We start from the raw sequence: 56,630 nt of genomic DNA on the forward strand, positions 1-56,630 counted from the left end.
CGGCGTGACGATGCCGGCCTGATGCTCGCCGTGGAAGGGGTACGTCCGGTCGCCGGGGGTCGGCTGCTGGGGCTCCTGCTCCCGGCCCGCCGCGATGGCGGTCCCGCCGGCCATCCCGATCCCCACACCGGCAATCCCTGCACCGGCAGCGAGGAGCCCGCGCCGCCCGACCACGGACTCTTTCTCCCGCGCCATGATCAACAACCCGCGAATCAGACCACGGCTGCGGTCAGCTTGGACAGCGGTTCGGAGAGCGCGTTGACCGCGTCACTGAGCTGCTTCACCTGAGACTGGCTGAGCTCGTCGTAGCTGACGAAGCCGTCGCCGGAACGCTGTTGATCAAGGAGTTTCTGCAGCGCGGCGAAGCGGTCGTCGATCTGCGCGTCGAGCTGAGGGTCGCGGCTCTTCAGGATCGGCCGCAGTCCCTCGAAGGCGACCTTGGCGCCGTCCACGTTGGCCTGGAAGTCCCACAGGTCGGTCCGCGACCAGTACTCCTCCTCGCCGGTCACCTTCCCGGTGGCCACCTCGTCCATCAGGCCCTTCGCGCCGTTGCCGATCTGATCAACGGTGAAGTTGATCTTGCGGGTGCGGTCGTACAGCGTGTGGGTGTTGGCCACCAGATCATCGGCGTAGGCCTTGCACTGTGCTGCGGTGAGCGGCCGGTAGCGCTTGGCCCGTTCCGGCCACAGGTCCTTCTCGATCCGGTGCCAGCCGGTCCACTTCTGACCCTGCTCCAGATCGGCCTGACGCAGATCCATCTTCGGATCAAGATCACCGAACGACTCCGCGACCGGCTCGATCCGCTCCCAATGCACGCGGGCCTTCGGATACAGCGCCCGGGCCTGATCGTCCTTCCCGGCGGTGTAGAGCGCGGCGAACTTCTCGGTCGCGGTGACCAGTTGCTCGGTCTGATCCTTCACGTAGGCGGCGTACTGCTGATTGGCCTGATCCACGAGTTGGCGATCGTCCGCGGTCGCTTGGCTGGGCTGACCGGAGTCGGAGACGGTGAATTCGGCCCGGATGCCGTCGCCCACCATGCCCGGCTTGCAGGCGGTGAAGTACTTGCCCGGCGTTGCCGAAACCACCAGATCACGGGTCAGTCCCGGCCCGATGTTCTCCACCTCGCCGATGATCCGCAACCCGTCGCTGCCGAGCAGGTAGAACTCGTTGATCTTGCCGCCGTCGTTCTTCACCGAGAACCGCAGGGTGCCCGAAGGCGCGGTGGCGGCGGAGATCGTGCAGGCGTCGTCGTTCGCCTGCACGCTGAGGGCTCGGGCGTCGCTGCCGTCGTCGGCCGAACGTCCGGCGTTGTTGTCGGTGCAGGCCGCCAGGGGTAACGCCAGCAGCGTGATCGCGGTGGCAGCCAGCGGCAGCCGGAATCGCGTCAGGCGACCCGGCGTACGGAAGGTGATCATGAATGGGTCCCCGAGGGTTGAGCGGTTGCGGTGGTGGCAGGGCGCGGTCGATGAGCCCTCCGGGTGCGGAGAACGAAGATCGTCATCACCGGGACGACGTAGCAGAGCCACACCACCAGCTGCAGGACGGTGGTCGCCGGGGTGAAGTTGAAGATTCCCTTCAGCAGCGTTCCGTACCACGAGGTGGGCGGGATGGTCGCGGACACGTCGAAGGCGAGATTGTTCAACCCTGGCAGGATTCCGGCCTCTTGCAGGTCGTGTACGCCGTAGGAGAGCACGCCGGCCGCGACGATGATCAGGAAGCCGCCGGTGTAGCTGAAGAACTTGGACAAGTTGATCTTGAGCGCGCCGCGATACATCAGGTACGCGAGCACGATCGCGACCGCGATCCCGGCCAGCGCCCCGAGCGCCGGCCCGGCCGCACTGCCACCGGCCGACGTACTGGCCTGGGTTGCGGCCCAGAGGAAGAGTGCGGTCTCCAGACCCTCCCGGCCGACCGCCAGCGCGGCCACCACGGCCAGTGACCAGCGTGCGCCTTCGGCCGCCCGGTCGAGTTGACCGCGCAGTTGGCCGGACAGTGACCGGGCCGCGCCGGCCATCCAGAAGATCATCCAGGTGACGAACCCGACCGCGATGATCGACAACGACCCGCCGATGGCCTCCTGGGCCTCGAAGCTGAGGCCCTTCGGCCCGAACGTGAGCAGTGCGCCGAAGCCGAGTGAGATCAGCACTGCGACAGCGACACCGGCCCAGATCCGCGGCAGCAATCGGCGCCGGTCGCTCTTGACCAGATACGCGATCAAGATGCTGACCACCAGCGCGGCTTCGAGCCCTTCGCGCAAGCCGATCAGGAAGTTGGCAATCATGGTGGGCGGGTTCCTTCGTTAGATGAGGCTCGCCTAACCTAAATCTATTTCGCCCGGACTCGCAACATGTCCACCCTGTGACCTGGACGACTCACCCCAAAGGGTCCAGAGTCCGTCGAAGGGCCGTGAACCTGACCAAGGGTCCTGAGCAAGGCGCGCGGACCGAGAACACCACCCACGTACTCAGCGAGGAACCGGCGGGAACAAGTCGTCCGGCAGCGAATCGCCGACCTCGAGGCCGAGCGGATCGGTGCAGACATGCCTGCGGCCGTCGTACCTGGTGTCCCGGTCGATGTAGATGTTGACGTGTGCGAAGCGGAAGTCGTCGGTGTCGTTGGCATTCGCGGTGTGCGGCGTGTAGCCGTTGTGGAAGGTGACGTCGCCGGCCCGCAGCGGGATGGTCACCCGGCGCCGGTAGATCAGATCCGGCGCGGCCTCGAAGAGGTCGTGCGCGTCGGTCAGGTCGATCGCGCGGATGTCATGACGTTCCTGCTGTCCACCGATGAAGGTCATGCAGCCGCGTTCCACCGGTACGTCCACCAGTGCCACCCAGGCCGACAACGCGTGCCGACAGCCGGCATGGGGCCAGTACGGCGCATCCTGATGAAATTCGGTCGGCGTCTGGTTGTGCGGCGGCTTGATCAACAACTGGTCGTGCCAGATCCGCAGCTCGATGCCGGCCAGTTGAGTAGCCAATCCGGCCAATCGGGAGTCCAGCGTGAGCTCACGCAGCGTTTCGTCGCGCTGCCAGATATTGACCACCTGCTTGAACATTCTGTTGTTCGGATCGAGCCCTTGCTCTCGGCCGAAGACGTCGCGGGCCGCTTCCCGGTAGCGTTCGACCTCGTCGGGTTGCAGAACGCCCGGGATGTGGACGAAGCCGTCGGCGCGGTACTGCTCGATCGTCGTTGCCGACAACTCGGCTGACACGCCTGCTGCGGGGGCTGCGGTGCTGATGTTCGTCATGGCCCCATCGTCGCCGTGCGATCCCGCGAATCGCTAGGACGCGGCGGGAGATTGATCAGCACAATCCTGCTGCCAACCTCGAGCGCCCTCGTCTAGGCTCGGCAGCGATGGCGATCACCCGCATGCGTCGGGCCGAGGTTTTCGGTGATGACGCCTATCCGCTGTACAGCGACCGGCGACTGCTCGAGGCGCCGGTGGCCGCGCATGCGCACGACTTCTGCGAGATCGCGCTGATCGTGTCCGGCCGGGCCGTCTACCGCACTCGGCACGGCAGCCGGGAGGTGGCCGTCGGAGACGTGGTGGCGGTCCGCTCGGGCAGCTGGCACGAGTACCGGTCGGTGGTCGATTTCGACGTGCTCAACATCTATCTCGGCCAGGAACTGTTCGCCGCCGACCTGGCCTGGGTGCTGGACTATCCGCCGCTGACGAACCTGATCTTCGGCAGCGGCGATCTGCGGCTCCGGCTCACGTCCGCGGCAATTGATCGAGCCGGCGGCTGGTTGGAACAGTTGTCGGCCTGCAACGAACATCCCGAGACGGTGCAATCTCTCCAACAGCGCAGCCTGCTCGGCTGCGTGTTCGCCGAATTCGCCGGCGGCGCGACCGAACTGCTGCATCCCGGCGGCCCGACGGCGCCGATGAGTTCGGCCACGCGCGCCGCCCTGCTGGCGATGGCGAACGATCCGGCGCGGTCCTGGACCGCGGCCGACCTGGCGGCGATCGCCGGGGTTTCGCCGTCCCATCTCCAGCATCAGTTCACCGACCGGCTCGGTGTCAGCCTGCTGGGTTGGCTGAACCACTATCGAGCCGAGCAGATGGCGGTTCGGCTCGCGGCGACTGGCCAGTCGGTGGCTCGCATCGGTTCCGAGGTCGGCTGGACCGATCCGAACTACGCGGCCCGGCGCTTCCGGTCCACCTACGGCATGTCACCCAGCGAGTATCGGCAGCGGTTCGCCTTCACCGCTGATCCGTGATCATGATCATCTTCGATCCCGTACGGTGGTGCTCGTGTCCGCCGACCAACGGAAGTCACCGACCGAACCGCAGCGCGGAAACCGACCGCCGGCGCACGGACGCCGGCGGATCCTGATCACCGGCGCCTCCTCCGGTCTCGGTGCGCAACTGGCCCGGATCTGGGCCGACGACGGCCGCGATCTTGCCCTCTGCGCCCGCCGGCTGCCGGAGCTCGAACGACTCCGCGACGAGCTCCTCGACCGGCATCCGCACAGCGTGGTCCACGTGTATCAGCTCGACGTCAGCGACGCCGAGGCCACCGAACGGGTGGTCGAGCGGGCGGTTGTTGATCTTGGTGGCCTGGATCGGGTGGTCGCCGGCGCCGGCATCGGGATGGGCGCTCGGGTGGGCAGCGGCCACGCCGACGTCAACCGCCGGGTGCTGACCACCAACGTGATCGGGACCTGGAACACCGCCGAGGCCGCGATCCGGCACTTCTGGGATCGGCAGGACGGCCACCTGGTGATCATCTCCTCGATGGCCGCGCTACGCGGATTCGGCGGCGCGATGGCGGCCTACTCGACCAGCAAGGCCGCGATCGCCACCCTCGGCGAGTCGTTGCGGTCCAGTCTGGCGCGGCGGCCGATCACGGTCAGCACGATCTTCCCGGGCAACATCGACACCGCGATCAACGCCGGCAACCCGGACAAGAAGTGGTCGGTGCCGCTGGAGGTCGGGACAGCCCAACTTGCGGCGGCGATCGAGGCCGAGCCCGCCAGCGCGTACGTGCCGCGCCGGCCCTGGGCCTACGTCGCGCCGATCATGCGGGTTGCGCCGCTGTCGGTGGTACGCAGGCTGGTCGGTTAGCCGGATGCTGTCCGGTGGGCGAGGCTTCAGGCGCCGATCGCGCGGCGGCGTACCAACTCGCCCTTGGTGAACTGGCCGATCTGATAGGTGGACAGGCCGTCGACGACGGCGCCGACTCCGCCGCCGACCAACGGGATCCGGCGCGCCACCAGCAGCGGCAGGTGCTTGCCGCCGACCCTGGCCACCAACCCGCCGACCACCGTCTCGGAGACCCGCTCGTCCAGAGCCGGGTCGAAGACCGGTGCGGTGGCGACCGCCATCGGCGACGTCGGCAGCTTGCCGCCGGCCACCCGACGGCCGATCGATTCACCACCGAGCAGGCACATCACCATCGCGGTCCGCACCCGGCGGTCGTCGATGTCGTACCCCCGCAGGTGGGCGATCGCCGCGATCATCCGGACCTGCACCACGGCCGCTCCGACGATGTTGGCCGGGATCGCCACCGGCGCCATCACGATGCCGCCGAGATTGGTGACGAAGCCCTGCGCGGTGCCCAGGCGGACGTGGCTGTCGATGATCGACTCGATCGCGTCGTCCACCGAGCCCAGCCGTTGCAGGTGCTTGACCGCGGTGCTGCGCGCGCTGGGGAAACGTCCGGTGCCGTCGATGGCGACCGTGACGATCCGCCGCAGGGCGACGCCCGCCGCCTGCGGTCCGGTCGTAGTCACCGGCTGCGCCAGACGCGCCACCGCACGTCCGACATCCTTGGCTGACGGCATCGATCCTCCGAACTCGAGCTGGGCGCCCGGCCCGGCGCGCCACCAGCGTACGTGGCCGGGCTGGTGGCTGCCCGTCCACCGGAAATCTCGGCGGCGGCTGTCTCCTCCGGCCGGATCAGGTTGTCGGAGTCGGCTGTGAACCACGCGGCGGCCGTGCCAGACTCTGCAGGCGTGCCGAGTTCTACAGACCAGTCGTCGGTCTTCGGGCCGCCCGGGCGCTGGCCGCAGAGCGACTTGATCGGCATGTCGGAGGAATTCACCCCGGAGCTGGTGGTGGCGGCGTACCGCAGCGGTGTGTTCCCGATGCCGCAGCACGGGTTTCGTGGCCGAGAGCTGATGGGCTGGTATTCCCCGCTGGATCGCGGCATCCTCCCGTTGGACGGGCTGCGGGTGACGCGTTCGCTGACCAAGATGATCAAGCGCTACCGGATCACCGTGGACACCGCCTTCGAACAGGTGCTGATCCGCTGCGCGGATCCGAGCCGGCCCGGCGGCTGGATCGACGACCGGATCGCGACCGTCTACACCCTCCTGCATCGGGCCGGCATCGTGCACTCGGTCGAGGCCTGGACCTCCGACGACCAGCTGGCCGGCGGACTGTACGGGGTCAGCATCGGCGGGCTGTTCGCCGGCGAATCGATGTTCCACGATCCGGTGATCGGCCGCGACGCTTCCAAGGCGGCGCTGGTCGGCCTGGTCGACATCCTCCGCATGGACGCCCGGCCGCGGCTGCTGGACGTGCAGTGGCAGACCCCGCACCTGGCCGGCCTCGGCGTGATCGAGATCGACCGTGACGATTACCTCTGCCGCCTCGCCGCAGCACTTGAACTCCCGTCCCCACGCTGGCCGAAGGGTCCTGCCAACCCCTCGTGAACAGAATCGCCCGCTGATTGCCCGATATCGGCCCGAAATCCCCGATCCGGCACGTTCAGCGGGCGATTCTGTTCGCCACACCGAATCGACTCGGTCTCCATCAGCCAGCTCATAGCATCGTCGCGTGCCCAGTACACCTATCCGCCAGGACGATCGCGGCTACCTGCAGGAGTCGCGATCGCAGGTGCTGCGCTGTGTCGACGCACTCGACGACTACCAACTCCGGCACCCGATGACTCCGACCGGCACCAATCTGCTCGGCGTCGTCAAGCATCTGATCGGGATCGAGGCGGGGTATCTCGGCGCCTGTCTGGGGCGGCGACCGTTTCATCTACCGTTGCCCTGGATCGCCGACGAATCCGCCGAGCCCAACCGGGACATGTGGGCAACCGAAGACGAGAGCCGCGACTACATCCTCGACCTGTATCGCCAGGCATCGGCGCACTCCGACGCCGTACTCGACGAGGTCGGGTTGTTGGCAGCGGCGGACGTGCCTTGGTGGCCGGAGGAGTCGCGGGCAACAACCGCAGCAGCGCTGTTGTCCCGAGTCCTCAAGGACACCGCGATGCACGCCGGCCAACTCCAGATTCTGCGGGAATTGATCGACGGTCGAGCCGGTAGCGATCGAGACGATGCCGGCGACGATGATTGGTGGGCTGCCTACTGCGGTCGACTGGAGGACGTGGCGCTGCGGTTCTCGGGATAGACCAGTTTGTCCGAGCTTCCGGAACCCTTGCCGAGGTTCTTCGCATTTGACCGAGGTTGCGGGCCCCATTCCTGCTGATCTTGCGCTGTTGGCTCGGACAAGCACCAGAAACCTCGGACAAGCCGACGCGATCGGAACGGAGAGTGTCGGTGGGGCCGACGATAATGGCGGGCATGCCGGAGATGCCCGAGGTCGAGTCGCTGGTGCGGTTCCTCGATGTACGGCTGCGCGAGCGAGTGATCGCGCAGGTCGAACTGGCTGCGTTCAGCGCGCTGAAGACGTACGATCCGCCGCTGGCTGCGCTGTACGGGTTGTCGGTCGATTCGGTCAGCCGGCACGGCAAGTTCATCGACATCGACGCCCAGGGCGTGCACGTGATCTTCCACCTGGCCCGAGCCGGCTGGTTGCGCTGGCGCGACGAGCTCACCGACAAGCCGCTGCGGCCGGGCAAGGGACCGATGGCGCTGCGGGTCCGGCTGGACGACGACTCCGGCTTCGATCTGACCGAGGCGGGCACTCAGCGCAAGCTGGCGGTGTACGTCACCACCGATCCGCAGGCGGTGCCCGGCATCGCAACCCTCGGGCCGGATCCGCTGGCCGAGGACTTCACCTCCGAAACGCTGGCAGGCCTGCTGACCGAGGCCGGCCGGGCTCAGTTGAAGGGCGTGCTGAAGGATCAGCGGGTGATCGCCGGCATCGGCAACGCGTACTCAGACGAGATCCTGCACGCCGCCAAGCTCAGCCCGTTCCGCGCAGCCAACTCGCTGACCGAGGACGAGCAGGGGGTCCTGTTCGCGGCGATCAAGTCGGAGTTGGCCGATGCGATCAAGCGCTCCGAGGGGCTCGCGGCAAAGGATCTGAAGTCGGAGAAGAAGTCGGGCATGCGCGTGCACGGCCGGACCGGCGAGAAGTGCCCGGTGTGTGGTGACACCATCGCCGAGGTGTCGTTCGCGGACTCGTCGCTGCAGTACTGCCCGACCTGCCAGACGGGCGGCAAGAAACTGGCCGATCGTCGTCTCTCCAGGCTGCTCAAGTAGTCGGTCGACGTCCGCTCGTCCGGCTTGTCGAGCGGTAGCTGAGCTCGAGGCGTCGATCTGGGCCGACGGCTGCGGACCACAGCAGGTGTCGGCAGAATGTGCCCATGCCTGAACTCCCGACCATCACGCCCGCCCAACTCGACCAGCTCCCAGGCCCGGACTGGATGCTGCTCGATGTCCGTACCGACGCCGAGTGGGCCGACGGGAGGATCGAGGGGTCGGTGCACATACCGCTGGACCAGTTGATCGCCCGGGTCGACGAGGTCAGCGACAAGGTCGTCTGCATCTGCGCCGTCGGCGGCCGCTCGGCCCAAGCCACCGCGTACCTGAATTCGATCGGCCGGGACGCGGTCAACCTCGAGGGCGGCATCCAAGGCTGGATCGCCGCCTCCCGCCCGCTCACGACCTGATCCGCCGCCGCACCACTTGCAGCAAGCCGCACCGGCTGCACCCGGTGCGGGTGGCGGTACGTGGTGCGGCTGGTGGATCAGGGGCGGGAGTCAGCCGGCCAGCAGCTTGATCGCGGTGATGATCATGATCACCGCGATCGCGGAGTCGAGGATCCGCCAGGCGCGTGGCGTGCGGAGAAGCGGTCGCAACATCCGGGCGCCGTACCCGAGTGCCGCAAACCAGACCAGGCTGCCGATCAGGGTGCCCGCGGCGAACCACCATCGGCCGGGATCGCCGTGGCTGTTGGCCACTCCGCCGATCATCAGCACGGTGTCCAGATAGACGTGCGGGTTGAGCCAGGTGATCGCCAGGCAGGTGCCGATCACCGACACGGTCGTACGCCGATCCGTGGCCGCATCGACGTCGAGACTCTCGCCCCGCGCCGCTCGGCGGATCGCCATCGCGGCGTATCCCAACAACACGACGGCGCCGCAGATCTTGATCACGATCATCGCCACCGGGACGTTCTCGATCACCGCGCCGACACCGCTGACCCCGATCAGCACCAGGATGAGGTCGGACAGCCAGCAGATCAGCACCAGCGGAGTCATCCGCCGTCGCGCCAACCCCTGCCGGAGCAGGAACGTGTTCTGCGCCCCGATCGCGACGATCAGGGAGAGCATCATGCCGAAGCCCTGCAGGGCTGTGCCGAGTTCCATCAACGTCCTGTCGCGATCTGATCGTCTTCCGGCCTTCGACGATAAGTGTCGGCACGTCGCAGCTCCAGCTAAAGTTTCTGCAGGTACGTAAGGAGAGCTAATGGACCTGCCGCCGGATCAACTGCGGACGCTGGTCGCCGTTGTTGATCAAGGAACGCTGGACGCCGCGGCCAGGCAGCTCCGAGTGACGCCGTCGGCGATCAGCCAACGACTGAAGGCGCTGGAGTCGTCGGTCGGCCAAGTCCTCCTACGGCGTACGAAGCCGGTGCAGCCGACCGAGGCCGGCACGGTGATCCTCCGGTTGGCCCGGCAAATGATCTTGCTCAGCGACGACGCCGAGATCGCGCTGGGGGCGGGCGATCGAACTGCGGTCACGCACAGTCTGCCGATCGTGATCAACGGCGACTCGCTGAACACCTGGGCGTTGTCGGCGTTGGCCAAGGTCGATCCGGACCAACGGATCGTGTTCGAGGTGCATCGCGCGGACGACGCCGAGTCGACCGAGCTGCTGCGCAACGGGACGGTGATGGCCGCGGTCACCTCGGTGGCCGAACCGGTGCAGGGATGTACGGTGCGTCGGCTCGGCACCATGCACTATCGCGCGATGGCGAGCCCGGACTTCGTCGACCGTCGGTTCGCCGACGGCGTCACCGCGGACGCTCTGGCGGTTGCGCCGATGATCGCCTTCGATCGTGTTGATCAACTTCAGGACCGTTATCTGCGGCGCAAGACCCGGCGCCGGCTCCGGCCGCCGCGGCACTACATCCCGACCTCGGCCGACTTCGCGCAGGCGATCGCGCTCGGCCTGGGCTGGGGCATGCTGCCTCCGCAGCAGAGCGCCGACCGCGAACGCCGCGGCGAGCTGGTCGCGATCGATCCCGACGTCGACATTGCGGTGCCGCTCTACTGGCAGCAGTGGAAGCTGCATTCACCGGTGCTGGCCCGATTGGCCGACGCGGTCATCGGCACTGCCGAGCAGGCACTGCGCGACTAGGCGTAAGCGACGCGCCTCTGATTGACTGGGGCACGTGACTTCTGCAGCGGGACAGTTCATCGAAGAGTCCGGGTTGAAGATCTTCGCCCACCGCGGCTTCAGCGGACGCTACCCCGAATCGACACCGGCGTCGTACCGAGCAGCGATCGACTACGCCGAGCAGACCGGCATCGAGCTCGGGCTGGAGTGTGACGTGCACTTCACCGCCGATGATCAGCTGGTCTGTCTGCACGACCTCACGATCGACCGCACCTCCGACGCCGAGGGTCCCTTGTACGAGTGGAAACTGGACGATCTGCGCAAGATCGACTTCGGCTCCTGGTTCAAGGAAAACCCAAGCCAGGAAGAAAGATCGGTCACTACCCTGATCGAGTTGCTGGACCTGATCAAGGACGCGCGCGATCGCGGCGCCAAGATCAATCTCAACCTGGAGACCAAGCATCCGACTCCCCGCGGGCTCGACATCGAGGGCCGGGTGACCGAGTTGCTGACCGAGCGGGGCTGGACCGGGCCGGACTCGCCGATCCGGATGATCACCTTCTTCCCGGATGCGCTGATCAAGATCGGCGAGGTGCTGCCGGACCTGCAGCGCACCTATCTGATGTCCGACCTGGACCGGGCGCCGGGCGGCGTACTGCCCGAAGGGGTGAAGATCGTCGGACCCGACATCGAGGCCGTACGTCAGGATCCGGACTTCATCGCTCGCGCCCACGACCAGGGCAACGAGGTCCACTTGTGGACGGTCAACACCCCCGAGGACGTGGAATTCTGCCTCGAGCACGGGGTGGAAGGGATGACCACCGACTTCCCCGACATCGTCGTCGACGCGCTGATGTCCTCGTCGGTCCGCTGACAGCCGACTGACAAGTCGGGTCAGGAGAGGGCGTCGCGCAGCAACTGACGGTGCGTCTTGGCTGCCTGGGCGTACAGCGTGCGGCCCTTGTCCGTCATCGACACCAACAGGGCCCGCCGATCTTCGGAGCACGAGTCGCGCTCGACCAGGCCGGACTTCTGCAACCGATCGACCGTGCGCGACAGCGCGCTCTGGGTCAGCGGCGACAGCTGACTGAGATTCTTCATCCGGCACGGATTGCTCGGGTCGTCGAGTTCGGCGATCAGGTCCAGCACCTCGAAGTCGCTGAGCCCGATTCCGTACCGGCTGCCGAGCTCGCGCTCGATCGTGGCGGAGGTCTTCAGGTAGCGCTCCTGGAGGTCCCGCCACTGATCCACCAGTTTCGCCTCTGTGACCGACATGTAGGCAGTCTATATCATGCCCACGCAATGAAGTCCAACGCATAAGATGCTTGCGCATCGTATGACGACGCATGTAATGTTCTGGCTCGTGAACACACCTGACCTGACGACCACCACAGCGTGGTCGACGCGCCGCTGGATGCTGTTGCTGGTGCTGTGCACCGTGCTGGCTCTGGACGGCCTGGACGTTTCGATGGTGGGCGTCGCGCTCCCGACGATCGGCGCCGAACTCGGCGTCAGCACCGAGACCCTGCAGTGGGTCGTATCCGGCTATGTCCTCGGGTACGGAAGTCTGCTGCTGCTGGGCGGCCGGCTGGCCGACCTGCTCGGGCGCCGCCGGATCTTCCTGATCGCACTGTCGGTCTTCATCCTTGCCTCGATCCTGGGCGGTGTGGCCTCGGATCCCACGATCTTGATCGCGGCCCGGTTCATCAAGGGCCTGGCGGCCGCCTTCACCGCCCCCACCGGCTTCTCGATCATCACCACGAACTTCGCCGAAGGACCGCAACGCAACAAGGCGATCTCGATCTATTCGGTGTTCGGCGCCTCCGGCTACTCGCTCGGCCTGATCGTCGGCGGCCTGGTCACCGGACTGAGCTGGCGCTGGACGATGCTCTTCTCGGTCCCGTTCGCAGTGGCGGTGCTGGTGCTCGGCCTGTTCTTCATCCCGCGGGACGGCCGCGCCGAAGAAGGCGGAAATGATCTTGCCGGTGCGGTCGCTCTTCCGGCCGGCATGTTGATCTTGGTCTACACCGTCGTGTCAGCCCCGGATGTCGGCTGGACCTCGGTGCGTACGATCGGCGGATTCGTTGCTGCGGCTGCGATCCTGGCCGCCTTCGCCGTGATCGAGAACAAGGTCAAGCACCCGCTGATCCGGTTCTCGATCTTGAAACAGGGCTGGGTCGCTCGCGCCAACCTGGCCGCGGTGGCGTTGTTCGGCTCGTACTTGAGCTTCCAGTTCATCGTCACCCTCTACCTGCAGTCGGTGCTGGGCTGGCAGCCGTTGACGATGGCGCTGGCGTTGCTGCCGGCGGGCCTGTTGGTGGTCGGCAGCGCACCGTTCTCGGACCGGTTGATCGACCGGTTCGGCGGACCGAAGTTGATCATGGTCGGGATGGCGTCGCAGATGGCGGGCTACCTGCTGTTCCTGCGGATCGACACCCACCCGTTCTATCCGCTGGCGATCCTGCCGTCGGTGATCCTGATCGGTGCTGGGTTCGCCCTCGGCTTCCCGTCGATCAACGTGCAGGCCACCGCCGGGATCAGCAACAGTGAGCAGGGACTGGCCGCGGGTCTGGTACAGACCAGCACCCAGGTCGGTGCGGCACTGGTGCTCGCGGTCACCACCGCGCTGGTAACCGGCGGCGATCAGGTCGCCGGTGCGTCGGCCCAGGCGATGCTGGACCGCTACCGCCCGGGCCTGTTCCTCAGCGTCCTGGTCGCGGCCGCCGGCTTCGCCATCGCCGCCGCACCCCGCCGCAAGCCCCGGGTGGTGCTCCCGGATCCGGAGCCCGAGCCCGAGCGCACCCCGGTCGCCTGAACCACCCGAGTTGTCAGCGTCAGGACGCGCCATAGCGCTTTGTGACGCTGACAAGTCGGCTAATCGCGCCGGATGGGGCAGGACATGCAGCGGGGGCCGCCGCGGCCGGTGCCGAGTTCGAAGCCGGCGATGGTGATCACCTCGATGCCGGCGGCCTCGAGCCGGGCGTTCGTCTCGGTGTTGCGTTCGTACGCGACGGCGACGCCCGGTTCGATGCACAGAGTGTTGTTGCCGTCGTCCCACTGTTCGCGTTCGGCGGTGACCGGATCCAGGCCGGTGTCCAACCGGCGTACTCGTTCCAGCTGCATCGCCTCGGCCGCGGCGTCCAGGAACGGCCGCGGCGCTCCGATCGTCAACTCGTCGCCCTCGCCCGCGGTGATCGGGTGGGCCTGCAGCCGGTCGGCGATGTTCGGATACATCAGCACCATGTCGGCATCGACCATGGTGCAGATGGTGTCCAGGTGCATTGTGGCCCGGTCCTGATCGATCGGCACCGCCAGCACGGAGCGCGCCAGGCCGGCGCCGAGCACCGTACGGGCCAGTTGTTCAACCCCGGCCGGCGTGGTCCGCTCGCCGACGCCGACCGCCAGCACCCCGTCGGCCAGGGTGAGGATGTCGCCGCCCTCGATGTGCTCGGCGCTCCAGTGCCCGATCCGCTGCACCTCGGCAAAGCGTGGGTGGAAGGCGTAGATCAGCTCGGTCAGCTGGGTCTCCCGCCGCCGGGCCGGCATCGCCAGCGAGGTGACCAGCACCCGATCGCCGAGCCACGCGCTGGAGTCGCGGGTGAAGAGCAGATTGGGCAGCGGGTCGATCAGGAATTCGTCCGGCGCCAACAGGCCGGTGACCAGCGTCCGTACCCCGGTCACCTCGTCGTTGCGCAGTCCGCCCATCAGGATCTCGGCCAGCCGATCGGCTGCCAGCCCGGCCAACTCCCGGCGGAGATAGCGACGCAACCCCTCGCCCAGCCGCAGATCCGCCACGGTCAGCTCGATCGCCTGCGCCCGGGCAGCGTCCGACTCCAACGTGGCCGCTAGCAGGTCGGCCAGGTAGAGCACCTCGACGTCTCGATCGCGGAGGGCATCGGCAAAGGCGTCGTGCTCCTCCTGCGCGCGATCCACCCACGGGATGCCGTCGAACAACAACGCGTCGTTGTTGCGCGGCGTCAGCCGCCGGAGCTCTTGCCCGGGCCGATGCAACAGCACGGTACGCAGCCGCCCGACCTCAGAACGTACGCCGCCCTCCGGAATCTCACCCGCCGCGCCCCGGTTAGCCGTCATGCCGGGAGCATAGGAGACGGGACTGGCAGGCAAATGGGAGCGTGCTGAAACGAGATCTGGGTGCTGTACCGTCACCCGCTAGCCTGTACGGCGTGACGAGCACATCCGGCAGCAGGGTCGCCTGCGTGATCCCCGCGAAGAACGAGGAGGAGCGGATTGCTGCCACGGTGAAGGCGGCTGCCGGCCTGCCGCAGGTGGCCACGGTGATCGTGATCGACGACGGCAGTACCGACGCCACCGCGCAGCACGCCACCGCCGCCGGCGCGATCGTGGTCAGTCACGATCGCAATCGGGGCAAGGCCGCGGCGATCGAGTCCGGGGTGAACGCGCTGGGTGTGCTGGAGCAGCGTGATCGCGAACCCGAAGCCGGTGTGATCCTGCTGCTGGACGCCGATCTCGCCGACAGCGCCGCCGCGGCCGGCCCGCTGATCGATCCGGTGATCGCGGGCGAGGCAGCCCTGACCATCGGCGTATTGCCGGAGCAGACCACTGTCGAAGGTGAGCCGGCAGGCGGTCACGGGGTGGTGGTGACCACCGCACGCAAGGGCATCGCGGAGTTGTGCGGGTTCCGGGCTCGGGCTCCGCTGTCCGGCCAACGTTGCCTGACCCGGCGCGCCTTCGAACTGGCCAGTCCGCTCGCTGCCGGCTTCGGCATCGAGGTCGGCATGACCATCGACGTGGTGCGAGCCGGTCTGACGGTGCAGGAGATCGATGTCGATCTGTATCACCGCGCCACCGGAAATGATCTTGCCGGCCAACTGCATCGGGCCAGGCAGCTGCGGGACGTCACCCGCGCGCTGACCTCGCGCGGCCTGATCAAGAGCGCCACCGGCGAACTGCGGGCCAATCCGACCGTGAGCGGATTCCTGCAGCGCCTGCGTCCGCGGTGAGGAAGCCCACGGTGGCGAAGCTGGCGGGCACCGGCGAATCGGACGATCGAGCGCGAGCACGAGGGGGAGTTGATCATGAGGATGTTGTTGAGACGGATCTGGCAGCTGGTCTGGACGACCGTGTTGGCCGAGGCCACCCGACGGATCATGACGCGGCTCTGCCGTCGTCATCGGAGTCGGTGAGCGGAACCGACGTCGCAACGCTGCGATATCGCCCCACCCGCTGGAATCGTGATCATCGCGTCGGACTGATCGGCATCACCGGCGCCACCCTGCTGTGCTTGATCGTCGGTGCGCTGGGTCCGTCGGTGGTGACCATCAAACTCAGCCCGCGTGACGGCTTCCTGCCGCCGTGGTATCTGCCCAAGGGCATCGTGCACCCGAACGAATGGCTCGTCTCGGTGATGATCTGGGTCGCCATCGGTATCGGCGGGATCGGGCTGTGGGTCTGCCTGCGCGCGTTGGCCGACGGCTGGCGGCCCCGGGTACGCCGGTTGATCACACTCGGCATCGGCCTGGTCACCGCGACGATCCTGGTGCCGCCGCTCACCTCGGCCGACGTGCTGATGTACGCCGCCTACGGCCGTCTTCAGGTGATCGGCCGGAGCCCGTACGAGACCACCCCGATGGAGATCTTCAGCAGTCAGTACGACCCGGTGATGCACTGGGCCGAACGACCGTGGACCAACACCCCCAGCGTGTACGGGCCGATCACCTCGTGGACCCAGTGGCTGGCCAACGTGCTCGGCGGCACCAACATGCACGACATCGTCTTCTGGCTGCAGGTCCTGTCTGCGCTGCCGTTCGTCCTTGCCTGCTTGGGAATCATCTTCATCGCCCGCAACGCCGACCCGGAGCGGCTGGCCCGCGCGGCACTCCTGACGATCTGCAACCCGTTGCTGATCTGGGCCGTCGTCGCCGGCGCACACAACGAGGCGATGTCGGCGGTGTTCGCGGTGGCCGGATTGATCTTCATCCGGAAGAGCCCGTTCCTGGCCGGACTCGGCGTCGGGCTGGCCGGCTGCGCCAAACTGAGCATCGGGTTGTGGGGCATCGCGATGCTCTGGGCCTATCGCCGCCAGCCGAAGCAGCTGCTCAAGATCTGTGCCGGAGCAGCGATTCCGATGATCCTGGCGTACGGGTTCTGGGAGCCGAACGCGTTGTTCCAGGTGCTGCGCAACGGCGGCTACATCGGCACCGGCACCTGGGTCGCACCGCTGTACTCGCTCAGCGTCCAACTGTTCGGACACACCGCCGGCAAGATCGTCGTCGGCGTACTGAGCTACCTGCTGCTGCCGTTGGTGATCTTCGCGCTGTCGAAGGTGCTGCCCTGGCAGGCCGCGCCGGGGACGCCGACGGGGGTGGACCCGAAGACCGACCCGATGACGGTGGCGCTGCGGACGGCGATCGTCCTCGGCGCCGCCTGGGTCTGCACCGCGATGTACTCACTGAGCTGGTACGACCTGATGATCTGGCTGCCGCTGGGTCTGGTCGCCGGCGGCAAACTGGACCGGTTGTTGATCTTGCGCGGGGTCGCGCTGTCGGCGGCGTACGTACCCGGCCGGGCGATCGAGTTCGGTGCGTCGTTGGGCTTCGTGGCGGCACGCTTCCGCGACATCGTCTCGCCGGCCGCTCAGATCCTGGTGCTGATCGCGATCTTCATCTGGTGGAAGTATCCCGACCGCGAACCGCTGTGGAGATTCTGGCGCGATCGCGAGGACCGCAGCAATGCTGATGCGCAGCTCACGCCGGTTCCAGCGGCGGATGAAGATCACCAACAGCGAGTCGCTGCTTCTTGATCATGGTCAGCGTGCCGAGGCCGAGCGCCACCACCAGGCTCGAGCCGATCACGATCACATCCCGCACCAGATGCGCGGTCTCGCCGCCGGAGATGGTCACCCGGAAGGCGTCGATCAGGTAGGTCATCGGCATGTACGGGTTCATCCGGGCGAAGAACTGCGGCAGCACGGCGGCCGGATAGGTGCCACCGGTCGACGCCAGTTGCACGATCAGCCAGACCAGCATGATCGCCGAACCGACCGTGCCCAACGTCATCCGAAGGAACTGGGCCACGGCCGAGAAGGCGGCGGCGCCGAGGACCGTGATCGCGATCAACGCCATCGGACGGACCGGGTCGAGCCCGAGGAACAACCAGATCGTGCCGATGGTCAGCAGCCCGCCGAGCACGGCCAGCAGGCCGGCCGGCAGCCAGCTGCCGAGCTGCCGGGCGAACGCGCTTCCGCGGCCGAGCAAGGTCCGTCCGGTGAACGGTCGCAAGATCAGGAACGCGGTGATGCCGAAGACCCACAGCGCGATCGAGAAGAACATCGGCGCCAGTCCGCGGCCGTAGTAGGTGGCCGGATTGTCCACGTGCATGGTGACCTGGGCCGGTGAGGACAGCACCTGGGCGGCCTGGTCCTGTTGATCACCGGTGACCGCCGGCACCTTCTTCGCCGCGGTGGTCAGTTGATCATGGAGCGTGCCGGCTCCGTCGGACAGTTGACCGAGCGCGTTGTCCAGGTCGTGGCTGCCGGTCTTCAGCTGGTCGGCGCCGTCGGACAGGCCCTTGGCGCCGGTGTGCAGCTTGTCGGCACCGGTGGACGCCTTGTCCACCCCGTCGGACAGGCTGCTGGCGCCGGTGGCGGCAGTGGCGATCGCGGTGTTCAGCTGATGGTTGCCGGTGGCGACCTGATGGGCGCCCTTGTTGAGCTGGTTCAGATCCTTCTTGGCGGACGTGATCGAACCGGACAGGTCGGTGATGTTGTTCTGCACACCGTCGGTGATGCCGGAGACGACGTCGGCCTGCTGCCGTGCGGCGCCGGCGATCTTGTTGGCTCGATCCGAGGCGGAACCGACTCGGTCGGAGAGCCGGCCGAAGGCGGGGTCGTTCTTCAACTCGGGATACTTGGTCTCCAGCCGAGCCAGTTCGGTGTCCGCCTGACCAAGATCATCGGAGATCGACTGGGTGCCGCCGGCGGCGGCGTCCGCAACGTCGTTCAAGGCCGTGCCGGCACTCTGGGCGTTCTTCTTCAACTGGGGCAGGGATTTCTGCAGTTGGGTCAGCGGCGGCAGCACGGTGTCGGTCAGTTGCTGGGTGCCGGTGGCGACCTGATCGGCCCCGTCGGCCAGCTTCGCCGACTTGTCCTGCATGGTGGCCAGTCCGTCGGACAGCTCACTGGCCCCGGTGGAGGCGGTGTCCAGGCCGCTGGAGAGGGTTGCCGCGCCGGTCTCCAGCTTCTGCGCGCCGGTGGCGAGGTCGCTGCTGCCCTTGGCGAGTTTGCCGGATCCGGTGTGCGCCTTGGTCAGTCCGTCGTCGAGTTGTCCGGCGCCGTCGGCGGCGTCGTTCAGCCCGGTCTTGATCTTGGACAGGTTCTCGAACACGACGTCGAAGTAGCTCTTCACCGCGGACTGGTCGACGGCTTGTTCGATCTTGGTCTGGGCGCTGCTGGTGATGGTGCCGATGACGAACCCGTTGGCGTCGTTGCGGCGGATCTCGATCCCGGCTCGTTCGGGATGGTCGGTCTGGCCGCTGACCAGGTCGGCGGAGAAGTCCTGGGGCACGGTGACGACCAGGTAGTAGTCGCCGTCGCGCAATCCGTTCTGGGCGGTGGCTTCGTCGGTCTCGTGCCAGTCGAAGGTGTGCTCAGACTTCAGCTCGGTGACGAAGTCGGCGCCGGCCGTGATGGTCCTGCCCTGGGCCTCGGCGGGCTGGTCCTGGTTGACGATGGCGACCGGGAGCTGGCTGAGTCGGCCGTACGGGTCCCAGTTGGCGGCCAGGTAGATGGCCCCGTACAGCAGCGGAACGATGGTGACGAACACCAACGCGAGCTTCGGCAGCGGACCGCGGAACCTGCGGAATTCGCCGGCGGCAATGCGGAACGGGTTGGTCATGATCACCTGCTGTGCTGGTCGGCCCGGGTCAGCGGGTCGGATTCGGTCGGTTGGCCGGCAGCGGGGAGCCGGACCCGGACGGCGTCGTACGGGACGGTGCTGGGCTCGACGGTGGAAACGATCATGGTGGTCCCGGTCTCGGCGACCAGTGAGCCGAGTGCCGAGTACAGCCGATGTTGATCATCGACGCACAGGGCGCGGTCGGCGTCGTCGAGGACCAGGAGAGTGTTCGGGCGCAGGCAGGCCAGGGCCACCGCCAGTAGCGTCCGGTGATAGGTCGGCAACTCCTCGACCAGATGATCCAACGGCGCCGACAGTTGCAGGATGTCGGCGACTTCGCGGAATCGCTGCCCGGCAACGGAATTCCTCAGCCCTTCGATCGCGGCGCGTTCCCGGAGCGCGTCGTGGACCGAGTGCCGTGGCTCGACGTCGACCCGGTCGGCGATCCGCGCCGCGGTGCTGATCTTGTGCAGCTTCCGGGGTTCGGCGAACGCGTCCACTCCGGCCACCCGAAGCGATCCGCGGACGCCGCGGGATCGCCCGATCATCGCCAGCAGCAGGGTCGACTTGCCGCTGCCGTTCCCGCCGACGACTACCGCGAGCGCTTCGGTGGGAATCGTGAAATCCAGGCGTGAGAAGACCCGGAAGCCGCCGCTGCCGAGGTCCAGGCCGCGAGCGACGACGAGATCGGTTCTCGGGTCAGCGCTTCTGGTTCGTCGATCTTGGTCGGTGGGGCGAGCTTGCTCGTCGAGGAACGCCCGGTCGACCCGGTCACCGGTGGGTGTCGGCGCACTGGACGGCGTCGCGTCGCGATCGATGTCGGTCATTGCAGGATCCCCCGAATCGCGGTCAGCAGGGCGTTCTTGATCAACTCCGGCGGCATCGCGTTCGGGGCGACTGCGTGCTCGATCGCCAACGCCTGGGTCAGCGTCAGCAGCAGGGTGGCGGCGGCTTCGTCGAAGTCGACCTCCAGGCCGAGTTCCGCCGCCCTGGACCGCAGGTCGGTCAGCAGACGCTCCCGCTGACTTTCGCGGATCTGGCCGTAGGCCGCGGCCAGCTCGGGATCGCCGCCGGCGAGCGAGCGGAACTCCGCCAGCAGGGTGTGGGTCGTCTCGTGCTCGACGATCCGGTCGGTCAGCTCGGCGGCCAGCAGAGCAATGCCGGCCGGATCCCGTACTGCGGCCACCAGGTGCTCCGACGAGCCCAGCACGGCATCGGTGGCCGCCCCGGTCTGCTCGTTGATCACCGCCGTGAAGAGGTCGGTCTTGCCGCCGAAGTTGGAGTAGACGGCACCCTTGGAGAAGCCGGCCCGCGCGGCCACCTCACCGAGGTTGGTGCGCTGATATCCGTTGTGCAGGAAGGAATCCCGCGCCGCCGCGACGATCCGGGCCCGGACGTCGGCCCGTTTCGGTCGGACGGCGGCGGGCGGTCGAGTGGAGTTCATCGAAGTGCCTGTTTCTGCTGGACCGAACCATTCGATACTCACAGTACTCGATACCCAGAGTTTTGACTACTGGAGCCATCGAGGGCTTCGGACCGAGCATGCTTGAGCCGATACAGGACCCGGCGGAGGGAGGGGCACGTGTCCGAGCAGCGTCGGATCTCGGTCCGCGGCGACAGCGTGGAACGACCACGCAAACCCTGGACGCCGACGATCCAATCCTTGCTGCGACATCTGCGACGGACAGGGCAGCCCGTGCCCGAGCCGCTGGGTTACGACGACGAGCACGAATTCGTCGGATTGGTCGTCGGAGATGCCGGTGACGCCGCGTGGCAGCACCAGTTGCAGACAGCCGGCGTTCGTTCGGCCGGGGCCCTGCTCCGTCGGATCCATGACGCCGGCGTGACCTGGCGGCGACCCGTCGACGCGGTCTGGTCCGTGCCGGCCGGGCAGGACGAGGTGATCTGTCACGGCGACCCGCAGCCGGCGAACTTCGCCTGGACGAATGGGCGCGCGGTCGGACTTTTCGACTGGGACGCGGCCCGTCCGGGGAGTCGACTCGAGGATGTTGCGTACGCGCTGCTGTGGCTGGTCCCGGTGGGTGTCGAGAAGGCCGAGTTGGAGCGGCGAGGGTTCGGCTCGATGCCGGACCGCCGGGCTCGCGCCGAGGCGTTTCTCGACGGCTACGGATGGCGGGACAGCATCAATGTGGTCGAGGTGGCGTTGGCCCGGCATCGGCAGGCGATCGACGAGGTTGTCGTGCTCGGTAGGCAGGGACACCAACCGCACGCGGATTGGATCGCCGCCGGCTGGCCGGAACGCTGGCGGTCAGGCTTGGCTCGGATGCGATCGCTCAGCGACGGCTTCGACCCGGTGATCCCCGCCCGATAATCACTGCCCGACGATCACCGCCGGCCGGCCCGGAGGGTGTACGCGTCGATGTCGGCCAGGATCCGGCGCTTCGTTTCCGCCGATGCGAACGACTCGCGTACGGCGGTCCGGGCGAGTTCGGCAACGCCGTGCTGGTCGAGGCCGAGCAGGTCGGCCGCGATCTCGTACTCGCGATTGAGGCAGGTGCCGAACATCGGCGGATCGTCGCTGTTGATGGTCACCGTGACGCCGGCCTCGACCAGTTGCGGCAGCGGATGCGCAGCCAACTCGGATACGGCTCCGGTGGCCACGTTCGAGGTCGGGCAGACCTCGAGTGCGATGCCCGCCTCGGCCAGTCGGGCCAGCAGTTGTTGATCGTGAGCGGCCGAGGTGCCGTGGCCGATCCGTTCGGCGCCGAGAACGTCCAACGCGTCCAGGATGGTTTGTGGCCCGGTGGTCTCGCCGGCGTGCGGCAGGCTGTGCAGTCCGGCTGCTCGCGCCCGGTCGAAGTAGGGGCGAAACTGCGGCCGGGGCACGCCGATCTCCGGACCACCCAGGCCGAAGCCGATCAAGGCCTGGCTACCAAGATCAACAGCGATCTCGCAGGTGGTCTCGGCTGCCGGAATCCCTGACTCACCAGGGATGTCGAAGATCCACTGCAGCTCGATACCATGATCACGAAGAGCTGCCGTCCGGGCATCGTCGATGGCCTCGACGAACGCTTCCGGTGCGATCCCTCGGACCACCGAGGTGTACGGGGTCACCGTCAACTCGGCGTAGGCCACCTGCTGCCGCGCCAACTCGACGGCCACCTCGTAGGTCAACAACCTGACATCCTCGGCGTCACGGATCAGATCAACCACCGACAGGTAGACCTGGATGAAGTGGGCGAAGTCGTCGAAGGTGAAGTAGTCGATCAGGGCGTCGAGATCGGCCGGCACCCCGGCCTCGGGATGGCGGGCCGCCAGCTCGGTGACGATCCGCGGCGACGCCGAACCGACCTGATGGACGTGCAGTTCGACCTTCGGCAGGCCGGCGATGAAGGCGGAGAGATCCGGATCGGGTTGCTGGTGCATCTGCTCATCCTGCCCCGACGAGGGCGCCCGGCCGCCGTACAAACGCCCGCACTGACCGCTCCGGGCCCTATGCTTCTGCCCCGTGAACACGCCAGCCGCGGGATGGTATCCGGATCCGGCCGGCCGGCCCGACACCGTTCGTTGGTGGGACGGTACGGCCTGGACGCGCGAGCTGGCGGCAGCCGACCCGAACCCGTCGGCCGAAGGTCCAGCTGCGCAAGCCGATCCTGCCCAAGCCGATCCCGGCAGCGCGACCGGCACCGAAACCGATCCGGTTCGGCAGCCGGCCGAGTCGGGCGCCGCGGTGGGCACCTTGCTGGCCGATCCCGCTGCGAGCGCAGGTCCGGACGACCCCGATCCCGCCGTACGAGAGCCCCAACCTGCTGGCCGACCGAGCGCTCGCCGCTATCCACCGGGTTACGAGCCCCGCCGCGCGCCCGCCCGGCACCGGAACCGGTCGCTGGTTTCGACCCTGATCGCGATCGCGGCGATGGTGATCGCCGCCGTCCTGGTGCTGGTGATCGTCACCCATCCGCACCAGGGCAGCGACGAGTTGAGCCCGCCGCCGCCGTTGTCCTCCTCGGAGCAGTCGAGCGCCGCCAACGACGTCTACTACGACGACAGCACCCGCGAGCTCACCGCACCCGGGTTGAAGGTGATCATGCCGGACTCGCCGTATCTGGTGCTGGGCTCGGATCCGGCCGTGCCCGGAATCCTCGACAAGGGCGCGCTCGGGTCGGCGAGCGTACACAAGAACTACAGCGGATCGAGCGACTGGCAGGCGGTGGTCGCTGCCGGCGTGGTGGACGACTCGATGATCGGCAAGGACCTCGACAGCACCACGGCCGCCGTCTTCGGCAAGTTCGTCGACGACGCTTTCGTCGACGTGGAAGTCCAACTCAAGAAGAAGACCGCGCAAACGCTGACGACAGGGCTGCCGCATCCGGCGCGGGTGATCAACGCCGAGGCTCACTATCACGTCAGGGGATTGCCGAGCAGCTACGACAAGATCAGCGTGATGGTTGTTGATCTTGGCGACGGCCGCTACACGGGCTGGGTGTCGTCGCGGCCCAACGACTCCAGTGCCAAGCTGCAGAACGCGCTGCAGGCCAGCATCAAGACCGTCCAGGTCACCAGCTGACCGTCTGTACGAGTCACGGGGTTGTTCGGGTCGGCGGTCGACGGTGCAGCCGATACTCTGAGCGGGTGTCCGACGCTTCCGACCAGCCCGTGCAAAACCCGACCCCGCGCTACGGCTACTTCGGTCCGGAAGGCACGTTCACCCATCAGGCTCTGCTGAGCGTTCCGCACGCCGACCGCGCCGAGCAGACCCCGTACCTCAGTGTGGCGGCCTGCCTGGACGCGGTCCGCGACGGCGAGGTCGACGCCGGGCTGGTCCCGATCGAGAACTCGGTCGAGGGCGGCGTCTCGGCGACCTTGGACAATCTGACCTACGGCCGGCCGCTGATGATCACCCGCGAGGTGTTGCTGCCGGTTCAGTTCACCCTGTTCGCCCGGCCGGGCACCCGGCTGGACGAGGTACGATGCGTGGTCACTCATCCGCACGCCGCGGCCCAGTGCCGGGACTGGCTGGCCGCCAACGTGCCGGCGGCGACGATCACCACCGAGGGTTCCACCGCCGCGGCGGCGGCCGCGGTCGCCGATCCCGAGTCCGGCTTCGACGCGGCCGTGTGCTCGCAGATCGCCGGTGAGTTGCACAAGCTGACGCCGCTGGCCACCGAGATCGCCGACAACACCAGTGCGGTGACCCGGTTCATCCTCCTTCGTCGGCCCGCCCCGGTCGGCCGACCGACCGGAGCGGACAAGACCAGCCTGGTGCTGTTCATGAAGATCGATCACTCCGGCGCCCTGCTGGAGCTGCTGGAGCAGTTCGCCAGCCGCGGCGTCAACCTGTGCCGGATCGAATCCCGGCCGACCAAGACCGCGCTCGGCAGCTACTGCTTCGCGATCGACGCCGAGGGCCACATCGACGACGAACGGCTGGCCGAGGCGATGATGGGACTGCATCGGGTGTCGGCGCAGGTGATCTTCCTCGGCAGCTACCCGCGCGCCGACGCCACTCAGCCCGACATCCTCGCCGGCACGACCAACTCCGACTACACCGCCGCCCGGGACTGGCTGAACCACCTCCGCAATCCGGGTTGACCTCTCCGCGATCAACTATTCCTTGATCAACTGCGTCTTGATCAAGCACAGCTCCTTGATCAACTTCGTACGGCGGCCAGCTTCGGGACCAGCCGGCTCACCGCGTACGGGACGCTGAGCACGGTGTTGTAGGCCATCGCGGCACCCGCGTAGGGGCGTTCGTAGTAAGGGATTTCCAGGGCGCGGCGTTCGAGGACAACGTCCAGGTTCTGGAAGATCTTGTTCCGATCGAGCCAGCTGCGGCTCTCGGCGTCGGCCAGCAGCAGAAGTCGATCAAGTTCGAGCAGATCGGCCCGTTCCGCCGAGATCTCGGCGCCGAACTTGTCGCCGATGATCTTGTCCAGCTGGGTCGGTGCGGCGAAACCGAGGTCGGCCAGGAAGCGTCCGCGCGGATCCGTACTGGAGAAGGTGTAGAAGCTCTTCTGGCTGGGGTCGACGACCGCTGCGGTCTTTCCGGTGAACTCGGGATGTTCCTTGCGGATTTCGGCGAATCGAGCGTCGATCTCGGCAAGACTGCGATCGGCCGCGTCGGTCTTGCCCAGGACGCGTCCGGCCGTCCTGAACATCGCCGCACGATCGGTTGTGTACGGAGCACTGGCCGCGTCCCGCGCCACCGTCGGCGCGATCGCGCTGAGCTTTGCGTACTCGTCGTCCGTGATCTCCGCATAGAGGCCGGCGATCACGTCCGGTCGCAGACTCGCGATGTGTTCGAAGTTGAGCTCGGACCCGCCGACGTAGGTCGGCGTGGAACCGTTCCAGGCATCGCGTACCCACGGCCAGGTGTGGTCGATCTTCTCCCCGAACCAGGGCCGGACGCCGACCGGCCGGAGCCCGAGCGCCAGGAACAACTCGTGGTCGGTGTAGCCGACCGTGACCACCCGCTTCGGCGCGGCCGCGATCGTCGTCTGCCCCAGCGCATGGTCGATCGTCACCGGAAACCCATTGCCCCCGTCCGCACCGTCCGCTGACGCCGATCCCCCGCCAGCAGGCGACGCCTCGCACCCGATCAGCGCCGGCCCCGCCAACACTCCACCCATGACCGCCAACGCCCGCCGCCGAGACATTTCCAGTTTGGTTAGGCTCACCTAACGAACGCTATCAGCAGTGTGCCGCGACTGAGTAGGCGTTCGACTTTCCGCGTCACCGAACTCAACTCCGGTTGGGAAACGGGCGTCCGGGATTGTCGTGGACCGAACTCAACTCCGGTTGGGAAGCGGACACCCGCGTCACCACCATCACCGACCGGGAATCCAACACTGGCTGGAAAACGAACCCAGCCGACGCTTGCGATGCTCGCCGGCACCGTCAGCTCCCGAGCAGCGCGGCGGCACGCAGCGTCATCACATCAGACCGGCGTGATCATTTCGGCGTACGAATCACCAGTGCGCCGGGGAGGACCTCGGCGAGCATCGAGTGGCACTCGCCGGCCGGATCGCCGTCGAGTTCGAAATGATCACCTTCGACCACGTCGATCTTGATCTTGCTGCCGGTGATCCGGTCCAACTCCTTGAGATCACGGTCCCGCCGCGTCAGGACGTGAGTGATCAACTTCACCCAGTCGGTGGGCCGGCGGGGTGAAGCGATCAGCAGATCGAGCAGCCCGTCGTCGGGCTTGGCATCGGGGATCAGGGGGATGTTGGCCTGCAGGAATCCGACGTTGCCGAGCACCAGCACGTGGGCGCGCCGGCGGATCGGTTCCCGATCGTCGACGGTGATGGTGGCGTGCAACGCGGGATGGTTGGCGTTGCGAGCGGCCGACACGAAGTAGGCGGCCGAACCGACCGCCCGCTTGAGATCCGGGTTGGTGTCCTGCAGGATCACCGCGTCGATGCCGATGCCTGCCATCACCGCGAAATGATCAACGCGGTCGTCGTCGATGGTCACCTGGACGATATCGATCGGCCGATCCTTGCCGGTCAACGCGACGTCGATCGCAGCCCGACTGTCCAACGGGATGCCGAGATTCTTGGCCAGCAGGTTTCCGGTGCCGGCCGGGATCACACCGAGCGGGATGCCGGTGCCCTCGATCTCGGCCGCGACCACCCGAACGGTGCCGTCGCCGCCGGCCGCGATGACCAGATCGGCACCGCTGTCGATGGCCCGTCGCGTCATCTCCCGGCCGGGGTCGTCGACCCGGGTCTCCAGCCACATCGCCTCGGCCCAGCCGTGGGTCCGCAATTCGTAGTCGACGGTACGCCGGAAGCCGACCCAGTCGACCACCCTGGCCGGGTTGTAGACCACCGCGCATTGCTTCCTCGCTGTCGGCGACTGCCCGGTCGCCGGTGGCGGAGTGTGCGCAGCCCGGCGGGCCCGGGGCCGCGGTACCGGTGTTGCCGGCAGCACCTCGGCACCGGCGAGCAGCAGCGACAGTGCCGCGGCAGCAGCTCCGTACAACAGTCCGCCGATCAGATCGGACAGCCGGTGCGCGGCCAGCAGCCAACGGTCGACGCCGATCAAGATCACGATCATCGAGCCGATGACGATCCACTGCACCAGAGCCGCGCGGCGCCGGCGGGTGATGACCAGCACCGCGGCGACGGCGACGCCGCCGACCGTGGCCGCGGTCAGATGACCGCTCGGGTAGGCATATCCGTTGGTGGTGATCAGGTCGACCGCGTCGGCCGGCCGCGGGCGAGCGATCAAGGTCCGGATCAGCCAACTGCCGCCGTAGCCGAACAACACCATCAACAGCAGGGCCGCGGAAAGATTGCGCAGCCGGGTCCGGTAGGCCCAGATCGCGACCACCAGCAACGCCAGATAGATCACGATCGGCGCCGACACCATGGCCAGCGTGGCGGCGATCTGCCCGGCCGCCGACGCCATCGACACCGGGGCGCGAGCGACCGCGTCGTCCCAGCTCGACACCAGGTCGGTGTTCAACGTCAGCACGGTCCAGCCGGCGAACGCCACAGCGAGCCCGCCGACGACGATGATCGCGGCGGCCGTCGGCGGTTTGCGGGCCATGGTGCCGAAGAATATGCGATAGGGGCCTTCGGCGACCGCCCACTAATGTGGGTGTCGTGATTGACGCCCGCTTGCTTCGTACCGACCCTGACCGCATCCGCCGCTCCCAGCGCAGGCGGGGCGAATCGGCTGAATTGGTGGACAAGCTGATCGGTGTCGACGAGTCGCGGCGGCAGGCGATCGCCACCTTCGAATCCGCCCGGGCGGAGCAGAAGGAGCTGGGCAAGCAGATCCCGAAGACCCAGGGCGAGCAGAAGCAGGCGCTGCTGGCCAAGACCAAGCAGTTGGCCGAACAGGTGAAGGCTGCCGACGCCGCCGCGAAGGAGGCCGAGAGCACCTTCTCCGAGCTGCTGAAGGGCGTCGGCAACATCGTTTTCGACGACGTACCCGAGGGCGGCGAGGACGACTACGTGATCCGCGAAACCCACGGCACACCACGGGATTTCGAGGCCGAGGGCATCACCGTACGTGATCATCTTGATCTTGGTGAGGCGTTGGGCGCAATCGACGTGCAGCGCGGCGCGAAGGTGTCGGGGGCTCGGTTCTACTACCTGACCGGGGTGGGTGCCGAGCTCGAACTGGCCTTGATCAACTTGGCCATGAGCACTGCTCTGAGCAACGGATTCACCGCGATCATCCCGCCCGCGTTGGTGAAACCGCCGGCGATGGAGGGCACCGGGTTCCTCGGCCAAGCCGCCGACGACGTCTACCGGTTGGAGGCCGACGACCTGTATCTGGTCGGCACCGCCGAGGTGCCGCTGGCCGCCTACCACAGTGACGAGATCCTGGATGCGGCGAAGCTGCCGCTGCGGTACGTCGGCTACAGCCCGAGCTATCGGCGCGAGGCGGGCTCGTACGGTAAGGACACCCGGGGCATCTTCCGAGTGCACTGGTTCGACAAGGTCGAGATGTTCAGCTACTGCGCGCCCGAGGACGCCGAGGCCGAGCACCTGCGCCTGCTGGAGTGGGAGAAGGAGTTCATCAACAAGCTCGAACTCCCGTTCCAGGTGCTCGAGCTGGCCGGTGGTGATCTTGGTCTGAGCGCCGCCCGCAAGTACGACTGCTACACCTGGTTCCCAAGCCAGCAACGATTCCGGGAGATCACGTCGACCTCGAACTGCACCCAGTTCCAGGCCCGCCGGCTCAACATCCGGGCTCGGTTCGAGGACGGTACGGCGCCGGTCGCCACCCTGAACGGCACGCTGGTGGCGGTGCCGCGGGTGATCATCGCTCTGCTGGAGAACCATCAACAGGCCGACGGCAGCATCTACGTACCGGAGGCGCTGCGACCGTTCCTGGGCGGCCGTGAACGACTGACCGCTCCGGCAGCCGGGGCCACTCCGCCGGCTGATGCGGATTCGCACCGGGCGGCGGACGCAGCTCGATGAGTGCCCAGGCAGCGGCGGCCGGGAGATCGACCTGGTCGCCGAAATTGGTGGCCCTGGATGTCGACGGCACGGTCGTGGACGAGGAAGGCAAGTTGCCCGATCCCGTACGCGAGGTAGTCGGACGGCTGGTCGAGGACGGCGTCCAGGTGGTGCTGGCGACCGGCCGTGCCTGGCACGGTACCGAACCGATCTTCAACGAATTGCAGCTGCCGGCCGGCCCGGCGGTGTGTTCGAACGGTGCGGTGATCGTGAGCTATCCACCGGTCGAGGTGCTCCGTACGGTGACGTTCGACGCCGGCGAGGTGGTGCACCGGGTGTTGGAGCAGAACCCGAACACGCTGGTGGCGGTGGAGGAGATCGGTCGCGGCTATCGGGTCAGCGATCGCTTTCCCGACGGCGATCTGACCGGTGAGTTGATCATCACCGATGTCGACGAGATGATCGCCGAGCCGGTGACACGGGTGGTGCTGCGGGATCCGAACAGCACCGACCAGGATTTCATCCGGCTGGCCGAACATCTCGGACTGCGCGGCTGCAGCTACTTCATCGGCTGGAGCGCCTGGCTGGACATCGTCCCGGAAGGTGTCAACAAGGCCAGCGCACTGGCCGACGTCGCCGCCCGACTCGGCATTGATCGCGCCGACGTGCTCGCCCTGGGTGACGGCCGCAACGATGTCGAGATGCTGCAATGGGCCGGCCGCGGTGTCGCGCTCGGTCAGGCGCCCGACGAGGTGAAGGCCATCGCCGACGCCGTCACGGGCACCTTCGACGCCGGCGGCACTGTCGACGAACTGACCCGCTGGCTCCGCTAGCTCACTGCGGCCATGACGGTGCCGCCCGGTTTCCTGCGCCGGCCGCGGACTGCGACCGGGGGACTCCCGGATCAAGCCGACATGTCCGAGGTTGCCGCAGGTTGTCCGAGGTTGAACTTCGATTCGTGCCTTGTGAGAGCGCATTAGCTCGGACAAGTCAATGGAAGCTCGGACAAGAAGCTCAGAGACCGTCCTGCCGAACTTTTCGACGCGCTTGAGCACGAAACCGGCGCCTGTGGACAACTGCGGCCGATGGTCGGGGTGGTTGTACGAAGCTTGTCCAGTGTCCGAGCTGCCTCGATTCCGCGCCGAGTTGCCGATGACTCAATCGCCTCGTGCGCTGGGCGTGCTGGCCGCTCAGGGAGTCGGCCCGCGCTCGCTGGCCGGGAGGAATTGGTCCCGCAGCAGCAGGGGCTTTTACCGTCCTGCGTCGGACGGACCGACACTGCCGACGCAGCGGATCCTCGACGTCCTGCCGCTGCTCGGCTCGACGGGCGTCATCGGCGGTTGGGCGGCTGCGTTCGTGGCCGGGGCGGACTGGCTCGACGGCATCAACCCGTACACCGGAGGACACTTCCCGATCGACATCATCAGCCCTGCACTGAAACGACGCAGCAGCGCAAGGACTCGTTACCGCAAAGGGCAGCTGGCAGAAGATGACGTGGTGGCACCGGACGACGTCGCACCGATCACCGCACCGTTGCGGACAACCTTCGACTGCGGGCGCTGGGCGCCGAGTCTGGAGGAATCGGTGGTGGTCCTGGACGTGATGATCCAGCAACTCAGGGTGGTCAGGTCCGAATTGACGACCTACGCCTCGGAGCACCACAGTCTCCACGGTGCTGCACAGGTGCTCGAGGCCGCGCGCTGGGCCGTCCCGGGAATCAAGAGTCCGTGGGAGACGCGGTTGCGGATGTGTTACTGCCAGCAGGCGGGTCTGCCTGCGCCATTGGTCAACCAGCCGATCTTTGACCTGGACGGCCAGTTCCTCGGTGAACCGGACCTCTTCGATCCTGAGGCGGGCTTGGCGACCGAGTTCGACGGCGAATATCACCGGGAGCGGCATCAACATCGCGCGGACAATCTGCGCGAGGAACGTTTGGAGGAGGCGAATGTGACGGTGCAGCGGATCGATTCGCTCGATCTGATCCGGGACCGTACGCCGCTGGTCGAGCGGATCCGCCGCGGCTACCAGCGAGGGACGCGACGCAACCGCCGCCTGGACTCCTGGTCACTCGACCAGCCCGAGTGGTGGCGCCGGCGCAACGAGTGAGGCACGTCGGGAGACACGGATACCGAGAGATGGCTGAGGGGGGCATGGAGGACACGGGTCGAGGCGCTTCGCCTCCGGACGCCGAATTCTCTCCGAGCTTCCGGCGCCTTGTCCGAGCTTCGGTCGATTGCTCCGAGCGTAGATGGCGCGAAGGGTGGAATCAGCGCACGGAAACTCGGCGAAGTGGGCGCGAGCTCGGACAAGTCGGCGGAAGCTCGGACAACCGGCCGATCGGGCATGGCTCGGCCCTCCCGCGGAGTGAATCAGCGCGGGAGGGCCGGGTGCTCTGAGCGCGTGAACTATTACGCGGCGCGGCGGAGCTGACGACGGACCGGGCCGGCGATCTCGGCAGCGGCGGCCAGCACCTGGGTCAGCGTGGGCTTGGCCCGATCAATCGCGGTGAGGCGGGTCGGGCCCTCCTGGGCGGCGCGTTCGCGGCGCAGGTGCCGCTTCACCGTGGACAGCGAGCAGCCCAACCGCTGAGCGATCGAATCCAGCGTCTCGTCCGGATTGGCCCGCCGAAGTCGTACCACCTCTTCGTGGTCGACGGGCCGGTTCCGGGCGGTGGCGCCGGCGAACGTGTCGAAGTCCTCGGGCTCGACGGTGATGCCGAGCCGGCGACGGATCTGGGTCCGCTGGCGTTGGGTGGTGCCGGCGACGTAGCCGGCGACATCGTGCTGGACGACGGCGTCGTACAGACAGGTCTGTTGGAACGGGCAGCCGGCGCAGATCTCCGCGGCACGGTCGGTCAGGTTGGCGTAGCGGTGGCGAAGTGCGGCCGGCGCGCTGCTGGTCGGCGGCTCCTCCATCAGGCGATCCTGGAACAGCGCTGCGTTGCGTACGCAACCGGTGGCGTTCTTGCTGCGATCGTCCATGGTGCTCATCACGTTTCCCCTCGTGTCTCGTGCGTCAGCGATCTGACGGGCCTGAGACGTAGGGGCTTCGCGGTTGGGTTCCCTCGATTTTCACTGAATTCGAGAGTCGTTCCGCGAACCCCAATGTCTGCGACTGCCGGCGACCCTGCGGTCAGCTGACGGATGTCGCCGGCCCCGACACCGGCTGATCCGCCCCTTGCCCCGATTGGACTGACCCGATGAGGCCTGTCTTGACCCGACGAGGGGTTCTACTGACTTGTTGGACCACCTGCGCCCTCGGTTTGGACGCAGGAACAGTCAAGCCGACGGGCGGCAGCGAGGGATCAGCCCGAGGAACGATTCGGGTCATTCCGCGGAATGAATGCAGCCGTACGAGGGCGTCCGCCCTGAGGGCCAATTCCGTGCGGAAACTCCCATTGCGCCCGGACGTGGAAATGTCCGGGCTTGCAATCTCGAGAAATTACAGATACATGCCGTCGCTGCGGCGGTTCTGCTCGCCGGGACCGGGCTGCGGTCCGGGCATGGCACCGGGCGGAAGTGCGCGGCGCATCTGTTCCAGCTGGGCCCGAGCGGCCATCTGCTGGGCGAAGAGCGCGGTTTGGATGCCGTGGAAGAGACCTTCGAGCCAGCCGACCAACTGGGCCTGGGCAATCCGGAGTTCGGCATCGCTGGGCGCCTGATCGGCGGCGAACGGCAACGCCAGTCGATCCAATTCCTCGACGAGTTCGGGAGCCAGACCATCCTTGAGCTCGGCTATGGACGCCGAATGGATGTCCCGCAGGCGCTCCCGTGATGCCTCGTCCAGCGGAGCCGCCTTCACCTCGTCCAACAGCTGCCGAATCATGTTGCCGATCCGCATCACCTTGGCCGGCTGTTCGACCATGTCGGTGACCGAGGGTTCGCGCTCCTCGTCGGAGTCCGGATCCTGACTGGGCGCACTCTCCACCGCCATCGCCTGCGGCGCCACCACATAGACCCGACCGTCCTCGGTCTGGCCGGCCACCGGCGGCTGGCCCTGCGGTGTCCCCTCGTCCTGCGGATTCTGCGGTTCGGTCATGAGACCCGATCGTAGTGGTGCGGTCGGTTCGTTCCCCGACGGGCACGAGTCCGGAAGCGCCACTCCGGCAGCCCGATGATGCGACAAGTCGGGTTTGGGTCGGAGCGTCCGGCTGGGCGAAACTCGTTAGCGAGCGCGGCCGGTGCGGCTCTAGGCTGATCCAGCTATGCATGACTTCCCCCCGGCTGTTCCCGGTTTCAACACGACGGTCCGGAAACACCAGGACCTGCCAACGCTCGAAGAGGTCCGGCCGGACGGCTCCGTGGCGACCCGTCTTTCGCCGGAGCTGGAGCGGCCGAGGAACCGACGTCAGCGCGGATCGGACGGCCAACCCGACACCCGCAGCCCGTTCCGATTCCTGCTCTGGCTGCTCCGCCAGCAGTGGGATGTCGTGCTGGCCGGGGCGGGTGTGTCGGTGCTGTGGATGATGCCCGGCACGCTCGGCCCGTACATCATCGGCCGGGCGGTCGACGACGGCATCACTGCGCACGACACCAGCCAGTTGATCTACTGGTCGGCGCTGCTGCTGGGCGTGATCGTGATCGGTGCGATCTTCGGCATCATCGGCCACACCTGGGTGGTACGCAGCTGGCTGATCGCGCTCTACCGGACCACCAAGATGGTGGCCCGCAAGACCGGCCAGCTCGGCCACGTACTGCCGCAGCGGACGCCGACCGGCGAGGTGTTGAGCGTCTCGTCGGCCGACAGCGATCAATTCGGTGCCCTGACCGAGGTCTTCGCCCGGGCGGTCGGGTCGCTGGTCACGTTCGTGATCGTGGCGCTGATCGTGTTGTCCACCTCGCCCAAGCTCGGGGTGATGGTGCTGATCGCCGCGCCCGTCCTGGTGCTGATCGCGATGCCGTTGCTGCGGCCGTTGCAGCGCCGCCAGACGATCGAGCGCAACCGCAACTCCAAGCTGACCTCGATGGCCACCGACATCGTGGCCGGCCTGCGAATCCTGCGCGGGGTCGGCGGCGAACGGACCTTCGGCGAGAACTACGCCGAGCAGTCGCAAAGCGTACGCAAGGCAGGTGTCGCGGCCGGCATCTGGCAGGCCGTGACGGACGCCACCGGCATCCTGTTCTCCGGGCTGTTCCTGGTGACACTGACCTGGGTCGGCGCGCTGCAGGTGCTGCAGCGTGAGTTGACCGTGGGTGAGCTGATCAGCTTCTTCGGCTACGCACTGTTCATGGTGGCCCCGATCCGTACCTTCTTCGAACTCGCACAGAAGGCCGTACGAGCTCAGGTGTCGGCGGCCAAGACGATCGCTGTGCTGGAGCAGGAACCGCCGTGGATCCAGCCGGACCGGCCGCGTGCGCTGTCGGCGTCCGAACCGCTGATCGACGAACGCAGCGGATTCCGAGCCGAACCGGGCAGGCTGACCATGGTGGTCACCGCGCTGCCCGACGACTCGGCGGCATTGGCCGACCGGCTCGGCCGCTACCTCGTTGTTGATCATGAACCGGTGAGCCTCGAGGTCGACGAGTCGCTGAAGGGCGGTGCGGCGGCCAGAGCCAGGGCGGAGAAGGAGCGGCAGCGTCGGCTGCTGATGATCAAGGACCGGGAACGGGCCCAGGGTGCCTGGGGCGTTCGGCTCGGAGGAGTTGATCTTGCCGAGGTGCCGATCGACGAGGTACGCCGGCACATCCTGGTCAGCGACACCGGCAGCATGGTCTTCGCCGGCACGCTGCAGGAGGCGGTCGATCCGCATGCCCGGCTGAGCCTGGAGCTCGCCGAGGCGGCGATGCGTACGGCCGCCGCCGAGGACGTGTACGAGGCCGTCCCGGGCGGCTGGCAGGGCCGGCTGGACGAGCGCGGCCGCGGCCTGTCCGGCGGTCAGCGGCAGCGACTGGTGCTGGCCCGGGCCCTGGGCGTGGACCCGGAGATCTTGATCTTGGTCGAGCCGACCTCCGCGGTCGACGCGCACACCGAGGCGATGATCGCCGAACGGCTGGCGGAGCATCGTGCCGGCCGGACCACGGTGGTGATGACGGTGTCGCCGCTGTTGCTGCATTACGCCGATCAGGTTGCGCTGATGGAGAACGGGCGGATCGTCGCCACCGGTACGCATCACGAGTTGATCGGTTCCGAACCGCGGTATCGCCGGGTGGTGGCGCGTGGCATGGACGAGGCCGAGGTCGCGCCGATCGTCGACACCGTGGACGTGATCGGCGGCGCGGCGTCGCTGGATGCAATCGACGATCTGCGCAAGCAGGCATGGAATGTGCTGGACGGGGGAGAGCGATGAGTGAGGCCGTCTCGCCGAGCAGGGTGGGCTCGCCCGGTGGTGCGGGATCGTCGGTGGTCACGCCGATGGCCGACTCGGCTGCGACCTGGGACGCCGATCGATCCCGGCTGTCCGACGGCCGGCGTGAGTCCCGGATTCCCGATGAGCTGCGCATCCCCAGCCACGTCTCGGCCACCGCCCGGCTGCGTGCCTGGCATCGCCGCCACCTGCTGCGGGAGGAACGGGCACAGCGGTTCTACGCCCGGTCTCGCAATCCCGAGCGAGGTCTGCCGGTTGCCGGTGGGCAGGCGGTGGCGGAATTCATCCGCAGCCTGCTGGTGCGCCGCAAGGGACTTGCGCTGCTGTTGTTGATCTTGAACGGGTTGGCCGCGGTGGCCGGTTTGATCGTGCCCCGGATCCTCGGCCAACTGGTCGATGACGCGTCGGCGGCCGGCACGGTCGCAGCCACCATCAACGGTCTGGCGATCGCGGTGATGGCGATCGTGATCATGCAGGCGCTGCTCACCTTCGGGGCACGCTGTTCGGCCGCGGTCTTCGGTCAGGACCTGCTGGCCGCGGCCCGGGAATACATCGTCCGTACGGTCTTGCGCCTGCCGCTGAGTCGAGTGGAGAGTGCCAGTAGCGGCGACCTGGTGACCCGGGTGACCCGCGACGTGTCGACGATGAGCGAGTCGGTGCGGTGGGGTCTGCCGGAGGCTGTGGTGGCGTTGATCACCACGGTGCTGACGGTGGTCGCGATGGTGTTGAACTCGCCGTTGCTGTCGTTGCCGATCTTGGTCTCCGCGGTGCCGTTGTGGATCGCGGTGCGTCGCTACTTCTCGCATGCGCCGATGGGTTACATCACCGAGGGTGGTACGTACTCGGCGATCAACACCTCGCTGACCGAGAGTGTCGAGGGTGCTCGCACGGTGGAGGCGCTCGGCCTGCAGAACAGCCGGATCGCCTTGACAGACGAGGATATCGAGGAGTCGGCGCAGGCGGAGCGATACACCATGTCGCTGCGCAATCTGCTGTTCGGCGTGATCGACATCGCCTACAACACCCCATTGGTGTGGACCATCCTGCTCGGTGGTTTCGGGTACGCCGAGGGCTGGGTGACGCTCGGACAGATCACCGCCGCCACGCTCTACATCCAGGCCGTGGTGGAACCGCTGGATCGCTTGATCAGCAACGTCGATCGGCTCCAGGTCGGCGTCGCCTCCACCACCCGTCTGCTCGGCATCGCCGCGGTCCCGCAAGATCGCGAACCGACCGAGCAGAAGCCGTCCGATTCGCACCTGGAAGGTCATGATCTTCGCTTCGCCTATCGCGAAGGTCACGACGTGTTGCATGGAGTTGATCTTGACCTGGTGCCCGGGGAGCGGCTGGCGATCGTCGGACCGAGTGGTTCGGGCAAGTCGACGCTGGGTCGGTTGTTGTCGGGCATCAACGGTCCGCGGACCGGCCGGGTCACCGTCGGTCAGGTGGATCTGACCAAGCTGCCGCTTGATCAACTTCGTACCGAGGTGTCGCTGGTCACCCAGGAACATCACGTCTTCGTCGGCACCATCCGGGACAACATCGTGCTGGCCCGGGAGGACTCGCCGGACGAGGTGGTGATCGACGCGCTCCGTACGGTGGATGCCTGGGACTGGGTGCAGCGGCTGCCGGCCGGGCTGGACACCATGATCGGCAGCGGCAACGCGTCGCTGACGCCGGCGCAGGCGCAGCAGGTGGCGCTGGCCCGGCTGGTGGTGGCCGACCCGCACACCCTGGTGCTGGACGAGGCGACGTCATTGATCGACCCGCGGACCGCGCGGCATCTGGAGGGTTCGATGGCTGCGTTGCTGGAGGACCGTACCGTGGTCGCGATCGCGCACCGGCTGCACACCGCGCACGACGCGGACCGGATCGCGGTGGTGATCGACGGCAAGATCGCCGAGCTCGGCAGCCACGACGAGTTGCTGGCCGCCGACGGCGAGTACGCCAGCCTCTGGCACGCCTGGACCAGCTGATCGCCCCACCGGCGCAGTTGCCGCGAACTCGCCCCCACTCGGCTCCGGTCCGACCGCTCCCGCGCACCCACGGCTCTCCCGCGGAAGTTCGAACTTCCGCGGGAGCACCGGGGATGCGCGGGAGCGGGTGGGCTAGCGGCGGACCGGGATCGAGTGAGGCTGTGTCAGCGCTGCTGGCCGTCCTCGAAGTAGGTGATCAACTCGGTCGGCAGCTGCGGCACCTGGCGGGCGGAACCGTCGCTGCGCAAGGAATCCGTGGCCACGCAGCCGGCCGCCACCGCCTGCCGGGCGGCGATCGGGGAGGTCTCGGTCTTCCCGCCGTGAACGGCGAAGCGGAGGAATTCGCTGATCAGCCGTGGATCCGCGCCGCCGTGACTGCCGCCTGCATCGCCCTCGCCAATGATCAACTTCTCGTCCGGTTCGGCGTGGCCGTCGTGCCGGTGATCCCAGATCGCGATCACGTCACCGGGACCGTCGCCGAGGTTCTCGATCCGCCCCTTGGTGCCGATCACGGTGTAGTTGCGCCAGTAGTCCGGCGCGAAATGACACTGCTCGTACGAGGCGAGCACGCCGTTGTCCAGACGCATCTGCATCATCGAAACGTCTTCCACGTCGACGATCTCGTTCAACCCGGACTGCTCGGTCGGCGGCCAGATCCCCTTGTCGTACCAGTCCCACATCCGATCACGGCTGTGATCGGTGCGATCGGTGATGTTGCCGTAAACCATCAGGTCGCCCATCGCCGACACGGTGCTGCTGTAGCCGCCGGCCAGCCAATGGATCACATCAAGATCATGAGCGCCCTTCTGCAGCAGCAGACCGGTGGAACGGCTGCGATCGGCATGCCAGTCCTTGAAGTAGAAATCTCCACCGGTACTGACGAAATGACGACACCAGACCGTCTTCACCTCGCCGATCCGGCCGCTGATGATCAACTCCCGCAACTGCCGAACCACCGGCATGTGCCGCATGTTGTGGCCGACGTAGAGACGCGTACCGGTCTGGTACGCGGTCTGCAGCAAGGTGTCGCAATGCGCGATTGTGGTGGCCAGCGGCTTCTCGCAGAACACCGGCACGCCGGCCTTCAATGCACGCATCGCAACCGGGAAGTGCTGATCGTCGGGTGTCGTCACGAGCACCGCGTCCAGCCCGGCGTCGAGAAGTTGATCAAGGTCATCGGTGATCAGTGCGTCGGGCAGCGCCTTGGCGGCGTCCCCGCGGCCGCGTTCGCTGAGATCGCAGATCGTCGTCACCCGGCTGGGGAGCTGGTCGTCGTCCGGCCGGTGCGCGTACTTCCACAGCCCTGCGCGCATGCCGAATCCGACAATGCCGACCGACAGCTCACGGTGGGCCGGCTGTTCCGAGCTGCTGAGCGGCGTTGCTTGCTGGGACATCGTCATCGTCAACCTTTCCATCTGCTCCGGAGTGTCCGGACGCTCCCGTGATCCGGGCCGAGATCAGGATCCCAGCCCGTCGCTGTCGTGCACGGGCACACCCAAGGCTAAACGATTAGCTGCAGCGATCGAGCGCCGTCCCGAAGAATGCAGGTCGGCCCGGCTTGGCAAGCACTCGCCTCGAACCAGATCTTGCCCGTGGGATGCTCGTCGACCTCATTTCGCTGCGAGCCCCCGTTTGGCGCGGATTCCAGGAGGTTCCGGACGTTCCGGGTCGGCGTATGGGTACCCATCCTCCTGCAATCCTGTTCGGGGGCGGGCTTCGGATGTGGGAGCCCCCGGTGCGAATTCCAGGAGGTTCCGGTCTGTCTGGGTCACCAATGGGTGCGTATCCTCCTGCGATTCTGGTCGGGCGGTCGGAGGTAGCTGCAGACTGAGGCCATGCGTGCCATCACCATCACCGAACCGGGCGGGCCCGAGGTGCTGCAGGTTACCGACGTGCCGACGCCCAGTCCGAAGGCCGGCGAGGTGCTGATCAAGATCGCCGCCGCGGGCGTCAACTGGCCCGACGTACAACAGCGGCTCGGACGCTACCCGGTGCCGCCGGGCGCATCTCCGCTGCCGGGACTGGAATGTTCCGGCACCATCGAGGCGGTCGGTGACCGGGTGGCCGGTTGGCAGCCCGGAGACCCGTGCGTCGCGCTGCTTTCCGGCGGCGGTTATGCCGAGTACGCGACCGCGCCGGCCGGCCAGGTGCTGGCGCCCCCGGACGGAGTTGATCTTGTCAGCGCCGCCGGTCTGATGGAGGTCGCGGCGACCGTGGTCTCGAATCTCGACCGCGCGGCGCTCGCTGTCGGCGAAACGTTCCTGGTGCACGGCGGGGCGGGCGGGATCGGATCGTTCGCGACCCAGTACGCGAAGTCGCTCGGCGCCACCGTGATCACGACCGCAGGCGCGGAGTCGAAGCTCGAATACTGTCGCTCGCTCGGCGCCGATCTCGCTGTTTCCTATCACGACGACTGGGCTGCCGCGATCGCCGAATTCACCGGTCAGCGCGGCGTCGACGTTATCTTGGACATCATCGGCGCGAAGTACCTCGAGGCGAACACGACGGCGCTGGCGATGGACGGCAGGCTGGTGATCATCGGTTTGCAGGGCGGCCGAAAGGCAACGCTGGACATTGCCGCGCTGATGGCCAAACGCGCCACGGTCACCGGGACGATGTTGCGCCCCCGGCCGGTCGAGCAGAAGGCCGCGATCTGCCGGCAGGTCGCCGACGAGGTCTGGCCGCACCTGGCCGACGGCTCGATCAAACCCGTACGGGAGACGCGGATGAGCTTGGATGAAGCCGCGGCCGCGCACACCCAACTTGAGTCCGGCGACAACGTCGGCAAGATCCTGCTGGTGGCCTGACCCAAACCCGACTTGTCAGCGGCACGAGGCGCTGTAGCGCCTTCTGCCGCTGACAAGTGCGTGGATTAAGATGCCGGGAGCCCGGGCCGGTGGACACCGTACCGAGCAGGCCTGGCGAGGTCGCATAGTGGACTAGTGCAGCCGCCTTGAAAGCGGCCGAGCGGCTCAAACCGTTCCGTGGGTTCGAATCCCACCCTCGCCGCAACAAGGCGATGCCGGTTCGTCCGAGGTGAGCCCGGCTCGATGGAATGCAGGCTTCGATGGGAATGCAGGGTTGATGGAGAAGTACGTGCTGACCGCCGCTCAGCCGATTCGGTCGGCGGTGATCAGTGCGGTCGCCGACCTGGTCGGCGCGGTGCTGTTCGTGATCGGGATCGATCGGGACAATGCGGTACTGATCGTGATCGGGATCGTCCTGTTCGCGCTGGGTTCTGCACTGGTGGTGGCGGCGTCGATGCTGCGGCAGCGTATCCGGACCGAGATCGTCCTGGACGACGACGGCATCGGCATCCACAGCGCCGGTCGCTCCGCCCGCGCCCGCTGGAGCGAGATCACCGCCGTCAGCCGGGACCGGCGTTCGATCTACCTGGCGCAGGAGAAGACCGACGGCCCGACGTTGAAGATCGACAGCCCTCGCGGCCCGGACGATCCCCAGTTCCGCGAGCTGGCTCGGGTGCTGTCCGAGCGCCTTGATCAAGATCGCGGCTACCACGACCTCTGACTGCTCGGTCGCCCCGCTTGTGGTCGGTGCGTCTCCGGAGTGTTCGTTTCCCAACCGTGGTTGCGATACGTGCCCGGACCGTACGTCAGTGCGTTCGTTTCCCAGCACGGGTTGAGAAAACGTGCGCGGATCCGCGGCCGGGCTTCGACGAATCGCCGCACTGGTGGGGAAACGTACGACGGGGAAGCCTCGGCTACACCTCGGTCCCTGCGGGTGATCGGTCGGAAGTGATCAGCCGGCGGGCTTCTGAGCCGCCGCTGCCATCTCCGGATTCCAGGCGCAGGCGTCCTTGGCGGATTCGCTCTGCGGGGTTGCCGACGAGCTGCTGTCGCTGCTGGCCTCGCTCGAACTGGCCGAGTCGGTGGGCTTGGACGGCTTCTTCTTCGGCGGCTTCTTGGTCTCGCCGAGGGCCTGCTTCACCTGGTCACGCATCAGGTCGAAGTTCGGATCGGGGCTGGAGAATCCGTTCACGCCGTGCTTGAAGACCAGGCTGCGTACGTTGCCGGACTTGACCCGCATGCTCAGATTCACGAACGCGGGCAGCGCCTCCTGCGGGATGTCGGTCTTGACGATTTCCTTGCCTGCTTGAGCAATCGCCTCATACCGGGTCAGCACGGTGGCCGGGTTGGCCTGGTTGATGATGGCGTCCACCACGCAACGCTGCCGATCCATCCGCTGGAAGTCGTCGGCGCCGTAACGACCCCGGGCGAACCAGAGCGCCTTGGCTCCGTTGAGATGCTGATGCGGTCCCGGCTCGAGCCAGGTCTTCGGCGGGATGTGCAGATCGGTGTTGCCGCCGATCGCCACGTACGTGTTGATGTTGACCGTGATGCCGCCGAGCGCGTCGATCAGTTGCCGGAAGCCGTCCAAGTTGATCAAGACGTAGTAGTCAATCTTGAGCCCGAGCGCGTCACCGACGGAGATCTTCAACGCATCCGCACCGAGATTGTCGGTCTTGCCGAGGATGTCCTTCGGCACCGTCTGCGGCACGTTGTCGTACATCGCGTTCAGGAAGAACTCGGCGTTGTCGCCGTTGCCGTCGGTGAACCCGTTCGGGTAGTACTTGTGCAGCGGCGAGTCGTCCGGGAACGGCATCCGCGCCGTGTTGCGGGGCAGGCTGATCAGCGTGGTGTCGCCGGTCTTGGTGTCGATGCTGGCCACCATCACCGTGTCGGTACGCGTCCCGGTGCGATCCGCGCCGGCGTCGCCGCCGAGCAGCAGGATGTTGACCCGCGGCGTGTCCGCCCACGGATTCTTCTGTTGTGCGCGCGAGGTCGGTGCCGAGGACGGCCGGGTTGCGCTGTTGGAGTCCTTGCTGTCGTGGAAGACGGTGGTGACCAGGCTGGCCTGGTCGGCGCTGTAGCGGGCGGCCACTGCGGCGGGTGCCGCGACCGCGAACGACAGCACGCCGACCAGTGCTGCGGCGATGATCCGATGGCTTCGTCGCATCGGACCCCGGGCGACGCTCAGGTGGCTGATCACGACCACGGCGACCCAGATCAGCGCGAGCACGATCAGGCCGATGGCCACGCCGCGCAGCAGTCGGGGGTTGACCGCCGCGGCCAGCACGGCCTGGGTGTCGACCGCGGCCCAGATGCCGACGGCGATGAACAGTGCGAAGAACAGTCCGAGGACGGTCCAGCCGATCACCCGACGTCGCGCGGCGATCAGACCGAGGCCCGGCACGGCGGCGCCGGCAATGGTGAGCAGCACCGTACGGCTGAAGTCGTCGCCCTCGGCGGCATGGGCCGCTCGACGGGGACGCGGATGATCAGGATCCGGCTGGTCGTGGTGGCCGGCCGGCTGCGAGGAGCGGCCCGACGACTCGGCGTCCTTGGGAAGCTCCCAACTCCACTGGTCGGCGTCCGGCACGGACACTCCTCGTTGTTCGGCGACAGGTTCGGGCGTGGCCGCAACACGTCAGATCGCGGGCCAAACCGGCACCACTGTAAAGGTCGAGGCTGAGAACGGCACTACGAAGCCGTCACGACGACTCAGATATGAGGCCCGGACGTGGCTCACACCACAGCGTACGACGGTCCTTTTGCTCCAACCGCACCTCAATCGGTAGTCTTGCCGGGCGTTCGTCGGCTCGTCCACGGCGTGACCAAGGGGAGGCGTCGCCTAGTCCGGTCTATGGCGCCCGCCTGCTAAGCGGGTTGAGGGCTCAAACCCTCTCGCGGGTTCAAATCCCGCCGCCTCCGCCCCTGACCAGGCACAACGCCGGGGGACTCCAACACGAGAGTTCCCCGGCGTTGAACCTGAATACCGGCCGTGGTCTCAGTTTTGGTCTCAATTGTCCACATCATCGGCCCAGAACAGCCCGCCAACACGCTCGGCTACATCACGTCGAATCGGATCGGTTACGTGCTGATACCGAGCCGCCATCGAGGTACTCGACCAGCCCATGAGTGCCATCGTCGTCCGCTCCGGCACGCCCAGGACCAGCAGCACTGTCGCGGCGGTATGGCGCGCATCATGGAGTCGGCCATCCCGGACTCCGGCTCGCTTCAGCAACGCCTTCCATGCGTGATAGTCGGTGTTCGGATTGATCGGCTCCCCGAAAGGAGACGTGACCACGAAGCCCGTCTCATGCCAGAGCTGTCTGGCCAATCGTCGTTCTGCGTGCTGTTCTTCCCGATGGATCTTGAGCATCGCGATCAGGTCGTCCGGAAGCCCGATGATGCGTCGGCCGGCCTCAGATTTCGTTTCGTCGACGTCGTCGTTGATCCGGCGTCGCCGTGGACACCGACCCGGAGTCTTTCCGCACGTCTCACCGCAGCCGTGCTCATACTTTGGGCGTTGTCGGGACTTCCGAACGCGCAGAGTTCCGGTGTCAAGATCAACATCCGATTCCCACCGCAAACCGAGCACCTCGCCCTGACGCATTCCCAGCGCGAGAGCGATGGCCCAGCGAGCGGAATTTCTGCTCCTGCCGGCTTCGGCCAGGATTGACTTCACCTCGGGGATCGAATAGGGCGTGATCGGCTCGACCTTGACCCGTGGAGCCTTCGCGAGAGTGGCGACGTTACGGCTGACATAGCCACGTCTCACCGCCTCACCTAATGCGGTACGGACAGTGCGATGCACTTGGTGCGCTGTGCCTGGGCTCGCACCACCGTCCACGATCCGCCGATACAGGCGCTCGAGGTGCTCCGGCTGAAGGCGATCGAGTCGCTGCTTACCTAGAGCCGGAATCAGATGAGTGTTCACGGCGGTTCGGTACGCCTCGTAGCTGCGCTGGCGCACATTCGGCCGTGAGATCAATTCCAACCAGTGCGTCAACCAGTCCGCGACCGTCCACCGACGACCAGCTTTCGGTACGTGTCCGGCGTCCCGCGCCTTCGTCAACTCGCGGACCTTGTCCATTACCGCTTCTTTAGAGCGGCCGCGGACGTGGCGTCGATCCGGTGACCCGTCATCGCGGATCCCGACCGAGACCCGTCCGTGCCAATCGCCATCGGCCCCGAGATAGATCGACCAGGTGTTGTTCGGATTGCGTCCCATGGCGATCCTCAAGCGCTCGCGGCGTGAGTCTGCGCCCGGAGCCTGCTGACGTACTCCTCCAAGCACTCGACCGGAATGCGGCGAAGCCGTCCGACCCGAACCGACTCGACCTCGCCGGAGCGGACCAGCTCGTACATCATCGAGCGCGCGATGCCCAGCCGAGCAGCCGCGTCCTCGATTCGCAACAGCAGCGTCGGAGCATCGATTTCCGTGTGTACGTGGATGTCCGAGCACGACTCATCTATGGGTGCAGACGTACTGGTCACCTGGTGTTCGTTGAGCTCATACATGATCAACTTTCCTTCCCAGCAGTGTGATCGTTCCCAGCCAGTTCTTCAGAGATCTGATCGTGCGCGGGGATCGGCGTCACGGGGCGGGCCCCGCGTCAGTCCCGCCATGATCACTTGCCGAATGGTTTTCCACAGGATCTGTCGCGGCTTTGGCGGCGTCGTACTGCTGTTGCCAAGCTCGCCGCTGTTGGATCGCGGCGAAGATGATCTTGCGATACTCGCCAGGGCTGCCGGGTCGAGTGTCTGTCCACACATAGCGAGGTAGCCCGTCGGGTGCTGTCACATCAGCGGAAAGACGTTCGACCTCGGGAGGCACGATTCCAGCGGCGTGCAGAGTTTCGCGCACGACAGTCGCCCGGTCGGCTTTGTGTTCGGCGAGCGTCTTGCCTGACCAATGTCGAGAGACCAGAACGCGGCGGCCACCGACGCCGAGGTGTTCGCGATCGTGTGCCTTGCTCGGACAGTGGCCAGCGCGCATGCCCGGTGTCGGATTCTGGGGTTGGACGCCGTAGCGCAACCAGTTCGCGCACCGTTCCGAGCAGGGGAGCCACCGCAGTTGATCATGCAGCCGATCGATGTGCGCGTCTCGCGCAGCAGCAGTTGAATCGACGATCGGCTCTGCGATGGCTTTCGTGAGGTACTTGGTCAGGTAGCGGATCGCCCGATCGGCTTCTTCGGATGGAGCGATGATGCCGCGAATGTCTGCCTGGGTTCCGAATCGCATCACATGCGCCGGTTTGGCCTCGGAGTCGTCGACCAGGGCGTCAACGGCTTCCTCCCATGTTGGAAGCGCCTTGCCGGTGTCGGCGTCGATGTATCCGCTGCCATCCCAGACCGGTGTGCGGTGCATGTAGACCGGCCGATCACAAGGCGGCCACCACACCTGCACATAGGTCGCTTTGATGACCTGGCGAAGCCGGTGGCGGGGAATCGCGCCCCGGATCGCGGCATGCAGATGGGGCGCGAGCCGTTGTTGAGGTTCGATCGCGGCGAAGTACTGGACCTTGTAGCCGGCGCACCGGCGCAGGTTCTGCCAGAACCGATCGACCAGCTTCGGAAACAACAGTGCGTCCATGGCTGCCCGCCAATAGTTGTACGAGTCGGGCTGGCTGGGGACGCCATCGGTGATCGGCCCGTATGACGGCAGTGTCAAGGTGAGGAACATCGAGGGCCGGTATTGCTGACCATCCCTGCTGCAAAAGGTTCGCCCGATCGTGCGGTCATCAGCAGGGACGCGCGGAAGATCAACTACATCCGGCCGGCGACGTGTCGACCGCACCCGACGATCTGAATCGGAGTCCTTACCCTGATCGTCGGCGTCAGCGTCCTCGTGTTGATCATGATCGATCTCTGAATCGCGTTCGGGTTCGCTGCCCAGATGCCATCCCTCGGCGCACTGGTGCATCCGCAACACCCGGGCTTTGTGTGCACAGGAAGGACAAACGCTCTCCAAGGTGGAGCCGCAGGGGATCGGAACGACTTCCTCGACGCCAGTCGTCCGGTCCAACACTCGGCGCAGAAGGGGCCGTACACAGACCTTGGCCACGATCGCCATGTCGTACACCATGTCGTTGGTGATTTCGGCGAAGGTCGAGAGCATCATGCCGCAGCACTCTCGATCGCCTGCAATCTCTGACCACCGGCCGCGCTCGCTCTGTTGGTGATCTTGGTGACCAGGTGGGAGATGTCGTCGTCGGTGATGTGGGCGAACCGGACCCGTGTCGGTTCGGGCAGTCCGTCGACCTGGACGAATCCGACACCGGGGAGGTCGTGCCGGATCCGTTCAGCGTGGGCACCTTTGGCTCGCATCCCGGCACCCAGCGTGAGGGTGACATGTTCGGGCTCGGTGACCCGCAGGCAGATCCTGGTCGGGAACAAATCGCGGACCGGGATGGTGTCCTTGCGTGGATCTTGCACCGCAGCGACCATCGAAACGCCAGCGGCTCGGCCTTGCGACAGCAGCAGCGACAGCGCGGCGTCGATCCGTTTCCGGACCCCGCGATCGGACACGTAAGCGGTCAGGGAGGCAAGTTCGTCGATGATGATCACCAGCAGCGGATCACCCGGGGTCGGCCGATGCAGCCGAGTCCGACCACGGAGCCGATCCTGCCGGTCTCGCATCACCGCTACGGCGTCCTCCAGCAGCTCAGCGAAGGATTCCTCCCACAGCCCGACGCCATCGGCATCGATGGTTGAGGCGCCGTGAGCGAAGCGGTCGAACAGGGCCTGCCCAGGGGCGAGTTCCATTCCGCCTTTGGGGTCGATCACCCACAAGCGCACCGAATCATCGACCAGACCAGGCGCGAGCTGGGTGAGCGTGGACCAGATCACCGAGCCTTTCCCGGAGCCGGTTGCCCCGACGACCAGGACGTGGTGACCGAGCAGACCGAGCCGGAACGGTTCCCCGTCCTCGGCCCGGCCGACCTCGAGCCCGCCCAGGTCCATCCCGGCCGTCTCGACGGGTGCGACGGTGTCGGTGAGTGGGTCACGCCGCAGCGCCCAGATCTCGATCACCTGCACGTCGGTGGTCGAGTGGACCCGGCAGGAGTCGATAGCGAAGGTCTGCGCCAGCCGATGCGCCATCTCGGCCCAATCATCGAGCGTCTGGCCGGGCAATAGCCGTACGCGTACCCGGTCGACCGAGCGCGTCGAGGCCACCCCGAGCAGTTCCGGTAGCTGTTCGGAGCCATCGCGGTGCTGGGCCAGATTCGCGGTGACCATGGCCGGCTGCCAGTAGCGCCGATACGTCCACAGCCAACGCCCCAGACTTCGAGCGCGGTCGCCAACTGTCCGCGTGAACGTGGCAGGCGACCGCAGCCACCAGCCCACCAGGGCCCCGATGATCAGCAGGCTGGCCAAGCTCGACGGCAATAGGCCGAACCGCGACCACAACACGGCCAGGCCGATGATCACGACCGTGGCGGCCAGGAGCAGCGGAGTTCGCGCGATGGTGATCATCACGCCGACCAGGCGCCGGATTATCCAGACCCCCACGACAATCGCGAGGCTGACCCGGACGGACCTTGTGCGTACTGGGACCGGTGCCATGTCGGTCGCTCGGCCGCGCGTGAATGGAGTCGGGCTCATAGCTGCGTCACCTGCTCCCACAGCCACGCCCCCGAAGCGTTCAGCGCTTGCTGCACCGGATCTCCGACCGGTGTCACGCCGATCACCAGACCGAACAGGACACAGACCACAGCGCCGCCGATCCGCAGGATCTTGGACTTGATCATGAACACGATCAGCGCCCCGAGCAGGACGGCGACAGCGACAGCGCTCAACATCGCTCACACCGCCTCGACCGCGGCTGGCCAGCTGATCAGCGAACCCGGCCGTTCGAAGCTGGGCTGACCATCTGCGGTCATGATCATCTGGGCGTGTTCGTGCGACCCGCCAGCATGGGCGAACGCGGCTAGGACCAGCGCCAGATGCTGCCGATCCAGGCCCGCGAGCGTACCGCCCAGATCAGTGAGCGGCTGGCCGCCGATCAGCGCTGCGACGACGTTCAGCAGGCGGCGTTCGCCACCCGACAGCGCGCCAGCGCCGGTCCAGATCGCATCCGGGTTCAGCCAGAACCAACCGGATCGATCACACGGCTGCACCCACGGCCAGCCAGTCGAAACGAACCGACCGCCGAACGACCGAGCCAACAACTCGACCGCCGCCTCTTCGGCGTACGAGTCACGAGCCCACGCCCGCAGGCCGGCGACCGTGACACTCACGTTCTCGGACATGATGATCACGCCGCCTCAGACTTCGACGACCGTGAGGCGCCGGCCGTCGCATCAGCAGGAACGAGACCCTCGACCGTGATCGACAAGGTCATCCGGCCGTTGGATTCCCACGGCTGCACGTAGATTCGGCCCTGCGCCTTGTAAATCACGCCCAGCTCGTAGATCGCCGCTTGCTTGATCACGTTCACCGACGCCGCCTTGTCCGCAGCGATCGTGCCGTCCTTGCGGCGCATCCGCAGGATGCAGCCCGTCGAGTAGGTGACTTCGCCTTCTGGTGAAGCCTTCTCGCGTTCTCTCGGTGTCTCGCCGAGGCCGATCACCTCGACCTGCCACAAGTCGGAATGAGTATGAACCGGCAACGCGGTCCCAATGTTCGTGCTCATCGTGAACCTTCCCGTCGTTCTCGTCGGACCTGATGTGAACCACTGTTGGTTCGTCCGGTCGTCTGCAACAGGGGTTCGCTGTCCGGTGTCACGAAGCACTACTGCGCCACGTCAGGATGCGGCCCTACGCTGAGTCGCATGACTGCAGAGTTCTGCCAAGTACACGTGACCTTCGATGACCGCGCCGCAGCTCAGGACGTCGTCACCACGATCGTGGGTGAACGTCTCGCCGCCTGCGCCCAGATCGACGGGCCGATCACCTCGACCTACTGGTGGGACGGCAAACCAGAAACCGCCGAGGAATGGCGCGCCGAATTCAAGACACGGACCGACCTACTCGACCAACTCACAGCACGGGTCGTCGACCTGCACACTTACGACACGCCGCAGGTCGTGGCTGTCCCCGTTGTCGGTGGCTTGGACGACTATTTGAAGTGGATGCGAGACGAAACGACTAGCACGGACACCAACCCCACATCGGGAACCGGGGCCACCGGGTAGAACCGCACCCTGCGGTCCCTTCGACAGAAGGGAAAGACCGTGACACGGATTGTCGATCCGTCGTTCGGAGTACAGCTGCGGGAACTCAGAGCCGCTCGCGGTCTGTCGCTCCGCGAGCTCGGCCTAGCGGCCTACGTCAGCAAGAGCCAGATCAGCGAATACGAAACCGGCCGACGGCGCCCGTCCGCAGAGATGGCCGGCTACCTTGACCAAGCACTCGAAGCCGATGGGGCGCTCTCAGCACTCGTGGTCGAGAGCCACACCGACGATGACGCGACCAACCGGATAGCGCACGCCTTGGCTGCACCGACGTCGGTTGATGCAGAGACAGTCGAATCACTCGGACGCATGCTGGAGCAACAACGCCACCTCGACGACACGTTGCCAGCTCCCATGCTTCTTCCCACCGTGGAAGGACATCTCGAGATGGTGCAGGCACTTGCCCGCAACGCGCGAGGACCCCACGCATCAGCGCTACGACTGGTCGCCACCGAGTGGTGCCAGTTCGCCGGATGGATGAACGGTCAGGTCCGCCACGACACCCGAGGCAGCAAACTCCTGACCGATGCCGCCCGCGACGCGCTCGACCTGGGCGCCCCGGACCTGGCGTCACAAAGCTACAACTTCCGCGGCTACATCGAGCGCCGGAAAGGCAACGCCAGAGGCATCGTGCGCTGGTTCATGACCGCCTACGAGACACCAGGAGCTTCCGACCTCCACCGAGTCGACGCGGCAGTGCAAGCGGTCCACGGCTTCGGGCTGCTCGGAGACCACAAGGGCGCGCAGAACTTGCTCGCAATGGCTGACGACCTCTCGACGTCGGTCGGTGAGCGCTCAGGCAACGTCTCAACTCGGTACTACTGGCTCACGCCAGCCTGGCTCCGACTTCCGATCGGCCTCGCGCATCTCGGGCTCGGAAACTATTCACTGGCCGCTGACAGTCTGCGTGCCGGCTTGGATCAGCTTCCCGAAAGCTGGCGAAAAGCCGAGTGGTCGGCCGAGTACCGAAACGCGCTCACACGGGCAGAAACCGCGGTTGCGTAGCCCGCCTTCGTGAGACAACCGTTCAAACGTGGACAGTTGTCCGCACCGGATCCTGCATCGAGCAGACAACGGCAGGAGCCGACCCCAGCCCCGATGCACAACGCCGGACCTCGACTCAGTAAGTTGGCTGTCTCAGCGATCAAGTCGGAGAGACGCCTTCGCCCGTGGCCACAGGCAGGAATCAGTGAACGCTTCAGAGCATACTGTGAACGCAAGTCAGCGCGTGACCATCTACGTGCCAACCGTGCGTGGTGGCTTACTGAAGGACGCACACATTGTGCGCGCGATGATGCGTTCGCTGGGGCGTGAATGCACGATCGCTCCGATGCGATACAACTCAAGCGCCAATGCGTACTCGATCCCCGACTACTCCCGGTCGGAAGACAGCCTGCATGTGTACCTTGAGGTGCTTCCAGAAGAGATCCGGAATGCAAGGTCGATATTCATTCCGAACCCTGAATGGTTCAAGCTGAAGTGGTCGTCGTCCATCAGCAGCATCGGGGCAATCTTTGCGAAGACGCGCGAGGCCCACGAGATCTTTAAGGGGATGGGAGCAAACTCGTACTACATAGGCTTCGCGTCGGCCGATCCCGGTTGCTCGGTTGACCCACACAAGCCAGTGTCATTTCTGTCTCTCTCAGGTAAGAGCCCACTGCGACAGGACGAACTCGTTGCTCAGGCGTGGTCAAACCATCCCGAGTGGCCGCTCGTCACCATCGTATCTTCGCTCCTTGGGGACAGTTGGAATCGCTCTAATGTCCGGATACTGTCGCCAAACTACCGAAGTAGCGAGTTCACTGAGCGGCTCTTTAGTGGGGCCAGCTTCCACCTCTGCCTATCGCAGACCGAAGGGTGGGGACATTATGCGGTGGAGGCCCTGGCGGCGGGCGCGATCACCCTCTTCAGCACCTGTCAGCCGCTTCGAGAAACCCTCAGGAACTCCGGAGGACTTCCGGTGAGCGCGTCAAAGACGGAGCGAACCTCGGGCCTGGCAACTCTATACGACGTCGACTCAGGCTCGCTCGAGTTGGCTGTGGGCCGTGCCCTCGCGATGTCGGGTGACGAGCGCGAAGCCCGTTCCGCCCAAGCGCGCAGCCGCTTCGAGAAAATCTGGATAGAATTCCGTAGCCGGTTCACACGCAGCCTGGTAGACATTGAATATCGCTTCGGTCAAGAATAGACGCGTGCTCACTCAGGCGCAATGCACCCGTTGATACCATGCGAAAGCAACCGGAAGTATCTGATTCATATCGGACGGAACGCGCAGTGTTTCGCGCAAGTCGCTCTCTGTGAACCAGCCAGATTCTGTAACCTCGTCCCTCTGCAGGGATATCTCAGACGATTCTGCAACACACGCGTACATGAACACCGCGTAGGCGGTAATCGCGCCACCACCGTAGTTCACCTCGAAATCTGAGCCTCCAAATCCGCCGATCAGATCGAGTTGCGGAAGATTCAACCCCGCTTCCTCGTACACCTCACGCCGAGCGGCCGCCTCGGGCGACTCGCCAGGTTCCATCCCTCCCCCAGGAGTGGCCCACAGCCCATCATGAGCGTGGCGGAGCAGCAGGACCCTTCCATCCTTGTCGAAGATGGATGCGCCAGCAGCGGGAGTGAGCAACAGTCGATCACCGATCAGCTGACGGATATCGGACATGTACTTAGACCACGGCATGTCGGAACTATCTCACAATCCGTGCACAGGCTCGATGCTGCGGCGAGTTCACCGAATCTGTGCGATAGTTGCCGTGGAGGGAACCCGGCGGAGTGGAGCCACCGCCACCGTCGCGATTCATGGGCCGTATGCGAGTTCTTTCAATCGATACCTGGGCGGGTGCCATGGGGCGCCTGTTCGGAGATGGTAGCGCAGCTGAGGACCTCCGGACCGCGCTGACGACGGCCGGGCACACCGTTTCGCACTTCGGAATCAATCCGTTTACGGAGACCCTCGAATACGAGAACAGGGTTTGGAGGTTTCCCGGACACTACCGTCGTGAGGTGGGGCTACGCGCAACAGATCAACCGCAGGCGTTCATTCGGTCCATGCGTGACTTGAATAGGTTCGCGCTACCTGTGGTCGATGTTGCCCGCAGCAAGGCGGATGTAATCCATCTTCACACGGAGCTCGCCATGCCCGCTATTGAGGAGATTCGGCGACATACAAAGATTCCAATGGTGTACACTCAACACACAGTCAATCGCGTTCAGCTTGAGTTAAGTCGATGTAATTCAGTTGTCGCACGACTTCTCGTCACGATGCAGGATCGAGCTATTGAGACGGCCGATGAGTGGACGGCGCCATCCGCGTTGAAGTCCAATTCCACTCGACAGCCGGTCATCATTCCGCATGCTATCGGACACCGACATCCCATTCAGAATCGCTCTGCTGGACGTGTGCCGACGATCTTGTACGTGGGGCGACTGACGGCGATCAAGGGCATTGACCTCCTTCTCGACGCCTTAGATTTGGTGTCTCGCCAATTCCGTCTAGTCGTTGTCGGAACAGGACCTCGCCTTGAGGAGTATCGGCAGCGAGCGAGCGACCTAGGAATCGACGCCCTGTTCACCGGCCAGGTGCCTCGGGAAGAACTATGGGGCATCTATGCCCAGGCTGACATATTTGTCTGTCCCACCGAGTTCGACACCTACAACCTGACTGTGGATGAAGCCATGGCGAGCGGCCTACCGGTCCTGGCTAGTGAAATTGACGCCCTTCGCGGAAGAATTGAATCCGGATCAACGGGAATTCTGTGTCGACGAGACAAAGATACGTTCGCGGAATGTATCACCTATCTCATAGACCATCCGAAAGAGCGCCGAAAATTGGGGTCGGCGGCGCAGAAGAAACTCGCATCTCGAAGCATCGAGACCGCCTACGCATACCTCGAAGTCTATTCGAGAGCACTCGAAGGAGCTGCTGAGCTCCGCTCTCCGCTATCGACCGCGAGCTCGACCGCAGTGTTGAACGCATAGGCTGCAAGTGCGAGCGCGCTGTTGTGTGAACCTGGGCGCGAGAAAGCTAGAGGCGAGAGAACCCGTAGGTTCGAGATGCCCGGCACGGAATCGGTTACGTCGATATGACTTGATCCGAGGCCAGCCGAGGGAACCACGACGCGGGGCCACCGACGACCGCCGACGGCCCACGATGTGTGACCTGCCGGCTCAGACAGGCGATGCCCTTCATGGTCAACTGGAACTGCGGTGGCGCCCAAGTAGGTTGCTATTACGTTAACCACCTTGTCCATCGCGTCGTCCAAGGACTCCCAAGCTGCAACCCCTTGCAGGTCATGACCGGCAGAGTAGAGCCGCCCGGACCGGTCGGTAATCGCAAGAAACCCTGAAGCAAGCTCGACAACGCCAACTATCTTTAGGGTCGGAGAACTTTCTGCGTCGAGACTTATCTGGAGGTGCCAGTGAGCGTCTTCGAAAAAACCACGAATGAGGATTCTCGCACTAATGCAGTGGCTGTCACCGGTGAGTCGGTACTGAATTGAAGAATGACCGTGGCCACCGAGAAGCAGCGTCCTGGGAATCAAATCCATTGACCGCAGAATTTCCACAGTTCCACGGATCCCGGCTGCAAGGACGACTGGACGCGACGGGTCAACTGAGAACCTCTCCCTCTCGGAATGCAGAGCAGTGACACGACCGTTGGCGAATTCAAGACTGCGGATCTCACTGTCGGTACGGATGGTTGTTGGTGCAGAAGCCGAGGTCAGGCATGGGACTACTTTTCCTCCCCAAAGGCGCTCTGTTTGCTTGAGGCCGAACGCGGAGATCATTGCTGGTGCTGCGTGATTGACCCAAACGCCATGGGCGGCAAGACCTTCGACAATAGCGTCGAGCAGCAACGGATCATTCGGGTATGAGTCAACCGGGTTAAGGAACTGAGTCGCTGGTGGCAGGCCTCTCGTAACTGCCGCACGCTCGAGCCCAGACGTCTCTGAGGGGAGCGGAGGAACAAGCCAGCCTGCCCAAAAGTTGGATCCGCCGCCAGCAGATTGGACCTCGTCTGCCGCAGAAGTACCCGAGATCGGTCGGGCGAGTGGCCGGGAACTCTGCGAGTACATTCTCCGCAGCGTCGGTTCATTGAGGCCCTCGGGTATGGGAGCGCCGGTGGTGAACACATCCAGGGTGGCGCCCGTGCGGGCGGCGGCGTATGCCAATGACAAGCCGGCGACTCCGGACCCGATGATATACACGGATGGCTCCTAGCCCATAGCTGTTGTCGGTTGGTCTCGGTCAAGGCCGTGCAGTCTCATCGACTCAAGGATGCGCTCGTAGGTCGACTGGCGGCTCTTCGGCGCCGCGAACCACAGAAGCTGGTCTCCTGGAATGTATGAGTGATCAGCGGATTGATGGCTGGATCCACCGTCCAGTTGAGTGGCTGTATAGCCGTGCTCGTTGAGAATCTCGAGGACCTCTTCACCCCCAGCGCCCAGATTTACTTCGACCAAGATGAGGGCCCCGCGCCGGAGCACTGACTGCGCGCCGCGTAAGACGAGATGCTCACAACCCTCGACGTCGATCTTGACCAAACCTGGCTGATCCGAATATCGAGCAATGGTGTCGAGCGTTGTAGTAGGCACTTCAATCTCCGCAGCCACGGATCGCCAACCCTTGCGTAAGCTCCCGGAGGCATCGCTGGTCGACGACTGGCGGAAGATCATCCGACCATCACGATCAGCTACGGCGACAGGATATGAGCTCCACTTAGGTCCAGCAGCATTCACTGTGAGGTTCCGACCGAGGATGGACCTCAGCTGCGGGTTCGCTTCAATGGCCACACCGCCGAATCCTCGGGAGGTGGCCAGTGCTCCGTAGAGACCGACGTTAGCCCCAATGTCCCACACTAGATCGATGCGCGGATCGAGCTCCGATAACGCGCTGACAAACGCACCAATCCCCATCGGTTCATATAGCCCGATCGACCTCTCAAGTGCGGCGTGTATGACGCTGGAGCACGACGGGCCCTCGACTTGCTCACTATGCCCACGGACAATGGACTGGTCCCTGATAGCAACCCAAAGGCACGACGACTCACCGCAAAGTTGGCACGCCATGTCGTACGACCGCCTCCCAGAATCGAATGTCGCCTGCAAGGAAGTTCGCGTACTGATCGTCAGTACCGACGTCGGCGTACTCGCCCGGCCACGCAACGGAATCGACGGAACTCAGGACAGGCGGAGATCCCTCGCGGTCGCCGTGCCAAGGCATTGGATGTAGCAGTCCTGACGGATACGAGATCCTGCCTATGAGGCGACCACTGCCGCTCGGTGCGGAGGACGATGCCGCAGTCTCGCCGAGGGAAACCCGTTCGATGCGCGGTTGAGTGAGTTCTCGCCGAATGTGTGCCGTGTGTACTCGGTGCGTCGATGTAGCCGACTCAATCTGAAGCATAGAGAGCCGCGGGTGGCAAAGTTCATCCGAATGCATTAACAACGTTGGCAGTCGACTTGTGAGAACGCTCAGGATTGCCGGTATGTCGGCCTTGCGGAACTCGATCAGCCTAGGAACCGGGACAGAAGTGGGTAGGTGCTCAACGAGGTTGTCGTACCATGCGGCGATAGCGAACCTCGAGGAACCTTCCGTGACAATGTCGATCGCACTTGCACCAGCAATGATTGCTTCCGAAACAACGCAGTCAAGTATCCTCGCGCTGGGCCCTAGTCTCTGAAGGCTCTTGTGCGCGACCGTTCGCTGAGCACTGCGACTGCCCAACCCGCCGCAGAGTATGAGAGCACGAAAACTCACGAGATGGTTCCAATTCTGAGTAGGTCATAGATCTGACTCAATGTTTCGTCCGCGATACCCGGAAGCGTGTACAAGGCGGCGTAGCTCTCAAGGTACGAAGTTATGGCGACCAGCCCGTTATCGGCGAGTGTCTCACCGGTCATTACGGCATCGACCGCGACATCCGCGAGGCCCTCGCGAAGATACATCTCAGCGGCACCAGAGATAGGCCGGACAGTCGCATTGGGGTACACCGGCCGGACAAACTTGTCCGCGAGGTTCGGATACTGGGATACTACGCGAAGCGCATCAGTCGTCACATAGGACTCACCCGGCCTCCCAATCAGGCAGAGTTCATTCTTCTGATATCCGTAGTTCCAGGCCTCAT

At 65.8% G+C, this 56,630-nt stretch carries 52 protein-coding genes, 2 tRNA genes and 1 pseudogene (2 of these 55 running past the window's edge); 27 read left to right on the forward strand and 28 right to left on the reverse strand.

The window, feature by feature from the left end:
• The 4 genes from efeB to FOE78_RS02495 all read right to left on the reverse strand — a co-directional run.
• Positions 1 to 195 carry the start of an iron uptake transporter deferrochelatase/peroxidase subunit gene (gene efeB, locus FOE78_RS02480; RefSeq protein WP_143984914.1) on the reverse strand. 1,086 nt of this gene lie to the left of the window's left edge, so 195 of the gene's 1,281 nt are visible here — the first part of the coding sequence; the start codon lies at positions 193 to 195; the stop codon falls past the left edge of the window.
• Between the two features lie 17 nt (positions 196 to 212).
• The gene (gene efeO, locus FOE78_RS02485) at positions 213 to 1,415 is read right to left on the reverse strand and encodes an iron uptake system protein EfeO (RefSeq protein ID WP_143984915.1); all 1,203 of its coding nucleotides are present in this window, start codon (positions 1,413 to 1,415) and stop codon (positions 213 to 215) included.
• Entirely contained in the window at positions 1,412 to 2,281 is an 870-nt protein-coding gene (gene efeU, locus FOE78_RS02490; protein WP_143984916.1) for an iron uptake transporter permease EfeU, read from the reverse strand. Before efeU ends, efeO begins: the two co-directional genes overlap by 4 nt.
• A gap of 183 nt (positions 2,282 to 2,464) precedes the next feature.
• Positions 2,465 to 3,247: a phytanoyl-CoA dioxygenase family protein gene (locus FOE78_RS02495; protein ID WP_143984917.1), complete on the reverse strand. Its 783-nt coding sequence runs from the start codon at positions 3,245 to 3,247 to the stop codon at positions 2,465 to 2,467.
• 107 nt (positions 3,248 to 3,354) lie between these two features.
• Between FOE78_RS02495 and FOE78_RS02500 the strand changes: the two genes are divergently transcribed.
• Positions 3,355 to 4,221 (forward strand): AraC family transcriptional regulator, encoded by an 867-nt coding sequence (locus FOE78_RS02500; protein ID WP_143984918.1) that lies wholly within the window; start codon positions 3,355 to 3,357, stop codon positions 4,219 to 4,221.
• Between the two features lie 34 nt (positions 4,222 to 4,255).
• Positions 4,256 to 5,068, forward strand: coding sequence for an SDR family oxidoreductase (locus tag FOE78_RS02505; protein WP_143984919.1), 813 nt, complete (start codon positions 4,256 to 4,258; stop codon positions 5,066 to 5,068).
• Positions 5,069 to 5,094: 26 nt separating this feature from the next.
• Here FOE78_RS02505 and FOE78_RS02510 read toward each other — a convergent pair whose 3' ends face one another.
• Positions 5,095 to 5,787, reverse strand: coding sequence for an EcsC family protein (locus FOE78_RS02510; RefSeq protein WP_143984920.1), 693 nt, complete (start codon positions 5,785 to 5,787; stop codon positions 5,095 to 5,097).
• Positions 5,788 to 5,958: 171 nt separating this feature from the next.
• Here FOE78_RS02510 and aat point away from each other — a divergent pair, with 171 nt between their 5' ends.
• From aat to FOE78_RS02530, 4 genes are all read left to right on the forward strand, one after another.
• Positions 5,959 to 6,660, forward strand: a complete 702-nt coding sequence (gene aat, locus FOE78_RS02515) for a leucyl/phenylalanyl-tRNA--protein transferase (RefSeq protein WP_228266014.1) — start codon at positions 5,959 to 5,961, stop codon at positions 6,658 to 6,660.
• Positions 6,661 to 6,784: 124 nt separating this feature from the next.
• Entirely contained in the window at positions 6,785 to 7,366 is a 582-nt protein-coding gene (locus FOE78_RS02520; RefSeq protein ID WP_143984921.1) for a DinB family protein, read from the forward strand.
• A 173-nt stretch (positions 7,367 to 7,539) separates the two neighbouring features.
• Positions 7,540 to 8,403, forward strand: a complete 864-nt coding sequence (locus FOE78_RS02525) for an Fpg/Nei family DNA glycosylase (RefSeq protein WP_143984922.1) — start codon at positions 7,540 to 7,542, stop codon at positions 8,401 to 8,403.
• A gap of 104 nt (positions 8,404 to 8,507) precedes the next feature.
• Positions 8,508 to 8,813: a rhodanese-like domain-containing protein gene (locus tag FOE78_RS02530; protein ID WP_143984923.1), complete on the forward strand. Its 306-nt coding sequence runs from the start codon at positions 8,508 to 8,510 to the stop codon at positions 8,811 to 8,813.
• Between the two features lie 90 nt (positions 8,814 to 8,903).
• Here the strand turns inward: FOE78_RS02530 and FOE78_RS02535 are convergent, their stop codons facing one another.
• Entirely contained in the window at positions 8,904 to 9,512 is a 609-nt protein-coding gene (locus FOE78_RS02535) for a LysE/ArgO family amino acid transporter (RefSeq protein WP_143984924.1), read from the reverse strand.
• A 100-nt stretch (positions 9,513 to 9,612) separates the two neighbouring features.
• On the opposite strand from FOE78_RS02535, the gene FOE78_RS02540 reads away from it, so the two are divergent.
• The gene (locus FOE78_RS02540; RefSeq protein WP_143984925.1) at positions 9,613 to 10,506 is read left to right on the forward strand and encodes a LysR family transcriptional regulator ArgP; all 894 of its coding nucleotides are present in this window, start codon (positions 9,613 to 9,615) and stop codon (positions 10,504 to 10,506) included.
• Positions 10,507 to 10,540: 34 nt separating this feature from the next.
• A complete protein-coding gene (locus FOE78_RS02545) occupies positions 10,541 to 11,359 on the forward strand; it encodes a glycerophosphodiester phosphodiesterase (RefSeq protein WP_168207338.1) in 819 nt (272 codons plus the stop codon).
• Positions 11,360 to 11,379: 20 nt separating this feature from the next.
• Here the strand turns inward: FOE78_RS02545 and FOE78_RS02550 are convergent, their stop codons facing one another.
• Positions 11,380 to 11,760 (reverse strand): MarR family winged helix-turn-helix transcriptional regulator, encoded by a 381-nt coding sequence (locus FOE78_RS02550; protein WP_143984927.1) that lies wholly within the window; start codon positions 11,758 to 11,760, stop codon positions 11,380 to 11,382.
• An 88-nt stretch (positions 11,761 to 11,848) separates the two neighbouring features.
• Here FOE78_RS02550 and FOE78_RS02555 point away from each other — a divergent pair, with 88 nt between their 5' ends.
• A complete protein-coding gene (locus FOE78_RS02555; RefSeq protein ID WP_210414768.1) occupies positions 11,849 to 13,300 on the forward strand; it encodes an MFS transporter in 1,452 nt (483 codons plus the stop codon).
• A 59-nt stretch (positions 13,301 to 13,359) separates the two neighbouring features.
• On the opposite strand, the gene FOE78_RS02560 is transcribed toward FOE78_RS02555, so the two are convergent.
• Positions 13,360 to 14,577, reverse strand: coding sequence for an arginine deiminase (locus FOE78_RS02560; RefSeq protein ID WP_143984929.1), 1,218 nt, complete (start codon positions 14,575 to 14,577; stop codon positions 13,360 to 13,362).
• Positions 14,578 to 14,669: 92 nt separating this feature from the next.
• On the opposite strand from FOE78_RS02560, the gene FOE78_RS02565 reads away from it, so the two are divergent.
• The gene (locus tag FOE78_RS02565; RefSeq protein ID WP_143984930.1) at positions 14,670 to 15,467 is read left to right on the forward strand and encodes a glycosyltransferase family 2 protein; all 798 of its coding nucleotides are present in this window, start codon (positions 14,670 to 14,672) and stop codon (positions 15,465 to 15,467) included.
• Positions 15,468 to 15,478: 11 nt separating this feature from the next.
• The gene (gene mptB, locus FOE78_RS02570) at positions 15,479 to 17,266 is read left to right on the forward strand and encodes a polyprenol phosphomannose-dependent alpha 1,6 mannosyltransferase MptB (protein WP_143984931.1); all 1,788 of its coding nucleotides are present in this window, start codon (positions 15,479 to 15,481) and stop codon (positions 17,264 to 17,266) included.
• Here the strand turns inward: mptB and FOE78_RS02575 are convergent.
• Genes FOE78_RS02575 through FOE78_RS02585 form a run of 3 tightly spaced genes read right to left on the reverse strand, consistent with a single transcriptional unit; the run spans position 17,211 to position 20,802 of the window.
• Positions 17,211 to 19,358 carry a YhgE/Pip domain-containing protein gene (locus FOE78_RS02575; protein WP_143984932.1) on the reverse strand — a complete coding sequence of 716 codons (2,148 nt, stop codon included), beginning with the start codon at positions 19,356 to 19,358 and terminating at the stop codon, positions 17,211 to 17,213. The two genes, mptB and FOE78_RS02575, sit on opposite strands and share 56 nt — an antisense overlap.
• Positions 19,359 to 19,360: 2 nt before the next feature.
• A complete protein-coding gene (locus tag FOE78_RS02580) occupies positions 19,361 to 20,185 on the reverse strand; it encodes an ATP-binding cassette domain-containing protein (RefSeq protein ID WP_143984933.1) in 825 nt (274 codons plus the stop codon).
• Positions 20,182 to 20,802 carry a TetR/AcrR family transcriptional regulator gene (locus tag FOE78_RS02585; protein WP_143984934.1) on the reverse strand — a complete coding sequence of 207 codons (621 nt, stop codon included), beginning with the start codon at positions 20,800 to 20,802 and terminating at the stop codon, positions 20,182 to 20,184. The genes FOE78_RS02580 and FOE78_RS02585 overlap by 4 nt, the downstream gene beginning before the upstream one ends.
• Positions 20,803 to 20,940: 138 nt before the next feature.
• Between FOE78_RS02585 and FOE78_RS02590 the strand changes: the two genes are divergently transcribed.
• On the forward strand, positions 20,941 to 21,690 hold the full coding sequence (locus tag FOE78_RS02590) for a phosphotransferase (RefSeq protein ID WP_143984935.1): 750 nt from the start codon (positions 20,941 to 20,943) through the stop codon (positions 21,688 to 21,690).
• Positions 21,691 to 21,704: 14 nt separating this feature from the next.
• On the opposite strand, the gene FOE78_RS02595 is transcribed toward FOE78_RS02590, so the two are convergent.
• Positions 21,705 to 22,745 (reverse strand): adenosine deaminase, encoded by a 1,041-nt coding sequence (locus FOE78_RS02595; protein WP_143984936.1) that lies wholly within the window; start codon positions 22,743 to 22,745, stop codon positions 21,705 to 21,707.
• A gap of 82 nt (positions 22,746 to 22,827) precedes the next feature.
• Here FOE78_RS02595 and FOE78_RS02600 point away from each other — a divergent pair, with 82 nt between their 5' ends.
• On the forward strand, positions 22,828 to 23,886 hold the full coding sequence (locus FOE78_RS02600; RefSeq protein ID WP_143984937.1) for a DUF2510 domain-containing protein: 1,059 nt from the start codon (positions 22,828 to 22,830) through the stop codon (positions 23,884 to 23,886).
• Positions 23,887 to 23,951: 65 nt separating this feature from the next.
• A complete protein-coding gene (pheA, locus tag FOE78_RS02605) occupies positions 23,952 to 24,911 on the forward strand; it encodes a prephenate dehydratase (protein WP_228266015.1) in 960 nt (319 codons plus the stop codon).
• A gap of 59 nt (positions 24,912 to 24,970) precedes the next feature.
• Here the strand turns inward: pheA and FOE78_RS02610 are convergent, their stop codons facing one another.
• The gene (locus FOE78_RS02610; protein WP_168207339.1) at positions 24,971 to 25,843 is read right to left on the reverse strand and encodes an ABC transporter substrate-binding protein; all 873 of its coding nucleotides are present in this window, start codon (positions 25,841 to 25,843) and stop codon (positions 24,971 to 24,973) included.
• A gap of 427 nt (positions 25,844 to 26,270) precedes the next feature.
• Positions 26,271 to 27,875 carry a diacylglycerol kinase family protein gene (locus tag FOE78_RS02615; RefSeq protein ID WP_143984939.1) on the reverse strand — a complete coding sequence of 535 codons (1,605 nt, stop codon included), beginning with the start codon at positions 27,873 to 27,875 and terminating at the stop codon, positions 26,271 to 26,273.
• 56 nt (positions 27,876 to 27,931) lie between these two features.
• Here FOE78_RS02615 and serS point away from each other — a divergent pair.
• The 3 genes and pseudogenes from serS to FOE78_RS02630 all read left to right on the forward strand — a co-directional run.
• A pseudogene (gene serS / locus FOE78_RS02620) lies at positions 27,932 to 29,185 on the forward strand (serine--tRNA ligase); the annotation flags it as partial.
• Between the two features lie 74 nt (positions 29,186 to 29,259).
• Positions 29,260 to 30,075 (forward strand): HAD family hydrolase, encoded by an 816-nt coding sequence (locus FOE78_RS02625; RefSeq protein WP_143984941.1) that lies wholly within the window; start codon positions 29,260 to 29,262, stop codon positions 30,073 to 30,075.
• Positions 30,076 to 30,358: 283 nt separating this feature from the next.
• Positions 30,359 to 31,348 (forward strand): acyl-CoA synthetase family protein, encoded by a 990-nt coding sequence (locus FOE78_RS02630; RefSeq protein ID WP_143984942.1) that lies wholly within the window; start codon positions 30,359 to 30,361, stop codon positions 31,346 to 31,348.
• Between the two features lie 302 nt (positions 31,349 to 31,650).
• Here FOE78_RS02630 and FOE78_RS02635 read toward each other — a convergent pair whose 3' ends face one another.
• On the reverse strand, positions 31,651 to 32,232 hold the full coding sequence (locus tag FOE78_RS02635; RefSeq protein WP_143984943.1) for a WhiB family transcriptional regulator: 582 nt from the start codon (positions 32,230 to 32,232) through the stop codon (positions 31,651 to 31,653).
• A gap of 451 nt (positions 32,233 to 32,683) precedes the next feature.
• The gene (locus tag FOE78_RS02640) at positions 32,684 to 33,280 is read right to left on the reverse strand and encodes a bacterial proteasome activator family protein (RefSeq protein WP_143984944.1); all 597 of its coding nucleotides are present in this window, start codon (positions 33,278 to 33,280) and stop codon (positions 32,684 to 32,686) included.
• A 166-nt stretch (positions 33,281 to 33,446) separates the two neighbouring features.
• Between FOE78_RS02640 and FOE78_RS02645 the strand changes: the two genes are divergently transcribed.
• The gene (locus FOE78_RS02645) at positions 33,447 to 35,528 is read left to right on the forward strand and encodes an ABC transporter ATP-binding protein (protein ID WP_143984945.1); all 2,082 of its coding nucleotides are present in this window, start codon (positions 33,447 to 33,449) and stop codon (positions 35,526 to 35,528) included.
• Positions 35,525 to 37,522: an ABC transporter ATP-binding protein gene (locus tag FOE78_RS02650; protein ID WP_143984946.1), complete on the forward strand. Its 1,998-nt coding sequence runs from the start codon at positions 35,525 to 35,527 to the stop codon at positions 37,520 to 37,522. The genes FOE78_RS02645 and FOE78_RS02650 overlap by 4 nt, the downstream gene beginning before the upstream one ends.
• Before the next feature lie 164 nt (positions 37,523 to 37,686).
• Here the strand turns inward: FOE78_RS02650 and FOE78_RS02655 are convergent, their stop codons facing one another.
• Entirely contained in the window at positions 37,687 to 38,916 is a 1,230-nt protein-coding gene (locus tag FOE78_RS02655; RefSeq protein WP_143984947.1) for a Gfo/Idh/MocA family protein, read from the reverse strand.
• Positions 38,917 to 39,357: 441 nt separating this feature from the next.
• Here FOE78_RS02655 and FOE78_RS02660 point away from each other — a divergent pair, with 441 nt between their 5' ends.
• From FOE78_RS02660 to FOE78_RS02670, 3 genes are all read left to right on the forward strand, one after another.
• Entirely contained in the window at positions 39,358 to 40,329 is a 972-nt protein-coding gene (locus tag FOE78_RS02660) for an NAD(P)H-quinone oxidoreductase (RefSeq protein ID WP_143984948.1), read from the forward strand.
• Between the two features lie 113 nt (positions 40,330 to 40,442).
• A tRNA-Ser gene (locus tag FOE78_RS02665) sits at positions 40,443 to 40,531 on the forward strand.
• A gap of 75 nt (positions 40,532 to 40,606) precedes the next feature.
• Positions 40,607 to 41,050: a hypothetical protein gene (locus FOE78_RS02670; RefSeq protein WP_143984949.1), complete on the forward strand. Its 444-nt coding sequence runs from the start codon at positions 40,607 to 40,609 to the stop codon at positions 41,048 to 41,050.
• 231 nt (positions 41,051 to 41,281) lie between these two features.
• Here the strand turns inward: FOE78_RS02670 and FOE78_RS02675 are convergent, their stop codons facing one another.
• Positions 41,282 to 42,922, reverse strand: coding sequence for an LCP family protein (locus FOE78_RS02675; protein WP_143984950.1), 1,641 nt, complete (start codon positions 42,920 to 42,922; stop codon positions 41,282 to 41,284).
• A gap of 241 nt (positions 42,923 to 43,163) precedes the next feature.
• Between FOE78_RS02675 and FOE78_RS02680 the strand changes: the two genes are divergently transcribed.
• Positions 43,164 to 43,254: transfer RNA gene (locus tag FOE78_RS02680), tRNA-Ser, on the forward strand.
• Between the two features lie 88 nt (positions 43,255 to 43,342).
• Here FOE78_RS02680 and FOE78_RS02685 read toward each other — a convergent pair.
• The 7 genes from FOE78_RS02685 to FOE78_RS02715 all read right to left on the reverse strand — a co-directional run bounded on the left by FOE78_RS02685 (position 43,343) and on the right by FOE78_RS02715 (position 48,964).
• Positions 43,343 to 44,557 (reverse strand): tyrosine-type recombinase/integrase, encoded by a 1,215-nt coding sequence (locus tag FOE78_RS02685; RefSeq protein ID WP_143984951.1) that lies wholly within the window; start codon positions 44,555 to 44,557, stop codon positions 43,343 to 43,345.
• Between the two features lie 8 nt (positions 44,558 to 44,565).
• Positions 44,566 to 44,847, reverse strand: a complete 282-nt coding sequence (locus FOE78_RS02690) for a helix-turn-helix domain-containing protein (protein WP_143984952.1) — start codon at positions 44,845 to 44,847, stop codon at positions 44,566 to 44,568.
• Between the two features lie 76 nt (positions 44,848 to 44,923).
• A complete protein-coding gene (locus FOE78_RS02695) occupies positions 44,924 to 46,402 on the reverse strand; it encodes a replication initiator (protein ID WP_210414769.1) in 1,479 nt (492 codons plus the stop codon).
• 44 nt (positions 46,403 to 46,446) lie between these two features.
• Entirely contained in the window at positions 46,447 to 47,805 is a 1,359-nt protein-coding gene (locus tag FOE78_RS02700; RefSeq protein ID WP_168207340.1) for an FtsK/SpoIIIE domain-containing protein, read from the reverse strand.
• 125 nt (positions 47,806 to 47,930) lie between these two features.
• Positions 47,931 to 48,131 carry a hypothetical protein gene (locus FOE78_RS02705; protein WP_143984954.1) on the reverse strand — a complete coding sequence of 67 codons (201 nt, stop codon included), beginning with the start codon at positions 48,129 to 48,131 and terminating at the stop codon, positions 47,931 to 47,933.
• Between the two features lie 3 nt (positions 48,132 to 48,134).
• Positions 48,135 to 48,590, reverse strand: a complete 456-nt coding sequence (locus FOE78_RS02710) for a hypothetical protein (RefSeq protein WP_143984955.1) — start codon at positions 48,588 to 48,590, stop codon at positions 48,135 to 48,137.
• Positions 48,587 to 48,964 (reverse strand): hypothetical protein, encoded by a 378-nt coding sequence (locus FOE78_RS02715; protein WP_143984956.1) that lies wholly within the window; start codon positions 48,962 to 48,964, stop codon positions 48,587 to 48,589. The genes FOE78_RS02710 and FOE78_RS02715 overlap by 4 nt, the downstream gene beginning before the upstream one ends.
• A 138-nt stretch (positions 48,965 to 49,102) precedes the next feature.
• On the opposite strand from FOE78_RS02715, the gene cutA reads away from it, so the two are divergent.
• From cutA to FOE78_RS02730, 3 genes are all read left to right on the forward strand, one after another.
• Positions 49,103 to 49,465, forward strand: coding sequence for a divalent-cation tolerance protein CutA (cutA, locus tag FOE78_RS02720; protein ID WP_143984957.1), 363 nt, complete (start codon positions 49,103 to 49,105; stop codon positions 49,463 to 49,465).
• Between the two features lie 39 nt (positions 49,466 to 49,504).
• Positions 49,505 to 50,509: a helix-turn-helix domain-containing protein gene (locus FOE78_RS02725; RefSeq protein WP_143984958.1), complete on the forward strand. Its 1,005-nt coding sequence runs from the start codon at positions 49,505 to 49,507 to the stop codon at positions 50,507 to 50,509.
• Between the two features lie 223 nt (positions 50,510 to 50,732).
• The gene (locus tag FOE78_RS02730) at positions 50,733 to 51,689 is read left to right on the forward strand and encodes a glycosyltransferase family 4 protein (RefSeq protein WP_143984959.1); all 957 of its coding nucleotides are present in this window, start codon (positions 50,733 to 50,735) and stop codon (positions 51,687 to 51,689) included.
• 12 nt (positions 51,690 to 51,701) lie between these two features.
• Here the strand turns inward: FOE78_RS02730 and FOE78_RS02735 are convergent, their stop codons facing one another.
• Positions 51,702 to 52,184, reverse strand: a complete 483-nt coding sequence (locus FOE78_RS02735) for an NUDIX domain-containing protein (RefSeq protein WP_143984960.1) — start codon at positions 52,182 to 52,184, stop codon at positions 51,702 to 51,704.
• 164 nt (positions 52,185 to 52,348) lie between these two features.
• Between FOE78_RS02735 and FOE78_RS02740 the strand changes: the two genes are divergently transcribed.
• Positions 52,349 to 53,482: a glycosyltransferase family 4 protein gene (locus tag FOE78_RS02740; RefSeq protein WP_168207341.1), complete on the forward strand. Its 1,134-nt coding sequence runs from the start codon at positions 52,349 to 52,351 to the stop codon at positions 53,480 to 53,482.
• Positions 53,483 to 54,720: 1,238 nt separating this feature from the next.
• On the opposite strand, the gene FOE78_RS02745 is transcribed toward FOE78_RS02740, so the two are convergent.
• Both FOE78_RS02745 and hisG read right to left on the reverse strand, forming a co-directional pair.
• Complete coding sequence (locus tag FOE78_RS02745) at positions 54,721 to 55,572, reverse strand: FkbM family methyltransferase (RefSeq protein WP_143984962.1); 852 nt, start codon at positions 55,570 to 55,572, stop codon at positions 54,721 to 54,723.
• A gap of 687 nt (positions 55,573 to 56,259) precedes the next feature.
• A protein-coding gene (gene hisG / locus FOE78_RS02750; protein WP_168207343.1) for an ATP phosphoribosyltransferase crosses the window boundary here: on the reverse strand, positions 56,260 to 56,630 show its 3' portion. The gene runs 232 nt beyond the window's last position; 371 of the gene's 603 nt are visible here — the last part of the coding sequence; its start codon lies off the right edge, out of view; the stop codon is at positions 56,260 to 56,262.

It is taken from the genome of Microlunatus elymi (assembly GCF_007362775.1).
GTDB lineage: Bacteria > Actinomycetota > Actinomycetes > Propionibacteriales > Propionibacteriaceae > Microlunatus > Microlunatus elymi.

What these genes read in the sequence shown, in the direction of transcription:
- efeO (WP_143984915.1), bottom strand. Translation starts at nt 1,415, where the DNA reads ATGATCACCTTCCGTACGCCGGGTCGCCTGACGCGATTCCGGCTGCCG.
- efeU (WP_143984916.1), bottom strand. Translation starts at nt 2,281, where the DNA reads ATGATTGCCAACTTCCTGATCGGCTTGCGCGAAGGGCTCGAAGCCGCG.
- FOE78_RS02495 (WP_143984917.1), bottom strand. Translation starts at nt 3,247, where the DNA reads ATGACGAACATCAGCACCGCAGCCCCCGCAGCAGGCGTGTCAGCCGAG.
- FOE78_RS02500 (WP_143984918.1), top strand. Translation starts at nt 3,355, where the DNA reads ATGGCGATCACCCGCATGCGTCGGGCCGAGGTTTTCGGTGATGACGCC.
- FOE78_RS02510 (WP_143984920.1), bottom strand. Translation starts at nt 5,787, where the DNA reads ATGCCGTCAGCCAAGGATGTCGGACGTGCGGTGGCGCGTCTGGCGCAG.
- FOE78_RS02525 (WP_143984922.1), top strand. Translation starts at nt 7,540, where the DNA reads ATGCCGGAGATGCCCGAGGTCGAGTCGCTGGTGCGGTTCCTCGATGTA.
- FOE78_RS02530 (WP_143984923.1), top strand. Translation starts at nt 8,508, where the DNA reads ATGCCTGAACTCCCGACCATCACGCCCGCCCAACTCGACCAGCTCCCA.
- FOE78_RS02535 (WP_143984924.1), bottom strand. Translation starts at nt 9,512, where the DNA reads ATGGAACTCGGCACAGCCCTGCAGGGCTTCGGCATGATGCTCTCCCTG.
- FOE78_RS02540 (WP_143984925.1), top strand. Translation starts at nt 9,613, where the DNA reads ATGGACCTGCCGCCGGATCAACTGCGGACGCTGGTCGCCGTTGTTGAT.
- FOE78_RS02550 (WP_143984927.1), bottom strand. Translation starts at nt 11,760, where the DNA reads ATGTCGGTCACAGAGGCGAAACTGGTGGATCAGTGGCGGGACCTCCAG.
- FOE78_RS02560 (WP_143984929.1), bottom strand. Translation starts at nt 14,577, where the DNA reads ATGACGGCTAACCGGGGCGCGGCGGGTGAGATTCCGGAGGGCGGCGTA.
- FOE78_RS02575 (WP_143984932.1), bottom strand. Translation starts at nt 19,358, where the DNA reads ATGACCAACCCGTTCCGCATTGCCGCCGGCGAATTCCGCAGGTTCCGC.
- FOE78_RS02580 (WP_143984933.1), bottom strand. Translation starts at nt 20,185, where the DNA reads ATGACCGACATCGATCGCGACGCGACGCCGTCCAGTGCGCCGACACCC.
- FOE78_RS02585 (WP_143984934.1), bottom strand. Translation starts at nt 20,802, where the DNA reads ATGAACTCCACTCGACCGCCCGCCGCCGTCCGACCGAAACGGGCCGAC.
- FOE78_RS02595 (WP_143984936.1), bottom strand. Translation starts at nt 22,745, where the DNA reads ATGCACCAGCAACCCGATCCGGATCTCTCCGCCTTCATCGCCGGCCTG.
- FOE78_RS02615 (WP_143984939.1), bottom strand. Translation starts at nt 27,875, where the DNA reads ATGGCCCGCAAACCGCCGACGGCCGCCGCGATCATCGTCGTCGGCGGG.
- FOE78_RS02625 (WP_143984941.1), top strand. Translation starts at nt 29,260, where the DNA reads ATGAGTGCCCAGGCAGCGGCGGCCGGGAGATCGACCTGGTCGCCGAAA.
- FOE78_RS02635 (WP_143984943.1), bottom strand. Translation starts at nt 32,232, where the DNA reads ATGAGCACCATGGACGATCGCAGCAAGAACGCCACCGGTTGCGTACGC.
- FOE78_RS02640 (WP_143984944.1), bottom strand. Translation starts at nt 33,280, where the DNA reads ATGACCGAACCGCAGAATCCGCAGGACGAGGGGACACCGCAGGGCCAG.
- FOE78_RS02645 (WP_143984945.1), top strand. Translation starts at nt 33,447, where the DNA reads ATGCATGACTTCCCCCCGGCTGTTCCCGGTTTCAACACGACGGTCCGG.
- FOE78_RS02650 (WP_143984946.1), top strand. Translation starts at nt 35,525, where the DNA reads ATGAGTGAGGCCGTCTCGCCGAGCAGGGTGGGCTCGCCCGGTGGTGCG.
- FOE78_RS02655 (WP_143984947.1), bottom strand. Translation starts at nt 38,916, where the DNA reads ATGTCCCAGCAAGCAACGCCGCTCAGCAGCTCGGAACAGCCGGCCCAC.
- FOE78_RS02660 (WP_143984948.1), top strand. Translation starts at nt 39,358, where the DNA reads ATGCGTGCCATCACCATCACCGAACCGGGCGGGCCCGAGGTGCTGCAG.
- FOE78_RS02670 (WP_143984949.1), top strand. Translation starts at nt 40,607, where the DNA reads ATGGAGAAGTACGTGCTGACCGCCGCTCAGCCGATTCGGTCGGCGGTG.
- FOE78_RS02685 (WP_143984951.1), bottom strand. Translation starts at nt 44,557, where the DNA reads ATGGGACGCAATCCGAACAACACCTGGTCGATCTATCTCGGGGCCGAT.
- FOE78_RS02690 (WP_143984952.1), bottom strand. Translation starts at nt 44,847, where the DNA reads ATGTATGAGCTCAACGAACACCAGGTGACCAGTACGTCTGCACCCATA.
- FOE78_RS02695 (WP_210414769.1), bottom strand. Translation starts at nt 46,402, where the DNA reads ATGGCGATCGTGGCCAAGGTCTGTGTACGGCCCCTTCTGCGCCGAGTG.
- FOE78_RS02700 (WP_168207340.1), bottom strand. Translation starts at nt 47,805, where the DNA reads ATGATCACCATCGCGCGAACTCCGCTGCTCCTGGCCGCCACGGTCGTG.
- FOE78_RS02705 (WP_143984954.1), bottom strand. Translation starts at nt 48,131, where the DNA reads ATGTTGAGCGCTGTCGCTGTCGCCGTCCTGCTCGGGGCGCTGATCGTG.
- FOE78_RS02715 (WP_143984956.1), bottom strand. Translation starts at nt 48,964, where the DNA reads ATGAGCACGAACATTGGGACCGCGTTGCCGGTTCATACTCATTCCGAC.
- cutA (WP_143984957.1), top strand. Translation starts at nt 49,103, where the DNA reads ATGACTGCAGAGTTCTGCCAAGTACACGTGACCTTCGATGACCGCGCC.
- FOE78_RS02735 (WP_143984960.1), bottom strand. Translation starts at nt 52,184, where the DNA reads ATGCCGTGGTCTAAGTACATGTCCGATATCCGTCAGCTGATCGGTGAT.
- FOE78_RS02740 (WP_168207341.1), top strand. Translation starts at nt 52,349, where the DNA reads ATGGGGCGCCTGTTCGGAGATGGTAGCGCAGCTGAGGACCTCCGGACC.
- FOE78_RS02745 (WP_143984962.1), bottom strand. Translation starts at nt 55,572, where the DNA reads ATGGCGTGCCAACTTTGCGGTGAGTCGTCGTGCCTTTGGGTTGCTATC.